The 57,671-nt window shown below is 39.1% G+C and carries 61 protein-coding genes and 1 pseudogene (2 of these 62 only partly in view); 18 read left to right on the top strand and 44 right to left on the bottom strand.

Annotated features, from left to right (window positions below; all coding sequences use genetic code 11):
• The 15 genes from HQN86_RS13050 to HQN86_RS13120 form a co-directional block, all read right to left on the bottom strand.
• A protein-coding gene (locus tag HQN86_RS13050; RefSeq protein WP_246269597.1) for an NAD-dependent epimerase/dehydratase family protein crosses the window boundary here: on the bottom strand, positions 1-600 show its 5' portion. The gene continues 417 nt to the left of window position 1, outside the view; the window shows 600 of its 1,017 coding nt (coding positions 1-600); it begins with the start codon at positions 598-600; its stop codon lies off the left edge, out of view.
• Positions 601-1,107: 507 nt separating this feature from the next.
• Positions 1,108-1,356 carry a hypothetical protein gene (locus HQN86_RS13055; protein WP_172661391.1) on the bottom strand — a complete coding sequence of 83 codons (249 nt, stop codon included), beginning with the start codon at positions 1,354-1,356 and terminating at the stop codon, positions 1,108-1,110.
• Between the two features lie 20 nt (positions 1,357-1,376).
• On the bottom strand, positions 1,377-1,688 hold the full coding sequence (locus tag HQN86_RS13060; RefSeq protein ID WP_172661392.1) for a hypothetical protein: 312 nt from the start codon (positions 1,686-1,688) through the stop codon (positions 1,377-1,379).
• Between the two features lie 89 nt (positions 1,689-1,777).
• Entirely contained in the window at positions 1,778-2,173 is a 396-nt protein-coding gene (locus HQN86_RS13065; RefSeq protein ID WP_172661393.1) for an SET domain-containing protein-lysine N-methyltransferase, read from the bottom strand.
• Positions 2,170-2,583, bottom strand: coding sequence for an SET domain-containing protein-lysine N-methyltransferase (locus HQN86_RS13070; RefSeq protein WP_172661394.1), 414 nt, complete (start codon positions 2,581-2,583; stop codon positions 2,170-2,172). The genes HQN86_RS13065 and HQN86_RS13070 overlap by 4 nt, the downstream gene beginning before the upstream one ends.
• On the bottom strand, positions 2,583-3,056 hold the full coding sequence (locus HQN86_RS13075) for a hypothetical protein (protein ID WP_172661395.1): 474 nt from the start codon (positions 3,054-3,056) through the stop codon (positions 2,583-2,585). The genes HQN86_RS13070 and HQN86_RS13075 overlap by 1 nt, the downstream gene beginning before the upstream one ends.
• A 45-nt stretch (positions 3,057-3,101) precedes the next feature.
• Complete coding sequence (locus HQN86_RS13080; protein WP_172661396.1) at positions 3,102-4,388, bottom strand: hypothetical protein; 1,287 nt, start codon at positions 4,386-4,388, stop codon at positions 3,102-3,104.
• Between the two features lie 23 nt (positions 4,389-4,411).
• Positions 4,412-5,713, bottom strand: a complete 1,302-nt coding sequence (locus tag HQN86_RS13085) for a hypothetical protein (protein WP_172661397.1) — start codon at positions 5,711-5,713, stop codon at positions 4,412-4,414.
• Between the two features lie 109 nt (positions 5,714-5,822).
• Positions 5,823-7,916, bottom strand: a complete 2,094-nt coding sequence (locus HQN86_RS13090) for a tetratricopeptide repeat protein (RefSeq protein ID WP_172661398.1) — start codon at positions 7,914-7,916, stop codon at positions 5,823-5,825.
• An 8-nt stretch (positions 7,917-7,924) separates the two neighbouring features.
• Positions 7,925-8,506, bottom strand: coding sequence for a hypothetical protein (locus HQN86_RS13095; RefSeq protein WP_172661399.1), 582 nt, complete (start codon positions 8,504-8,506; stop codon positions 7,925-7,927).
• A gap of 14 nt (positions 8,507-8,520) precedes the next feature.
• Complete coding sequence (locus tag HQN86_RS13100) at positions 8,521-9,630, bottom strand: hypothetical protein (protein WP_172661400.1); 1,110 nt, start codon at positions 9,628-9,630, stop codon at positions 8,521-8,523.
• Positions 9,631-9,790: 160 nt separating this feature from the next.
• Positions 9,791-13,699 (bottom strand): tetratricopeptide repeat protein, encoded by a 3,909-nt coding sequence (locus HQN86_RS13105; protein WP_172661401.1) that lies wholly within the window; start codon positions 13,697-13,699, stop codon positions 9,791-9,793.
• 11 nt (positions 13,700-13,710) lie between these two features.
• A complete protein-coding gene (locus HQN86_RS13110; protein ID WP_172661402.1) occupies positions 13,711-14,259 on the bottom strand; it encodes a hypothetical protein in 549 nt (182 codons plus the stop codon).
• Positions 14,260-14,353: 94 nt separating this feature from the next.
• On the bottom strand, positions 14,354-15,727 hold the full coding sequence (locus tag HQN86_RS13115) for a hypothetical protein (protein WP_172661403.1): 1,374 nt from the start codon (positions 15,725-15,727) through the stop codon (positions 14,354-14,356).
• Positions 15,728-15,794: 67 nt separating this feature from the next.
• Positions 15,795-17,048, bottom strand: a complete 1,254-nt coding sequence (locus HQN86_RS13120; protein WP_172661404.1) for an FISUMP domain-containing protein — start codon at positions 17,046-17,048, stop codon at positions 15,795-15,797.
• Between the two features lie 164 nt (positions 17,049-17,212).
• Here HQN86_RS13120 and HQN86_RS13125 point away from each other — a divergent pair, with 164 nt between their 5' ends.
• Both HQN86_RS13125 and HQN86_RS13130 read left to right on the top strand, forming a co-directional pair.
• Positions 17,213-19,150: a tetratricopeptide repeat-containing sensor histidine kinase gene (locus HQN86_RS13125; RefSeq protein WP_172661405.1), complete on the top strand. Its 1,938-nt coding sequence runs from the start codon at positions 17,213-17,215 to the stop codon at positions 19,148-19,150.
• Between the two features lie 9 nt (positions 19,151-19,159).
• Complete coding sequence (locus HQN86_RS13130) at positions 19,160-19,774, top strand: response regulator (RefSeq protein ID WP_172661406.1); 615 nt, start codon at positions 19,160-19,162, stop codon at positions 19,772-19,774.
• A 270-nt stretch (positions 19,775-20,044) separates the two neighbouring features.
• Here the strand turns inward: HQN86_RS13130 and HQN86_RS13135 are convergent, their stop codons facing one another.
• The 7 genes from HQN86_RS13135 to HQN86_RS13160 form a co-directional block, all read right to left on the bottom strand.
• Positions 20,045-22,285: an outer membrane beta-barrel family protein gene (locus HQN86_RS13135; RefSeq protein WP_172661407.1), complete on the bottom strand. Its 2,241-nt coding sequence runs from the start codon at positions 22,283-22,285 to the stop codon at positions 20,045-20,047.
• 12 nt (positions 22,286-22,297) lie between these two features.
• Positions 22,298-23,980, bottom strand: a complete 1,683-nt coding sequence (locus tag HQN86_RS13140) for a M56 family metallopeptidase (protein ID WP_172661408.1) — start codon at positions 23,978-23,980, stop codon at positions 22,298-22,300.
• Positions 23,981-24,004: 24 nt separating this feature from the next.
• A complete protein-coding gene (locus HQN86_RS13145) occupies positions 24,005-24,385 on the bottom strand; it encodes a BlaI/MecI/CopY family transcriptional regulator (protein ID WP_172661409.1) in 381 nt (126 codons plus the stop codon).
• Positions 24,386-24,775: 390 nt separating this feature from the next.
• Entirely contained in the window at positions 24,776-25,774 is a 999-nt protein-coding gene (locus HQN86_RS13150) for an NADP-dependent oxidoreductase (protein ID WP_172661410.1), read from the bottom strand.
• Between the two features lies 1 nt (position 25,775).
• The gene (locus HQN86_RS26990) at positions 25,776-26,252 is read right to left on the bottom strand and encodes an SDR family NAD(P)-dependent oxidoreductase (protein WP_216854399.1); all 477 of its coding nucleotides are present in this window, start codon (positions 26,250-26,252) and stop codon (positions 25,776-25,778) included.
• A complete protein-coding gene (locus HQN86_RS26995) occupies positions 26,209-26,544 on the bottom strand; it encodes an SDR family NAD(P)-dependent oxidoreductase (protein WP_216854400.1) in 336 nt (111 codons plus the stop codon). The genes HQN86_RS26990 and HQN86_RS26995 overlap by 44 nt, the downstream gene beginning before the upstream one ends.
• Before the next feature lie 28 nt (positions 26,545-26,572).
• Entirely contained in the window at positions 26,573-27,304 is a 732-nt protein-coding gene (locus HQN86_RS13160; protein WP_172661411.1) for an SDR family oxidoreductase, read from the bottom strand.
• 254 nt (positions 27,305-27,558) lie between these two features.
• On the opposite strand from HQN86_RS13160, the gene HQN86_RS26740 reads away from it, so the two are divergent.
• Positions 27,559-27,753 carry a winged helix-turn-helix transcriptional regulator gene (locus HQN86_RS26740; protein WP_216854401.1) on the top strand — a complete coding sequence of 65 codons (195 nt, stop codon included), beginning with the start codon at positions 27,559-27,561 and terminating at the stop codon, positions 27,751-27,753.
• 108 nt (positions 27,754-27,861) lie between these two features.
• Here HQN86_RS26740 and HQN86_RS27170 read toward each other — a convergent pair whose 3' ends face one another.
• Both HQN86_RS27170 and HQN86_RS13170 read right to left on the bottom strand, forming a co-directional pair.
• Positions 27,862-28,056 carry a UPF0758 domain-containing protein gene (locus HQN86_RS27170; RefSeq protein ID WP_394367891.1) on the bottom strand — a complete coding sequence of 65 codons (195 nt, stop codon included), beginning with the start codon at positions 28,054-28,056 and terminating at the stop codon, positions 27,862-27,864.
• A 3-nt stretch (positions 28,057-28,059) separates the two neighbouring features.
• Positions 28,060-29,127 carry a sensor histidine kinase gene (locus HQN86_RS13170; protein WP_172661412.1) on the bottom strand — a complete coding sequence of 356 codons (1,068 nt, stop codon included), beginning with the start codon at positions 29,125-29,127 and terminating at the stop codon, positions 28,060-28,062.
• A gap of 157 nt (positions 29,128-29,284) precedes the next feature.
• Between HQN86_RS13170 and HQN86_RS13175 the strand changes: the two genes are divergently transcribed.
• On the top strand, positions 29,285-30,013 hold the full coding sequence (locus tag HQN86_RS13175; protein WP_172661413.1) for a LytR/AlgR family response regulator transcription factor: 729 nt from the start codon (positions 29,285-29,287) through the stop codon (positions 30,011-30,013).
• Here the strand turns inward: HQN86_RS13175 and HQN86_RS13180 are convergent.
• The gene (locus tag HQN86_RS13180) at positions 30,006-30,488 is read right to left on the bottom strand and encodes a lipocalin-like domain-containing protein (protein ID WP_172661414.1); all 483 of its coding nucleotides are present in this window, start codon (positions 30,486-30,488) and stop codon (positions 30,006-30,008) included. The genes HQN86_RS13175 and HQN86_RS13180 overlap by 8 nt on opposite strands.
• Positions 30,489-30,706: 218 nt before the next feature.
• Here HQN86_RS13180 and HQN86_RS13185 point away from each other — a divergent pair, with 218 nt between their 5' ends.
• From HQN86_RS13185 to HQN86_RS13200, 4 genes are all read left to right on the top strand, one after another.
• On the top strand, positions 30,707-31,696 hold the full coding sequence (locus HQN86_RS13185) for a carboxypeptidase-like regulatory domain-containing protein (protein WP_172661415.1): 990 nt from the start codon (positions 30,707-30,709) through the stop codon (positions 31,694-31,696).
• A gap of 117 nt (positions 31,697-31,813) precedes the next feature.
• On the top strand, positions 31,814-32,329 hold the full coding sequence (locus HQN86_RS13190; protein WP_172661416.1) for an outer membrane beta-barrel protein: 516 nt from the start codon (positions 31,814-31,816) through the stop codon (positions 32,327-32,329).
• 223 nt (positions 32,330-32,552) lie between these two features.
• The gene (locus HQN86_RS13195) at positions 32,553-33,350 is read left to right on the top strand and encodes a hypothetical protein (RefSeq protein WP_172661417.1); all 798 of its coding nucleotides are present in this window, start codon (positions 32,553-32,555) and stop codon (positions 33,348-33,350) included.
• A gap of 196 nt (positions 33,351-33,546) precedes the next feature.
• Positions 33,547-34,119: a phytanoyl-CoA dioxygenase family protein gene (locus HQN86_RS13200; protein ID WP_216854402.1), complete on the top strand. Its 573-nt coding sequence runs from the start codon at positions 33,547-33,549 to the stop codon at positions 34,117-34,119.
• Here HQN86_RS13200 and HQN86_RS26865 read toward each other — a convergent pair.
• The 7 genes from HQN86_RS26865 to HQN86_RS13225 form a co-directional block, all read right to left on the bottom strand.
• A complete protein-coding gene (locus HQN86_RS26865; protein ID WP_317171709.1) occupies positions 34,105-34,509 on the bottom strand; it encodes a transposase in 405 nt (134 codons plus the stop codon). The two genes, HQN86_RS13200 and HQN86_RS26865, sit on opposite strands and share 15 nt — an antisense overlap.
• A 4-nt stretch (positions 34,510-34,513) precedes the next feature.
• Positions 34,514-35,104, bottom strand: coding sequence for an ISAon1 family transposase (locus HQN86_RS26870; RefSeq protein ID WP_317171716.1), 591 nt, complete (start codon positions 35,102-35,104; stop codon positions 34,514-34,516).
• 4 nt (positions 35,105-35,108) lie between these two features.
• Positions 35,109-35,360, bottom strand: a complete 252-nt coding sequence (locus tag HQN86_RS27225) for an ISAon1 family transposase N-terminal region protein (protein ID WP_449580844.1) — start codon at positions 35,358-35,360, stop codon at positions 35,109-35,111.
• Between the two features lie 389 nt (positions 35,361-35,749).
• On the bottom strand, positions 35,750-36,043 hold the full coding sequence (locus HQN86_RS13210) for a hypothetical protein (RefSeq protein WP_172661419.1): 294 nt from the start codon (positions 36,041-36,043) through the stop codon (positions 35,750-35,752).
• A 61-nt stretch (positions 36,044-36,104) separates the two neighbouring features.
• Complete coding sequence (locus HQN86_RS13215; RefSeq protein ID WP_172661420.1) at positions 36,105-36,545, bottom strand: Hsp20/alpha crystallin family protein; 441 nt, start codon at positions 36,543-36,545, stop codon at positions 36,105-36,107.
• A 272-nt stretch (positions 36,546-36,817) separates the two neighbouring features.
• The gene (locus HQN86_RS13220) at positions 36,818-37,672 is read right to left on the bottom strand and encodes a hypothetical protein (RefSeq protein ID WP_172661421.1); all 855 of its coding nucleotides are present in this window, start codon (positions 37,670-37,672) and stop codon (positions 36,818-36,820) included.
• Positions 37,644-38,717 (bottom strand): type IV toxin-antitoxin system AbiEi family antitoxin, encoded by a 1,074-nt coding sequence (locus HQN86_RS13225; protein ID WP_172661422.1) that lies wholly within the window; start codon positions 38,715-38,717, stop codon positions 37,644-37,646. Before HQN86_RS13225 ends, HQN86_RS13220 begins: the two co-directional genes overlap by 29 nt.
• 600 nt (positions 38,718-39,317) lie before the next feature.
• Between HQN86_RS13225 and HQN86_RS13230 the strand changes: the two genes are divergently transcribed.
• Positions 39,318-39,920, top strand: a complete 603-nt coding sequence (locus HQN86_RS13230) for a Crp/Fnr family transcriptional regulator (RefSeq protein WP_172661423.1) — start codon at positions 39,318-39,320, stop codon at positions 39,918-39,920.
• A gap of 44 nt (positions 39,921-39,964) precedes the next feature.
• Positions 39,965-40,405: a DoxX family protein gene (locus HQN86_RS13235; protein ID WP_172661424.1), complete on the top strand. Its 441-nt coding sequence runs from the start codon at positions 39,965-39,967 to the stop codon at positions 40,403-40,405.
• Positions 40,406-40,473: 68 nt separating this feature from the next.
• On the opposite strand, the pseudogene HQN86_RS13240 reads toward HQN86_RS13235, so the two are convergent.
• From HQN86_RS13240 to HQN86_RS13250, 3 genes and pseudogenes are all read right to left on the bottom strand, one after another.
• Positions 40,474-40,677, bottom strand: a pseudogene (locus HQN86_RS13240) (DUF4136 domain-containing protein); the annotation flags it as partial.
• Between the two features lie 237 nt (positions 40,678-40,914).
• Complete coding sequence (locus tag HQN86_RS13245; protein WP_172661426.1) at positions 40,915-41,523, bottom strand: alpha-ketoglutarate-dependent dioxygenase AlkB family protein; 609 nt, start codon at positions 41,521-41,523, stop codon at positions 40,915-40,917.
• Position 41,524: 1 nt separating this feature from the next.
• Positions 41,525-41,983 (bottom strand): hypothetical protein, encoded by a 459-nt coding sequence (locus tag HQN86_RS13250; RefSeq protein ID WP_172661427.1) that lies wholly within the window; start codon positions 41,981-41,983, stop codon positions 41,525-41,527.
• Positions 41,984-42,203: 220 nt separating this feature from the next.
• On the opposite strand from HQN86_RS13250, the gene HQN86_RS13255 reads away from it, so the two are divergent.
• The gene (locus HQN86_RS13255; protein WP_172661428.1) at positions 42,204-42,443 is read left to right on the top strand and encodes a hypothetical protein; all 240 of its coding nucleotides are present in this window, start codon (positions 42,204-42,206) and stop codon (positions 42,441-42,443) included.
• A gap of 1 nt (position 42,444) precedes the next feature.
• On the opposite strand, the gene HQN86_RS13260 is transcribed toward HQN86_RS13255, so the two are convergent.
• Positions 42,445-42,810 (bottom strand): winged helix-turn-helix transcriptional regulator, encoded by a 366-nt coding sequence (locus tag HQN86_RS13260; RefSeq protein ID WP_172661429.1) that lies wholly within the window; start codon positions 42,808-42,810, stop codon positions 42,445-42,447.
• A gap of 88 nt (positions 42,811-42,898) precedes the next feature.
• Between HQN86_RS13260 and HQN86_RS13265 the strand changes: the two genes are divergently transcribed.
• The 6 genes from HQN86_RS13265 to HQN86_RS13290 all read left to right on the top strand — a co-directional run bounded on the left by HQN86_RS13265 (position 42,899) and on the right by HQN86_RS13290 (position 47,727).
• A complete protein-coding gene (locus HQN86_RS13265) occupies positions 42,899-43,651 on the top strand; it encodes an SDR family NAD(P)-dependent oxidoreductase (RefSeq protein WP_172661430.1) in 753 nt (250 codons plus the stop codon).
• 109 nt (positions 43,652-43,760) lie between these two features.
• Positions 43,761-44,006: a hypothetical protein gene (locus tag HQN86_RS13270; protein ID WP_172661431.1), complete on the top strand. Its 246-nt coding sequence runs from the start codon at positions 43,761-43,763 to the stop codon at positions 44,004-44,006.
• Positions 44,007-44,047: 41 nt separating this feature from the next.
• Positions 44,048-44,740, top strand: a complete 693-nt coding sequence (locus tag HQN86_RS13275; RefSeq protein WP_172661432.1) for a uracil-DNA glycosylase family protein — start codon at positions 44,048-44,050, stop codon at positions 44,738-44,740.
• Positions 44,741-44,809: 69 nt separating this feature from the next.
• Positions 44,810-46,105 (top strand): 4Fe-4S dicluster domain-containing protein, encoded by a 1,296-nt coding sequence (locus tag HQN86_RS13280; RefSeq protein ID WP_172661433.1) that lies wholly within the window; start codon positions 44,810-44,812, stop codon positions 46,103-46,105.
• A gap of 31 nt (positions 46,106-46,136) precedes the next feature.
• Positions 46,137-46,937: a (Fe-S)-binding protein gene (locus HQN86_RS13285; RefSeq protein WP_172661434.1), complete on the top strand. Its 801-nt coding sequence runs from the start codon at positions 46,137-46,139 to the stop codon at positions 46,935-46,937.
• On the top strand, positions 46,927-47,727 hold the full coding sequence (locus HQN86_RS13290) for an MBL fold metallo-hydrolase (protein WP_172661435.1): 801 nt from the start codon (positions 46,927-46,929) through the stop codon (positions 47,725-47,727). Before HQN86_RS13285 ends, HQN86_RS13290 begins: the two co-directional genes overlap by 11 nt.
• Here the strand turns inward: HQN86_RS13290 and HQN86_RS13295 are convergent.
• Positions 47,690-48,172, bottom strand: a complete 483-nt coding sequence (locus tag HQN86_RS13295; RefSeq protein WP_172661436.1) for a hypothetical protein — start codon at positions 48,170-48,172, stop codon at positions 47,690-47,692. The genes HQN86_RS13290 and HQN86_RS13295 overlap by 38 nt on opposite strands.
• A gap of 51 nt (positions 48,173-48,223) precedes the next feature.
• Here HQN86_RS13295 and HQN86_RS13300 point away from each other — a divergent pair, with 51 nt between their 5' ends.
• Positions 48,224-48,703: an ABC transporter ATPase gene (locus HQN86_RS13300; RefSeq protein WP_172661437.1), complete on the top strand. Its 480-nt coding sequence runs from the start codon at positions 48,224-48,226 to the stop codon at positions 48,701-48,703.
• A 17-nt stretch (positions 48,704-48,720) separates the two neighbouring features.
• On the opposite strand, the gene HQN86_RS13305 is transcribed toward HQN86_RS13300, so the two are convergent.
• From HQN86_RS13305 to mtgA, 7 genes are all read right to left on the bottom strand, one after another.
• Complete coding sequence (locus HQN86_RS13305) at positions 48,721-49,596, bottom strand: cyanophycinase (protein ID WP_246269599.1); 876 nt, start codon at positions 49,594-49,596, stop codon at positions 48,721-48,723.
• Positions 49,593-50,618, bottom strand: coding sequence for an isoaspartyl peptidase/L-asparaginase family protein (locus tag HQN86_RS13310; protein ID WP_172661438.1), 1,026 nt, complete (start codon positions 50,616-50,618; stop codon positions 49,593-49,595). Before HQN86_RS13310 ends, HQN86_RS13305 begins: the two co-directional genes overlap by 4 nt.
• 10 nt (positions 50,619-50,628) lie before the next feature.
• Positions 50,629-52,032, bottom strand: a complete 1,404-nt coding sequence (locus HQN86_RS13315; RefSeq protein ID WP_172661439.1) for a RagB/SusD family nutrient uptake outer membrane protein — start codon at positions 52,030-52,032, stop codon at positions 50,629-50,631.
• Between the two features lie 10 nt (positions 52,033-52,042).
• Positions 52,043-55,396 carry a TonB-dependent receptor gene (locus HQN86_RS13320; protein WP_246269601.1) on the bottom strand — a complete coding sequence of 1,118 codons (3,354 nt, stop codon included), beginning with the start codon at positions 55,394-55,396 and terminating at the stop codon, positions 52,043-52,045.
• Between the two features lie 48 nt (positions 55,397-55,444).
• Entirely contained in the window at positions 55,445-56,527 is a 1,083-nt protein-coding gene (locus HQN86_RS13325) for a FecR family protein (protein ID WP_172661440.1), read from the bottom strand.
• Positions 56,528-56,602: 75 nt separating this feature from the next.
• On the bottom strand, positions 56,603-57,154 hold the full coding sequence (locus HQN86_RS13330; RefSeq protein WP_172661441.1) for an RNA polymerase sigma factor: 552 nt from the start codon (positions 57,152-57,154) through the stop codon (positions 56,603-56,605).
• Between the two features lie 43 nt (positions 57,155-57,197).
• Positions 57,198-57,671, bottom strand: partial view of a monofunctional biosynthetic peptidoglycan transglycosylase gene (gene mtgA, locus HQN86_RS13335; RefSeq protein WP_394367892.1) — the 3' portion only. 273 nt of this gene lie beyond the right edge of the window; 474 of the gene's 747 nt are visible here — the last part of the coding sequence; the start codon falls outside the window, past its right edge; the stop codon is at positions 57,198-57,200.

The raw sequence follows: 57,671 nt of genomic DNA on the forward strand, positions 1-57,671 counted from the left end.
AACAGGAATTTGCTTGTTCAAAATAAGTTTAAGTACTCCGTAGGATACATTAAGCGGCAAAAAAGCTTCGCTGCCAATCATAGCGCCAGGCATTACGGCTACAAGTTCTATACCTAAATCTTTTGCCAGTTGGAAAGCTAACCTTTCACCATCATTTTTAGAATTGTAATACATATCCCTTCGATCAGGATTGTACCCATAACTCTCCTTTGTTGGTAATTTCGCATAATCCAATGCGGCGATTGAACTGACATATACAATGCGCTTTACACCAGCTTCCGCAGCGGCCTCTATGGTGTTCTTTGTTCCCTGAATATTGACATCATAAATTTCTTTTTTGGCATCTTTAGCCCAAAGCTTGAACGAGGCACCAACGGCATAAAAGGTTTCTACACCTGTTAAAGCTTTTACAAAAGAGGGTTTGTCGGTAATATCTGCCTGTACTACCTCACAATCCAATCCTGTAAAAGGTATTTTGTCATTGATCTCGCGGACAGAGGCCCTCACAGGGATCCCTTTATCAATGAGCAACCTTACCAGGTTATTTCCCAAATGTCCATTTGCCCCCGAAACCAATGCTAGTTTTTTCTGTGTCATCATGTCTTATAGTTATTGAAGACACAAAGTTCCTACAGAAATTCCCCGATACACTTGACTTTTGTTAGGAAATGGATCTGGGTGGAGATAATTCTACAATGGTCTAAAGCAATCCTATACAATAGAGAAATTGTGTTTCGTTTTACTTGCTCCTTTGTGAAAACAATGTGTTCTTATAGTAAGCGCTGGTTAGCATTTTTATTGTGAATAGATGTAAATACATATTCTGAGAAATAACAAAAAGCTATCTAGTAGGGCAATAAAAAGAGTTTTGTGTGATTTTTCCGTACTGGCATCGTACTGAGAACCCTAAATCAAAGACTTTTTTGGGTATAAAAAACCCCTTTAAAGCTAATTAAAGGGGTTTAAAATTATCTGGGTCAGTGATGACGCATAATTTGAGCCATTTTGTGGACGAATTGATTGAAATTGAAGTTTTTTCGAAAATTCTGCAAAAGTAATCAACCTTATAGTTTGTCTATTATATTTTGCTATGAATTTAAGCAGATACTAGTTTACAGGAGTGAGCTTGCCCATTTTTGTTGATGCTGGTGCAACTTTTGAGGTGGATGCATATTTGATGGCAGGGGCAATTTTTGCATCCTTTTTACCAATTGCTTTATTACTTTGTTGACCGACACTACTTTTAGCCAGTGTATCAGCTTTTGGTTTTACTGTTTCTTTTTGTACAACTATTTTTTGTGCCTTAAGCCCGGTTACAATTAACAAGGCACTTAAAAGGGTCAATATCTTTTTCATGATTTCTTACTTTTATGAAGTTACTTATTCTCGTTCTTAGGTTTGATTGCTGTTTTATTTGAGTCAACAACGGCGGATGGCACGCTATCAGTGCGTTTTTTATTTTTCTTTTTAAATAGGCTATTCAGTTTTTCGCTGACTTTGTTTATGGCTTTATCTGTAACATTGTCGGCAGATTTATTGACAGCCTTGTCCACAACTTTATCGGTTGATCGGTCAACTGAGCTCGCTGTCGCAGTTTTTGCTTTTTCTTTAAGTTTACGCAATACCTGTGCTTGTGCTATCCCCCCTATACCAAGAGTAAGGAAAAAGATAAAAATTACTTTTTTCATGGCTTTAATTTTTTCATGATTTGCTTTCTTCTGGTAAAATTAGGCCAGGCGCGGACATAGGTCAATCATTAAAAAAGATGATTTTTCAATTAAAGGGGAATGATTTCCCTATCTACAAACCATTTACTATAATCTTTACCGTATTCGCCCCCATAATTGATGCATATCTCCGTATGCGCCTTTATCTGCTCATGAGCTGTAAATACCATCTGTCTTTCTTCCCTATTGAGAAGATATACGGCATTGGGATATTGCCTGTGGTTATACATGGATCCAAAACCCATGGTTAACGACAATGTATTCTCTTCTTTATTGAAATAAAAACTATAATCCATCAGTGGTGTGGTACTTAATGCGGTAAATTCTTCGGCTGCGATAATGATAACTGGACAAACTTCTATAATATCTCCTTCAGAAATAGCTGTATGGCAGAAAACACCCCTACCCTTTCCCTTTATCGTTTTTAAATACAGTTGTTTCTTCATTGTTCATCCGAATTGGGAAAGTATACTTCAGCCTTATCATCTGGCTTACCATTATAGTTAATGGTTATTTCACAGCCTTCTTCAATGGTTTGATAGGCATAGATATTAAGGGCATTTTTCTTTCTAGAAAAAGTATAAAAGGCATTCGCGACTGAGGAATGATTGTAAAAAGAGGCATAACCAAAACCAAATGCAGTCTTTTTTTCGGGATTGCCCAATAAAAAGTAATAATGAAAGAGCTTGGTAAACCGTAAGGTCTCCCTCTCGTCATTTGACAAGAAAATAACAGGAGCCTGTTCTATCAGACTTCCTCTCCTTATTTTGCTTTTCGCAAATACACCACGCCCATGAAGCGGGCTTTCCTTAACTTCAATATGCTGTGGTTGCTCAATGTTGCAATTGAACAGCATTAGTTTCCTTTTTGTTGGGCAATTTTTGCGTCTTTGGCTGCTCTTTCTTTTGCGGCTTTATCTGCTGCTTCCTTTTTAGGATCAGTAGCAGCAGCCTTTGGATCTTTCGCAGGTAAAGTCTTAGGGTCAACCTGTTGCTTGATTTTGGCATCTTTCGCTGCTCTTTCTGCTGCCGCCTTAGCCGCTGCTTCTTTTTTAGGATCGGTAGCACCTGCCTTCGGGTCTTTTACAGGGATGGTTTTAGGATCAGCCTGCTGCGCAATTTTTGCATCCTTTGCAGCCCTTTCTGCCGCTGCTTTAGCTTCAGCTTCCTTTTTGGGATCGGTAGCCGCAGCCTTAGGATCTTTTACTGGTGTAGAAGTACCAGTAGTTTGGCTACTTCCGGGATTTACCGTTTCTTTTTTCACCACGGTTTGCGCTTTCACTGCTGTTACCAATAGCAATGAACCTAAAATGGAGAAGATTTTTTTCATGACATTTTTGATTAATGAGTAAAATTTAAATAGCAGGATACGTTCCTACTCTAGCATATTCCTTACAGCATCGAAATCGAAGTTTTCGGTAAAATTTTCTACCAAACTTTTCCCAAGAGGAGTTTTTACGTACCTATAGGTCAATTCTATCATATAAGGCTTTACCGGATTTCTTTCTGAACCCTTAAAATAGTCGGGATTATATTGATAGAGCGTTGAACCACCTTTGTTATCCCAAAATCCATCAAAGGTAAATGATCCGGTTCTTTGGGCGGCCTCTTTGGTATCGGCATTGTAGGTCTCTACCCATACCTCATCGTTGGGGGCCGAGCCATAAGTCCTTTTCCAGGAAAAGGTTTCAGCTTTGGGTTTTACAACGGCAGACTGGGTCAGCCAGGCCACTGTATTTTCTTTCAATACCTTTTCCACCGTGGTTTTTTTAGCTTCTATTTTTTCTTGCCAGTCCGGGTATTTGGCCTTTTTCACGATCAGGTTCCGTTTCCCGTTTTCATACAACTGAGGGTACTTTTTCGGATCTTTCATCATGCCAGCGCTTTCGCTTTCAATCTCTTTTATTTTGTCGGCTATTAAAAGCCTTTCTCTTTCGTAATAGACCAGCAGGGCTTCGAGGTATTCTTTACGCGAAACAGGCATAAATACCAAAGCACTAGGTTTTGTGCAATACCAATGACGGGTCATATATACATTACGGCTACCTTCTTTCACAGTGTGTTCCGGAATATCCTGATAAAATCCCTTACTGTTATTGATATTTTTAGTGGCATCCATTTTAATAAAATTGTGCAGGGCGATAAATTGCCCATTGTATTTTTTTGGTGTTTCGTAATAATATGCTTCGTCAGGAAAAGAAAAAGCAGTTTCTATCCCGGTATAACGATTAACGTAGGCACGAAAAACATTTGCATATTCACTGTTGACCATCATTTTATTTTTGACACAGATATATTCGTAGCAGCCCATATTAAGGTCATAGCTTGCCAATGCATATTTGCCAACTATTGTAGTAGCGGTATTGCCCGAAAACGCAGTTTTAAGCACACACCCTTTAAGGATATAATTGCTACGGCTTTGTTTTTCGAGCGTTTCGATTTTAGTAAGTATGGCATTGGCAGCAGCTTTATTAGCTGCCGTACCCAAGGCATCCAGCCAATGTGCTTTCTCTTGCGGCCATTCGCAATGGGCTGCATCTATATGCTTTCCAGGAAGCGCTTCCAGGTCTTTTGACGACTGGCAATCTTGTGCATTAACCTGCTGCGTTAAAGCAACCGTTGCAATTAATGTGGCAATGGTCGATGTATGTATTCGTTTCATGGGTCGAATTTAATTTTAGATAATTATTGCAACATCTTTTTCAATGCACCAATATCAAAATGCTGTTCCCAGTTGTTAAACAACCTTGAAGAGTAGCCATAATCTTTTGTGATTTCATACCGAAACTGTACTTCTATCAACAAAGGTTTTGCAGCCTGCCCGTTATTGGATACAAAATAGGCTGGATTTAAAACATACAGGGCACTTTTATACTCTCCTTCTGCATCATAAAACCTACCCAAAGCTTCCAGGATTTTATTTGCATCTTTTAGCAATCTATCCTGGTCTACCACTGCCGGTTTTTGTAACCATTCCGGTTTTTGTTTGGCAAGTAGGTCATTCACTTTTGCTTTTTTTGCTTCATATATCCTGGGGTAAGCCAATTTATCCGTTTGCAAAGCTGCCAGTGTTTTTTTAGCATAGTCAGCCGTATTATTTCCTATATTTTTAATTTTTTCCGCGTTGTCATACTCAAAATTGGCTTTTTCAATTTCAAAATATTCCAGCATATCCTGCAGGTATTGCTTGCGGCTAACGGGGATCAGTAAAGGCACTCCCGGTTTGGTGAGGAAATAACGACGATCTATAAATTGATACGAATTAGGTCCGTGATTGTCATACCTGCCGCCCATTTCCCAGTGCTCAACATAGCCATTACCATTGTTGAGTTTTAAAAAATCGCTATGAAAATCTTTATAATTATCAGAGCGGGCAACCATCAGCGTTGCTTCTGAAATATATTGTGATACGCGGCTGGGATTGTTGTTTTTGTCTTTTTCAAAGTTGGGGCCCACTTTTGCTTGTACAGGAATTTCGTACATCGGATTCCCATTTTTCATATTGAACTCGCCAGTACCTACTGCATGTACGCCTCCAGGCATTATATAAGGATTAAACTCAACCCTGAAAACCGTTCTGTATTCATCTACGATTTTGGTTGCGTGTTGGGACACATTGCAGACAAAAGCATATATGCCCATGTTGTACCCATAGCTGGCATAAACATTTTTGCCGTAATTGCTGCTACCATGCCTGGCAAAACTTACTCTGGCGGCACATCCCGTCAACTTAAAATCCTTACGGCTGGCTTCTTCCAGTTTTTCTGCTGCGATGAGGTTTTTCATCATCGTAGTTTTTTCGGCGGGTGTGCCTTTTAAACTAAAGCCATATATTGTATTGTTGTGGTCGGTATAAATACCGGGCATACCGTCAACTTCTGCACGTGAACCACAGGGCGTTAATGGGTCAGTTATTTTTTTTATTCCTTGCGAAAAACCTGCAATGCTCCCCAATACCATTACTGAAAAGATCAAAAACTGTTTCATTTGTTTATAATTTTGTTTTTAGTGGTCAAATATTCCTTACCATGATTAAATCATCATTCCTATGTGAGTTTAATGATGATTTAATCATGGACGGTTCATCGTTTGTTGTTTATTTAAAGATACCTGTTCCGTTTAGTGAGCCTGCGCCGCTATTAAGGCTCATTCTTCCTTCCATGCCTGCGCTTGCACCGGCAGAGCCAACTCCGGCGGCGGCTTCTGCACCCGCAACCACCACTACATCGGTTATACCGGTTCTGTCAATTTCAATATCTGCACCTACACCAGCGCTTACACTGGCCTGTAATGGCCCCAATTTGCCGCCGGCACTTACTTTAGGTCCAATGCTAACTGTGCAATTCTTAAAGGAATCGCCAAAACCTGCATGATCCAGATCCTGGTTCAAAGTACCGCTGATCACACCTGCATTAACAGTAGTAGTTAAGCCACTGCAGGTAAGCGTCATCGTGAAGCCGAGCCTCGCACTACCAAATTCGCTATTGATATTGCAGTTGGGATCTTTAAACTCGGTAAGCTTACCTTCTTTTATTTTACCCGGACTTGCACAGCCGTAACTTACCTGAAGCACTTCGGCTTTAAAGGCCAGGTCTTTTAACCATTGTTGTTTTAGGCCAGCATTGATACCAGGAATCAATTCGGGATAAGTAGTATACAATGATAAATAAGCCATTTCATTCAAAAACTGCTTCTGCACCTCCAAATATTCTTTGTACAATTCTTCGCACTTTGTATTGTATGCACTCAAGTAAACATCTATTGCTTTTATAGATTCGTTGCAAAGCACCCCATTATTTTCTGTTCCGCCCTCTCCAACGTTTTTCCATCTTTCGTTGATCTTTTTCATAGTGGCTTCATACTCTTTTTTGTAAGTGGCACCATCTCCTTTCGTAAAATCGGCCATTTTTTGCAGTACCTTATCCTTTTTTAGCTGAAGGTTTTGCAGCACTATTTTCTCTTTGGCGTTCATTTTTTCCGAAAACATGGGTATACCCACAGTTTGCATGGCACTACTTTGGTTTACTGAACCAGGATTGGCCAACGTTTTGTTCATGACGCTCATCAACTGTTTTTGCTGCTCCTCCAAACGCTTGATCGTTTGCTTACTCGACTCTTCGCTAAGTTTTTGTAAGGGCTTTATTGCCTGATCAATAGCTACGCTAAACTGTTTCCATTGCGTTTCGTACATTTTCATTGCCGCATAAGATTTTGGAAATTCCATTGGTGAAAAGTTACCGAGATTCAATAGATCGTTACTTTTGTTAGTACGAGGAAAACCAGTATAATCATCTGCTCCAGGTGTATAGCCTAATTGCTTTAACTTGTCTTTTCTTGATGCGGTGTTTCCCTGCTTAAATGCGGCTTTGGCATATGCAAGCGCTGCTGCTTTATCACCTTTGTGCTCAGCTATCAGACAAAGGGTTTGATTGGCCTGCGCGTGTGATGCGGCAAGTGCAAGTGTGGTATCCAGGTATTTTTGGGCTTTGTCCACATCGCCTAGTGCAAACCATGCCTGGCCAAGGTTGTTGAGTATGGTACTGTTCTTTTTAAATCGGCCATTGAGGTTACTGAGAAGAGGAATTGCCATTTCAGGAGCCCCCATCATCGTTAACATCGCTGCATAATTATTCAAATTATCGGTGTTATTGGCATCATCTTTACATACCTGTGCCATCAGGCTCAATGCGATTTGTGTACGGCCACCCACCCACAATGCGACAGCAGCATTGCCCATTTCATCAATGCTTGCTCCTTTTTGTTTCAGGTCTTTATAGATATTGTTGGCTTTATTTTTTGCAGCAGGAAGTACAGCGGCAAAAGTTGTATTTCCTGTATTGCCGATAAATGCACCCATGTTTACTTTGGATGGTGTAGCAGCAATACCAGCAATGGCTTTGATGTCTTTTGCAGGAATAAGACCGTTGGCAACACCGCCACTTTTTGTTGGCTGACTTTTGTTTACCTGTTTTATGGCATTGTCCATCTTTTGTCCCACACCATATTGATTGAGCAGACTGTCGTATCCTTTTTTGGTCTTAGGGTCCATTTTAGAAGTCTTTTCATTGAGTTTTTGCATGGCCTCAGCCAATCGCTTTTTGTCCGCTTCCATTTGTTCTTTAGATGGCTTTTGGGCAAAAGCAATAAATGGCAGTAGTATAAACAAGGAGATAAGTATTTTCGATTTCATAGCAATAATTATAGATTATCACACCATAAACCCAGCACCGATGATTTCCCAGCATCGTTTGTACCACCAGTTGCGGCATTACCAATTTTAATTTGATTGGCTTTTGGCAATTCCAGTGAATTTACAAATGCCAATATTTCTTCCTGATATTTACTGGTGTTGGTCAGGATTACAACGCTAACCGTTTGGCCATATCCCGTTGCCGTAATTAGTGTTGCCAATCCTTTGTTATTGCCATCTACATAATTTGCCTGTCCGGTAATGCAACTCCAGCCTGTTTCTATATTCATATCCGAAATGCTTGGCGCTGTGTCACCGCTTACTGCTCCTTTTACCAATTTATCCCAATCATTATTGAAATTTTCATTAGCTGATGCAGAAGATGCCCTTGCTTTGGTGATCACCGCAATTCCATAAACACCTGTTTTTTTATCGGTAATGGAAAGTTGAATACCTGCTTCACTTTTTTGTTGTTGCCAGCCTTTTGGAAAAGTAAAAGAAACCACATCAAAAGTCTGTTTTTGTGCAAAACTGGTACAGCTCATCACTATTAGGACACTCAATAAAATAAAATATTTTACGTGTTTCATTGTTCAAAGGTTGATTAAGGAATTTCACAAAGAGTCCATTTAGTACCAGCTACATTACTTTGAGCTCCTGCAAATGCCAATAATCCAGAACCAGACGAATAGTTTCCTGCACCAAAGCCAAATGCAAGAAAATTGCCAGTTGGTTTTTGTTTTATAACGGAATACGTTTTAGTTAAATTTCGTTCTGAATATAACACAAATGTTATCGGGGAACAGATCCCTACTTCTGTTTGCCATTCTGAAAACGATGCCCCAAAAAAAGGCGTTTCATAATAAAAACCTAAACTGGTGCCCAATACAGAAATAGCATAAGCACTGCCATTCCATTTATAACTTTTTGTAACTTGCAGGCGCCTGCTATCTGATGGAAATCTACCTGGTATGCTGACAGTGTCTAAGGTAATACCCGCATCAGAGTACCTTCCCCATGGACCATCAGCAGTAGTGAAGGTATGAATTGCTTTTGTAGGGTCTGTGTCAGTAAACTCTCCATACCAGTGGTTAGTGAACCCTATACCCGATTTACTTTCATCAAAAAGAACTCCCGAACTTGGGATTTCGTCAATACACCGGAACGGGTTAGGGTCATCAGGCTTAGTAACTATTGGAGGGGTATTAGACGTTTGCAAGCCACCTCCACCAGGTGTATATCCCTGCACTGGTTTAGCCAATTCATATTGAAATCTCAGAAACTCGCTAAACTTAATCTTATCCTTTACATTATCGGGAAACACGGCTCTTATTTTTGCTTGATAATCCCGCTCATCAATGTTTGCCTCTTCCCAAACTTTCTTAATAAACGGATAGTATTTTTTGGAAACATTTGCTATCCCCGATCGTTTTTCTTCGTTTGTTTTTGCATCGGCTATGGCCTTAATATCTTGCTGGTAGGCTTTATAAGTGGCTGGATCGGCATCCATAAGCTTGCCCAGTCTGTCAATAACTGGTTTCACTATTTCTGCTATTTTCTTTGCTATTTCTGTCTTCGTATCATCCTGGGGTAGCCTTAATTCTTTTATACTTTTTAGGATGAATGCACTCTCGTCTTTAACTCTTGGTTTGATTTGTGCCTTAGCTGTTATTGTTCCTACAATGAACAGGAATAAGATGATTAATTTTTTCATAAGTATATAATTTGTTTATATCGGTAATGAAGCTATCAAGAGCAATATTATTCATTTCTGTTTGTGAGCGTTTGCTTATAATGGTTTCATTGGTTTTTTAATTTTGTGATATAAAAGTAGCTTGATATAAAAAAATGGTCAATCATTAAAAAAGATGATTTTATGGCTTGTTTAAACCCAGCACATTTGCAATATAACCGCTTGCTTTTATCCCTTCATTTACAGAAATATTAGTGGAGGCAATATTGGCTTCTCCACTAACCGCACCGATATTTCCCCCGGCCGAAACGCCTGCAGAGATTCCCCAGTCTGTTACCTGTACCCCGCCATTTGGCCCGGCACCAACGGTGATGTACTCCACCGCAGATGCGCCTGCTGAAACTGCTGTTACATTTTGATTGCCAATATGCCCTTCTATTCCTATGCCTGCACCAATTGTTGCCTCTTTAAAAGTGCCATTTTCATTGAAACTCAAATTTAATTCTCCCACAAAACCTTCGCCACCGGATATGCTCATGGAGTTACAATTGAACCCAATCTTTGCAGGGCCAATGCCCAACGTTCCTTTGAAATTGGCACAATAATCTTCTTCCCATGGCTTTGGCTTGGATGGCTTCTTATCTTCTTTTGCTTCTTGGGATGGATAGATACAGGGCTCTGCAACAGTGTATACCGAAAGGATCTTCCTTACATCAGTAATATATTTTACCTGTGCATCCAGAAGAAAGCGGTTGCTGTTATCGTTTAATTGAACCGGCATCCAGTTAGCATAATCCCTGAAATAAGTACGGCTTACCAGCTCGCTTTTTTGAGCAAACTGGTTGGTGAGCTTTGCCAGGTCAGAAAGATATATCTGACTTTCTTTATTGTATTCTTCACAACGGGCTTTCTTTAGGCGCTCCATTTCTTCCTCTTCTTCTACCTTGCCTTCACCGCCTTCTAATTTATTCAACAGTACATTATATTTTTTGGTGATCGCACTTATCTTTTTATTGTAGGCGGTTGTTAATGTTGTTTTGTTCTGTGTAAAAATCTGCTCCAGGTCGCTTTTCAATTTTATGTACCACGCCGCACTTTGATTTACAATATTGGCTGCTTTCACCATCATCATTGCTGTTCCTTTGTTCTGGTTGATATTTGCGATTACTTGTTTCATATCCGCTTCGGGAATCTTTTTATAAGCGGCCCTGATATCATCGGCAGTTTGAGACAAAGCAGTTTTTTCTTTTTCTAAAAATCCGTTGAAAGATTTTGCCTGCGCCAGGTCTTCGGTCATGGCAGGCAGCTCCAGCCGGCGAAGCATGGGGAATTCTTTAAAGTTTGTATTCGCAAAATCTTTTTGTTTTTGATGATTGCCTTCAATTTTATTTAATATTTCAGCTGCTTCATTATCATACCGTGATTTAAGCACTTGTTTTAAACAACCAATAGCTTTATCGGCTTCGGCTTTGTTATTGGTTGCCGATGCTTTGCCCAGGTGTACAAAAGCGGCCACTTTATTTCCGTTAACGTTCAAACTGTCTTTTGCAATGCTTTTATCCGCAAACAGGGAAGCATTGTTCATATCGCCAAGGTTATAATAAGCAGTTGCCATATTGGACAATACATCCGGGTTGTTATTGATTTTACCATTCACATATTGTAAAACAGGAATTGCTTTTTCTGAATAACCATAAGCATTCAACAGCGAAGCCAGGTTGTTGGCAGTATTCATATCATTGTAGTCTGCCTGCATGGCTTTGCAGAATAAATACAAAGCTGCTGTTGGTTTGTTGCTCAGCCATGCGCCAATAGCTTCTGCAGCAATTGCTTTTGGTGCCGTTATTTTTTTTGCTTTGAGGTAACCGTCTATCTTATTTACATTATCTGTATTCAATTTGGTGGATACAGTATTTTTCAGGTCATCAATTAATTTTTTAAATGCAGCATTGCTCAACACTGTATTGGGTATAGCATCTAATAATGCAGAACGTGAAGGCGCTTTGAATGGGGGTAAGGTTGCCACTGCTTTATTGCTTCCTTCTGCCTGTGCCGGAATGGGGGTAGCGCTTTTAAACCCTGCAGGATAACTTATCGGCGGCATAATATCTATTTTTTCTAATGGTTTAAATGCATAGTCCGATGTTTCAAATGTAGCAGCATCGGGTGTTGTGGATTTTTTGTCTTTTACCACTCCGGCAAATTGCGGCTCCTGCGGAATAGTATTTTGCACAGGGCTGCCACTTTTTACATACACATTACTGAAATACACACCCGGTTCGCTGCAATACCAGGCGTATCTTCTAAAAGATTTTCCCGCAGGGATTGCATTATCATCATGCATTAGTTCTTTGCCATTTACAGAAACAGCTATTGCAGCGCCGTTCACGGAAATTGTTACATGTGCTACATCGCCTGCTTTGGCAGTGGGTATCCTGGTATTAGTGAACGTTTCTTTGTATTCAACACTCATGTACCGTTTGCTTGTTTCGGTTTCGCCACTCATGGCTAATGAAAATTGGAAGCCTTCCCTGTTTATATCGTGCAAATCAATTGGGTTACTTTTCTTCGGGTCTTCCGTATCTATCCTGAAGTAAAAAGGCGTTCTTTGGTTTTTTACATTTTTTCCGAAATACACATCGTAGTTCACGGTAAAATTGGCGCCAAGCGGTTTATTAAAATTGGGATAGAAACTAAAATCCTGCGGTACAGAAATCCATTTGCCGGATTGTCCATTCACTGTGCTTACCGATGCATTTGCAAAATCATGCCCGTTGTGTCCATAAGTGTGCCATACTTTTGCAGACAGTGTTCCATCGGTATAACCGTTAAAATCATCGTACAAAATAGTGTAAGGGTCTTTATTTTTTGTAGATGCTGTTGCCGAAATCATTGCAGGCGCTGAAAATATATTGCCCGTAGATTTTGCCGGCGCTTTTACGGGCGTATAAGCCATACTCTTTCTTGCATCAGGCTGCGCAAGCCACCTGGCTACATAATCAAAATTAAAATTGTTCAACAGAGAATACACCATATGCGATATATCGGTACCAAACTTTGTATCAAATTTTGCAGGGTTTCCTACTATCGCCCTATTCAGTGGTGTAAAATTAAAATACACCCAAAGCGGGTTATCTGTTTTTGATTGGTCGATGGTTTGTTGCGTGGTGCTAACAAGGATGCTGTGTTCAGGAAATGTTTTATTAATAGGGTTTCCGTTTATGATTGCCTCGGGGTCCAGCAGGTAATGATCATTATTATCATTGATCGCATTGTTAGGATTATAATTAGCTCTTAATTTCACCACTTCATTGTAATAAGGCTTTAATCTTTCCAAAGCTTTTTTTACAGGCTCTGCCGAGTAAGGATTTTTTTGAAGGATAGCGGGATAAGCGGCCAACTGTTGCTGAATGTATGCAACGGCATCCTTTACCAGCACGGGTTTAAAAGGCCAGTCTCCATTTTTGGAAACCACCACCCCAACTTTAAACATCTGCTGGCCAGCATCGTGATAATGATCTAAGTAGGTACGATAGTTATATAGATTGGGCTGAATTTTTTTATCTATTCCTTCTTTTGATAATTGTGCATCATCATCGCCACTGCTGAACTGTGCCTCCTCGGCAAAGAAATACAACCCACCGGGATTAAATTTTTTGATAGCTACGCCCGGAAAATCATTAAACCCTGCAATTAATTTCAGGCCCTGTTCACAGCACTTGAGGTCAATTTTGCCATTGACAAAATGAGCAGAATAGCCCAGCAAATTGATACCATAACTATGCAGCGGGCTATAATCATCTACATACCAGCGTTCATCGTTTTTGGCGATGGTGCGCACTATCAAACCCCGTGGCAAATAGGATTGTTGTATCCAGCTTAGCAATAAATCCGATGCCTGCTGTTGCCATGCAGAATAGGCCCCGCCTGCATATAGGCCTTTTACGGGTTTATAAATCGCCTTTGAATTTATAGGATTGCTTACATATTGCCATCCGATTACGGAGTCCCTGTTGAGTTCTTGATCGCTTTGTGCCTGTGCGCCAAAAGCGATAAATAGAAATACTATTATTGCTACGTATGATTTCATAACTATATTCTCTATGGCTTTATTTCCAGCTTCAACTCTCCTGTTACTGTTCCAGGTGTATAACCCGCTGGTGCATTAGTAACAGGAAGTACTTGCAGGGTATAAGTACCTGTTAGTGTTTTGTTGCTGTTGTTATAAATAAGATTGCAGTTCATGGTTACATTTGTATTCTTTTTTAAAAGGATAGTTACATTATTGCCATGAACGGTGTAAGTACCAGATTCGAGCCTTGTTACAGCTTCGGGGGTAGTGAGACTACAGCTAACTGTGCCGTTACTGAGAAATTTAAAAGAAGGATCGGTAATCGAATGGCCTGCATTGGGTGTAACCCACCAACGAATAAGGTTCCAAGTATGTGTTGTTAAAGAGGTAGTTATAGGGTCTGGTTTGCTCGGTAATTTAATAGGCCTACCTCCAGGAATTTCTATTGGTTGTTGTGGCAATTGCGGCAACTTTGTATCGATTACATTTTTTATAGGTGGCACCTTCGGTGGCGCTTCCTGTGCATTTGCAGCAATAATGGTTACTGCCAAGCTTAGTAAAAGAATAATTTTTTTCACGTATAACGAGATTTAATGGTTTGGAACAAATGTTTTATTTAATCTGTAAAACAGATTATTGTTGGTGATAAAACCACTATTATTGGTATTATAATTAAATCTTTTGAAAAGGAACAATCGTTTCTATTCTGTTCTTATCATAATTAAAGGCATAAAAACCCATTAAATTTCTCCATTCATTATTACCAGATTTTCTTGAATAAAACCGTATGAAGTATTTTGTTACCGGGCCTGAACTAGTTTTTCTTTCCATCACATTTCCTTTAAAGGCAAATACACCTTCACCTTTAAATTGTTTACTCTTAATCAGGTCATTATAATAATCATAGCCCACCGTATAAGAAGATTGCGCCAATACATAATATTTCCCTTCCACAGTGTAACTGGTCGCAAAACTTAAACTATTACCATACGATCCACTGCTTGAAACCCATGTGCCTGTTAACTGCTTTTTATAATCCATATTTTTTTCAGCCACCCCATTTATTTTTAAAGTGAATAAAAGAAAATTCAAGCCCATCTCCATCTCGCTGCCCAGTATTATATCAGCCGAATTAATTACAGCTACATTTGTTCCTACCTGTATAAGCAGCACCGTACCTTTTACAACCGATCCATTTTTACTAATGCTATTACTTAGCATATAATATGGCAGGCCCTGGCTGGTAACTCCTTTTTCATGATCACCTTTTTCGAATAACTGGTTGTTAGAACTGTTATACAGACCCCAACCATCAAAAACCTCGAAGAAAATATGTTCCATATCTTTTTCTAAACTGCCAGATGATTTTACCATACTCATCAACTCAATAATTTTTTTTCCAGTAGTTGTATTTTTTTCTAGTGTCAAACTATTTCCACTTGCATTTAAACTCCACGTAGGTGGAACAGTGATGGAATACCTATTTTTGTTTCCTGAACTGGTTGTATAGTTTGTTGGCGAATTCTGTTGTGTATTATTGTTCTGTGCAGTTGCCGTTTCATTTAAGTCGAGGCTTTTTATAAAATCCAGTATTTGGTTTTGATATTTATCGGTGTTGGTCATAATTACCACGTTCGCCATTTTGCCGTTGCCTGTAGCGGTTATTAGTGTTACCCATCCTTTACTGGCGCCATCGGTATAGCTGGCTTGCCCCGAAATAACATTCCATCCTTTTTCAGTAGCAGGATTTTGCATGTTTGGTTCTCCGGAAACAGACACCGTACCTTTCACCAGTTTTTCCCAGCTGGTCATAAAGTTTTCGTTTGCTGGTGCCTCGGTCGCTACCGAATTTAAAATAACAGCAGCGGCATAGTTTCCTTTACCATCGTTTTTGGTAGACAGTTGAATGCCATTTGCCATTTCTGTTTTATCCCAACCGTTAGGTATGGCATAGTTTATTACATCAAAAGCCTGCCTTTGGGCAAAACCAGTACAACTTACCATCAATAGCAGGTTCAACAGGAGCATGTTTTTTATAGGTTTCATCTTTTTAAGGTTATCATTTTCTGAAAAATCATTTCAAAATGCCAGCAGTTATACATTAATAATAACATCAATCTTTTACACAGCGTACGGAATAGCCATTATATTTAAATCCAGATGAGATATCAACTTCTATATATGAGTGATACAATCGAATTTCATCGCCGGCTACTCCACCAGATACTCCACTATCCTCTGTAGAAGCCCAGTAATAGCCAATCAAAGACAAGTTATCAAAGTTCCCATGGGCGAAACGGTATCCACCCGGAAGAGCCGAAAACCCGCTGCTATTGGTTGCACCCACATTGGGTGTACTCCAATAAAGTAAGTCTTTTAAGGGGCCCCCTGCTGAGTATTTGCCATTTAAGAATGTTATCAATGTTATCCATTCATCCTTTGTAGGTACATGCCATCCTGCAGGTGCTATATTGTTGCTGTTGTTTACGGCATACCAATTATACAGCTTACCATAAGGATTATTATTTTTACTGTCATTGTTATAGTAACAATAGGCTCCTTTTGTAAAGGCATCCCATGTTTGCGAATCAGGAGCAGTTAGTATCTCAGCGCCGTTTCGGTAATGCGTAGTTTTCAGATTCTCCACCATCCAGCATTGTGTACCGATAGTAACGGTATGATACACGTTACCGTCCACATCAGTGACAGTTCCACAATTAGTCAAGCCTGTTGTGGTAAAACTTATTTCGTTACCATAAGCGGTGCCAATGCTGTTGGTTGCATATGCCCGTACATAGTAAGTAGTATTACTGTTTAGGCCTGTAAGGTTGCTCGTAAAATTGCCTGCGCCGCTCCCATCTGTTGTTTTATCATTGGCAATAGAAGGATTGTTGTTTGTACTCCAACACACACCTCTTGCGGTAATGACACTATTGTCTATGCTACTGATCGTGCCGCCTGAAACGGCTGTCGTATTGGCAATGCTGCTGATGGCTACGGTGCTTACCATAGGCAACTGCGGTGCTACACTTACTACAATATAGCCGGTTTTTGTTTTGGTATTGCTGCCGTCGGCATTTGTTACAGTAAGCGTTACATTGTATGTTCCCGCAGCGTGGTATTGAATATTGACCGGATTTTGCAAAGTAGAAGAAGACGGCGTACCTCCCGCAAAGCTCCACGACCACGATGTAGGATTGCCGGTAGATAAATCTGTAAAGCTGGCCGCCGAATCTGTTTTAATACTAGTAACACTTGCAGAAAAATCTGCTGCCGGTAAGATTGCATTATCCTTAATCTTAGTGCAGGAAATAATTAGCGTACTGCATAACATCAAAACAAACGGCAGGAATTTTAAATCTCTCATGATTTCATTTTTTATGCAGTAAAAGTAGATAACTTACCAAACCGACGTAATCATTAAAAAAGATGATTTTTTATTATACGCTTTTAAAAAATCATTAAAAAAGATGATGGAAAATATGGACCCACAACATTTTATTTGCGTTGTAGAAAAATGTAAATTAGGGTATGAGAAAATCACTGCTGATATTATTTGCAGGCTTTATAAGTTTCGCCTCTCAGGCACAAGGATTGAATAGAAACAGTCTAAAACGAACTATTAACTATAACAAAAAAGATAGCAATACTGTAAATGTTTTATATCAATATGGAGAAACGTACAGGCAAGACAACCCTGATTCTGCCACTTTTTACTATAACAAAGCAAAAGAGCTTTCTCAAAATATAGGATATAAAAAGGGTGTTGCAACTTATGCAAGCTATCAAATAGTAATATTGAATAATAAAGGTTTATTTAAAGAGGCTTTGTCTCTTACTCTTGATGCCCTTGATATTTTTAAAAAATATGGAAACAAAAAAGACTTGTCGGTTGCCAATTTAAATGTGGGTAGTGAGTGGGAATATCTTTCCGATTTTTCTACTGCGTCGGAATATTATTTAATTGCAAAAAAATATGCAGAAGAAATTGACGACAAAAAAATGTTACGAATAGCAAACAATAATTTGGCTTCTGTATTTATAAATTTACAGGAATATGCCAAAGGTCTTGAGTATGCAGAAAAAGCATACAAACTCGCTGTAGAATTAAATAATAAAACTGCGCAGGCTAATACACTCTGCAATATCGGAACCGCCTCTAATAACCTTAAAAATTATGATAAAGCCATAAGCGTATTTCGGGAAGTAGGAAAAATAGGTAAAGAAGAAAAGGACAACATTAACATTGTAAGTGGGTGGTTAGGTATAGCAGATGCCTTAAAGGGTAAACAAATGTATGCATTGGCAATAAAATATTATGATACAGTACTTTATTTTTCAAGACATGAAGAGTTGCCTGAATATACTTTGTATGCCAATATGGGCATGGGACAAACTTTAATTGAATCAAGAAAATATTTAAAAGCAGTCCCTTATCTCAATGAGGGAATCAACTTAGCTCATAAATTTGGTTCAAAAAATGAGTTAAGCAGCTTATACGAATATCAGTCTAATTTGTACAAAGGAGTAGGAAAACTTGATAGCGCATTGGCGTATCGTCAAAAGTTTGAGTTACTACGAGATACTATATTAGGAGAAAATACCAAAAATACTGTAGCAAACCTAGCAGCCAAATACGAATTTGAAAAAAAAGAAGCACAGATTAAACTGCAACAAGCGCAGCTTCGCCAAAAATCTATCCTCAATTATATTCTTATCGGCAGTGCGCTTGCCATATTAATTATTTCACTGCTAGGTTATCGCAACTATATTCATCGCCAAAAACTACAGCAATTAAAAATTGATGAATTAGAAACCGAAAAACAACTTACCGCTACAGAAGCAGTACTAAAAGGTGAAGAACAGGAACGTACCCGACTAGCCAAAGACTTGCACGATGGGCTTGGCGGGATGTTAAGTGGAATAAAATTTTCATTAAATAATATGAAAGAGAATTTAATAATGACCCCGGACAATGCTCTTGCTTTTAATCGCAGCATCGACATGTTAGACAGCTCTATACAGGAAATGCGCCGCGTAGCACATAACATGATGCCCGAAATACTGGTAAAATATGGACTGGATGTTGCATTGAAAGAATTTTGCATGGAGATGGATCGTAGTGCTGTGTTACATGTAAACTACCAGTCGGTGGGGATGCAACAAACAAGCATACCGCAAACTACATCAGTCGCCATTTATCGCATTATACAAGAGTTGCTGAACAATGCGATTAAACATGCCCATGCCAAAAATGTATTGGTGCAATTGCATCAAGCTGATCAGGAAAAACTATTAGCCATTACGGTAGAAGATGATGGAAATGGTTTTGATGTCAATCTTTTAACAAAATCTGGTGGAATGGGCTGGCATAATATTAAAAACCGCGTTGAGTTTTTAAAAGGCAGGATAGATTTGCAATCCGGTCCTGGCAAAGGTACTTCAGTAATGATAGAGATTAACATTTAACTACAGGCAATGAAAATAAGCATTTTCGTAGTAGATGACCATTACATGGTGACAGAGGGTATTCGTTCTTTACTGCAAAACGAAAAAATACTTGATTGGATGGGCCATGCCACCAACGCAGCATCCTGCCTTAGTTTTCTTAAGCTACACGAACCTGATGTGATACTAATGGATGTAAACCTTCCTGATAAAAGCGGAATAGATTTATGTAAAGAAGTTAAGCAACTGTATCCCTCTTTAGCTATACTTGGGCTTAGTACATTTAACCAGCAAGCCATTATCAAAAACATGATGGATAATGGTGCTTTAGGTTATGTATTAAAAAATGCCACAAAGGAAGAACTGTTAGAAGCGATAAACACCGTGATTAAAGGCAAAGTATATTATAGTTTCGAGGTCTTAAGCGCAATGAGAAAACCAGAGCCCAATCAGCTTCTAATCACCAGAAGAGAAAAAGAGGTTTTATTGTTAATTGCAGAAGGACTAACCAATGCAGAAATATCAGAAAAACTTTTCATCAGTATTCCAACTGTAAACACACACCGCAAAAGCCTGTTAGAAAAATTTGAAGTAAAAAACACAGCCATGCTAATCGGTAAGGCTTCAAAATTGGGATTGATTTAATTGTCTTGCTATATTATTTCTAAATCATCTATTTGACATTAAGAAAGTTGGGTTAATAAACAAATAGTGTTACACCGCCAGGGCATGTATTTCGCAAATAGTAGACACTTTAGGCACAGCGTCGATGGATCAGTGAGTACTGGCTATATTGATTACGATATTTTTAATAGCGAGGAGAAGGCACTTTTATTATTTTTGTCGCAAAAAATAAAAAGTGCCTTTCCTGTTTTTAAATGACATTTACTAAAGTTAAGATAATCCCCGTGGCGGCTAGTTTTTCACTCTTTCCAATTCATTTCCGGCGCCACCGGTATTGCGCTTCTTCGCAGCAGAAGCTCCTTTGCTGAAACTATAGCTGAAAGAGACAAGGCCTATTCGGTTGTCAAAAATGTTGCGGTAAGTGGCCCGGGTCTGCGGAATGTTGATTATTTCGCCCTGTGGCCTGAAGCGGTTCAGCACATCACGTAAAGTAAATTTCAGGGTGCCTTTATCTCCAAGGATTTTCTTTGAGACGCCGGTATTGATGTTGTAAAGCGCGCGCTTTTTAAACTGAGCGTTTTGGTTGGGCGTCACGTACATGGCGCTCAGTTCTGCGCTCCATCCTCTTCCGAAATTGAACTGGTTATTTGGATTGACATAAAAATAAAAGCTCTGTACGGTATTGCCATCATTGCCGGGCAAGCCGCTGAAATCAATTTCGACTGCTTCACTGTACATATTCAATGTGTACCAGTTTCCCGCCTTCAGGTTCAGGTTAACAGAGCCCCCGTAAAAATGCATTTTCCCAATGTTTCCTGTCCTGCTGATAAAAATGCCTTTTTCCTGCTCAATGACTTCAGAAATCATTGATGAAGTAACGTTGTAAAAAAGGTCGATGCTGAGCTTATTGTTGTGGTTAAAATTGAGGTCGATCTTGTGAGCAAACTCCGGTCTGATATAAGGATTGCCGGCAAAGTAAGTGAACTTATCCAATAGAAAAATAAAAGGATTCAGGTCCTGGTAGTATGGTCTTCTGATTCGTTTCCCGTAATATAGTGTGAGTTTATTTTTGGCGCTATCCAATTTGTAGGAAAGATAAACTGTTGGAAAGAGATTGGTATAGTGCTGCGAAAAGGAGGAATCCGGGCGGAGCCCATTGCTTAGTTGGTGTCCTTTCATATTTGTCTGTTCCATGCGCAGTCCGGCCTGTATGCTCCATTTCTTCCATTCCTTGCTGAAATTCACGTAAGCTGCATTAATGTTCTCCTTGTACCGGAAGTGATTGGTCTTTTCATTGTCCACCAGCAATACATCTCCCCGACGTATAAAGTAATCTGCGGTATTATCGGTGTTCACAAAGCTGGTCTTTGCACCTGCAGAGAATTTTGCTTTATAGGCCAGGGGGTGCTCGTAATCGCCTTTTGCAGCATAGATGGCAATGTCTGAAGGAAGTTGAGCCACGAGGTTCTCTTCGCTGATACTATTATTGGTGGTATTAAAGATTCTATTGGCAAAAGACTGGTCCGTTCTGGCACTATAGCTGATGTGGTCGAGATCGAAGCTGAGTTCGCGGCCCAGACTGTCAAACTTATGACTGTAATTGAAATTGATCCCGTTGCTGTTCAGTTTCGACTGTTCAGAATTGAGTGCCGTAATCAGAGAGTCCCTCTGTCCTGCAGAACCCGTTGCGATAGCCCCCACTTCTTTTCGGTTACGGCCGCTGTTGTAAGATCCGGTAAACACAAAACCCAGCGTGGTCTTCTCGCTGACATAGAAATCCATGCCTGCTTTGATATTCGGGGTTTTGTTCCGGTTGCGGAACACAGTACTTTGCATAAAAGCAGAGGTCAACTGCTGGTCCTGGTCATAAAACCAGCGGTTGATGTCCAGATCCCTCCAGGTGTCGGTTTTATTGTAACCGAGAGTGGTAAAAAAGTTGAACTTATTTTTGCGGTAGTTCAGGTCGATGCTCTCATTGTGGCGCCAATTCGGTGAGTACCCTGTACCAGCATTTATAGATCCGTTCCAGCCACTGATCAGTGATTTTTTCGTGCGGATATTGATGATCCCGGCGCCTCCCGCCGCATCATAGCGGGCGGGGGGATTTGGAATAAGTTCAATCTGGCTGATGCTGCCCGAAGGAAGCGATTTCAGATACGCGGTAAGGGCGGCTTCCGAAAGATAAGTAGGGCGGTTGTCAATGAGTACGACCACACCCTGCTGACCTTTCAGGCTAATTTTCCCGTCTTGATCAACCATAACCCCGGGTGCCTTTTCCAAAACCTCCAGTGCATTGCTGCCGGCATTGGAGATCAGGGCGTCTACGTTGATGACTGTACGGTCTATTTTGTGTTCTATAAAACTTTTTTTTCCACTGATCTTTACTTCTTTGAGGTCTACCGTTTTTTTTAAGGTATCAGTTTTATTCCCCGCAGTATCCTTTTTTTGGGCAGGCTTGGATTGCGCTGCGGCCAAAATTGGGGCAATAGCTATCCACAGGGTGAATGTCACCCTCAAAAATGAGTTCGTCATATCTCTTTTTAGTTATTTAAGATAGTAGCTGCTGGATGTGCTAACTCCTTTGCCATTCCTGTTGTAAGAAAAATCAATGGTATCTTCTGGAGACTTAAGGAAATTTTTTAATACAGCATCTTTTACTGACTCAGCTTGTTTTTTGCCGTTTACAGTCAATTCTTTGTTGCTGATGTGGAAACGAAACTGATCACCTTTGGTATCGATACCAGCTTTTTCCAGGGCTTTGATCAAATTCTGGGTCAGATCAGAAGACTTAGCTTCGACTTTTGGCAATGGTGAAAGCTTTACCCTTGGATTAGGGCTGGCTATAGGGCTCAGTTTCACCTGGGGATCCGCATTGAGGGTTGAGGAGTACTGCTGACTACTGTCCAATGCCATATTTAATGCACTTAGTACTGTTGTAGTTATGTTCGAAGCGAAATTCTCGACCAGCTTATGGTCTACGTTTAAAGTTACATGACCAGAGTTATTGGTGTTTGAATTGACGTTTACCGAAATCTCCGGTTCAACATTGTCTTCAGTATTGCCCGTTTCTTTAGTTACCGTTGCCGGGGAACCTGTTTTTGCTGCTGGAGGTCGTACTTTTGCTTTTACAGTGGTTCGTTTCTGAGGTTTAGCAGCAGGGCTGGTCTGAGATTTTTCCTTTTTAGCAACAGGTTCCTGGAAAACGGACTTTGGAGCCGGATCAGTTGTGCGCAACAGTGTAAAGCTGCAGAGCAGTAGCACAGCGATCAGCATACATCCCTTTTCAATGGAATTTAACGCGGTGTTCTTTTGGTAGACCATTCGTTTTATCCTGCTGACCAGGTTGCTTTCTTTTGCAAATGCCATGGCATATGTGGGCACCTTTAGCTGGTATTCCTTAAAGGAAAGCAGGGCCTGGATATAGTTGTGTTTTTCATCCGCATTTTGGAGTACCAGTTCATCACAGCAATTTTCCCGTTCTTTTCTGATTAGCGCCGATAACCATAATACTGCAGGGTTAAAGAAGAAAAGCAGTTCCAGTACATGTTGTAAAATATTTACCAGGAAATCCATTCTCTTGATGTGAGCAAGTTCGTGGAGCAGCATCATTTCTATTTCCCGGGGTTTAATGGCGGTGATCATTCCCAGGGGGATTAAGATCACTGGCTTGAAATGACCGATGACCAGCGGTACCTGGGTGAGCCCTGACTGCATGATCCTGGCCGCTTTAGACAGGCCCATTTGTCCGGACAGCTTTGCCAACTGGTCTTCCCAGTGTTTACCAACCGGATACACCTGGCGGGTTTTCAGGTAATGAAGCTCAAACAGGTTGCTGGTCAGCTTGATGCTTTTTGCGAAGACAATAAATAACCAGATCAGGGTGATGGTTCTGGCATTATCGTTCATAAAATCCCTGCTTGAGGCGATCAGATCTGTTGTCTCCGTATTTATTGTGGTATTGATACCAGCTTTCCGGAAATCCGTTGTTACTTGCGGAGTTCTTATCAGGCGGTTGAATGCGCTCGTGGTTGGATTGGTTTCACGAAGTTTGAAAACAACGGTAACTGCTATACTTGCCGTGAATAAAGCCAATAGTGTCACCAGTATACGGTAACGCAGTAAAGGACTTGCTGAACGGGTGAGCAAGAGTGTAAGACCGGTCAGCAGGGCCAGTATCAGGCCGAGTGCCAGGGAATATAGTAAAACGGTGTTTAAGATCTGTTCCATAATTTAGGTTTTAATAATAATGGTTTACTTTTGTTGATCCAGCTTATTCAGGATGTCCCTGATGGTCTTTAGGTCTTCAGAAGAAGCATTTTTACTGTCGAGCAGCTGCATTACCAGGTTGCCTGCGGAGCCGTCGTAAATGTGGTTTACAAACCTGTCCAGTAAATGGCTTTTGGTTTTGCTCGGATCTTCTGCAGCCCTGTAGATGTGGGTCATGTTACTTTCATCTCTGGTCAGCATCCCTTTTTCAGCCATAAGCTGCATTTGTTTTAATGTGGTAGTGTAATTTACCTCCTTGATCATCGCTAACTGGTTGTGCACAAACCTGACTGTATTTGGCCCATGTTTCCAAATGACGGTCAATATATCTAACTCTGCTTTCGAAGGTTCTATCTTAGGTTCCATAAAACAAACATACGATTAAAATCGTACGATACAAATTTATTTAGCTTTTTTTTTTAGAAAACCCTTAATTAGTAGATCATGCCCTATATGCTTTTATCACCATAGTTACATTAACCATTATTATTTTTAGAATTCAGCAGCGCCATTGTACTTTTTTTGCGAGATGCACCACTGGTGCAACAAGTAAAAGATCTGATAATTGATCAATCTTTCAATTCAAAGCTGAATAAATTGAAAAAGGCGAATCATGAAGCTTTTTATTATTGGATTAAAATAAAAGGCCTTCCATTACCATGTTTATTGTACCGGTTATTAGCAAGTAGCTTGATAAGCAATTGTAATTGGTTTGAACCTGAGGGAGCCTGGCTGTGCTGTTCATCATTTGTGGCTTTACTTCATTTTAACAACAACTTTTCCCTTGGCACGTCCACGCTCTACATATTCCAAAGCCTCATTAGTCTGCTCAAATGGAAATACTTTATCTACTACAGACCTAATCGCCTGCTGTTCAATTAGATCCGAAATCTCTTTCAATTGCTTTCCATCTGCCTTCATAAACAGAAACGAATAATCTACACCTAACTTCTTTGCTTTTCTGCGGATACCGGAACTAAGTAGCGACAGGAGAACCTTCACAAACCATGGCGCTCCAATTGCTTTAGCAAAGTCAGATGTTGGCGGGCCAGAGATGGAGATCGCCTTTCCTCCTGGTTTCAATATTGTTAGTGATTTTTCAAGTGTTTGATTGTCTTGGCTGTTTAACACGACATCATAATCTTTCAGGATGGCTTCAAAATCTTGTTTCTTGTAATCAATTAGCACATCCGCTCCCAGGTCTTTCAGCATTCCAAAGCTCTTTTCACTTGCAGTTGTAGCAACGGTTGCCCCCAAATGTTTGGCCAGTTGTATCGCAACTGTACCTACCCCTCCTGAGCCTGCCTGGATAAAAACTTTCTGTCCTTTTTTGAGATTTGCTTTTTCCACCAAGGCTTGCCATGCAGTAAGTGCAACCAAAGGAACAGAGGCAGCTTCTTCCATAGAAAGGTTTTTTGGCTTTAAGGCTACGTCCCTTTCATTAATCGAAATAAATTCTGCAAATGTACCGATTGCGAAATCCGAAGGGCGTGAATACACCTCATCTCCTATTTTAAAATACTTTACATTTTTTCCAACCTGGATAATCACACCCGCCACATCATGCCCTAAAATAAGCGGCATTTTGTAAGGCAGTATCAATTTAAACTCTCCAGTCTTAATTTTCTTATCCAAAAGATTTACGCTTGCTGCATAAATCTCCAACAGAACCTCATTATCACCAACTTCTGGTGTTGGAACATCTGCAAGCTGAAGACCATCTTTGGTATATTTGTTAATGATAAAAGCTTTCATTTTAATTTTTTAAAAGGTGATGGTTCTTTTTCGGATTAATTATGTTAAAAGCAATTTTAGGCAAAATCCTATTAACCAGATTAAAAATTTTTGCGTCGCCCACGCGAATAGTATATTGGTTTTTTGATAGACCTTTGATCAGCCCCTTAACCATTTCTTCAGTCGATATTTTTTTATCATTTCTATCTGAGGTCATTTCCGTGGCTACAAGTGGTGGGATCAATTCAAATACTTTCACTTTACTCCCAATGATCCTTAAGTGTTCACGAAGTGATATTGTATAGAAAGCCAGTGCTGTTTTTGACGAAGAATAGGTAGCTTCAATTAGGGAGGGAGCCTGACTCAGAATTGATGTGGTATTGATTATTGCAGCTTCATTTCTGGATTTGAGCATATCGAGAAATAGATTGTTTAGCCTTAACACACCCAGGTAATTAACTTCCATTTCGTATCCAGCGCCTTCCAATATGTTTCTCATTTGCAACTCCTAAATTTGATGGTGGAACCAGGACCGCGGCATTATTGTACAGGATATCTATACCGCCCAATTCTTTCACTTTATTAAAAAGAGATTGCGCATCTGCCTTATTTCCTGCATCACTTTGTATGGCTGTTATAGCAGGGTATTTATTTTTAGCAGCATCTAGTTTTACCTGATTTCTTCCTGTAATGATAACGTTCGCGCCAATTGATAAAAACTGTTTAACTGCTTCTAGCCCTATCCCTGATGCCCCACCTGTTACCAGTACAGTTTTTCCTTTTAAGTTCATATTGATTAAGTTTTATAAGACAAAAGAATTAATGGTTTACCTCTTCTTTGATTAGATTTGCCAAGGCGTGCATTTTTTTACTGTCTCCAACCGGAACTTCGAATTGATTTTTTTCCAAGGCTGTAAACAGCTCATCGGCGACCTCTGATGGCGGAATGCCGTTAGCTCCACCAATCTCTGCCGAAAAATCAGTGTTAACCAAAGGAGGATAAAGTTCAAATACATTTAGACGGTCATTTTCAGAAAATGTATCTCTCAATCCCTGGGTGTAACTGTGGAGCGCTGCTTTGCTCGCAGAATAGGTTGGCAAGTACTTATTTGGCCTAAATACAGCTATTGAAGATACGTTTACAATAGCCGCTTCTGTTTGCTGCAAAAGTAATGGTAATATTAAAGCTGTAAAATCTATAACACTAATATAATTCGTGTTGATTTCCTGATACGCTTTTTCTGCAGCATTATTTTTTTGGCCGCTTAAATCATTTATAAAGGCAGCTCCAGCATTGTTTATGATTATATTTAATTCCGGATGGTTATTTCTTAACTCTTCTACAATCTTAATCCTCTCCAATGAGATAGATAAATCTCCCTGTATGGCAACTGCTGTTTTATCTAACTCTTTTAAGGCATTTTGAAGACGTTCTTCACTACGCCCATTGATAATAACTTTATTTCCTGCTGCACTCAATTTTTTAGCGATAGCCAAACCAATACCCGCGCTTCCACCGCTGATGAATATTGTATTTCCGGTTGTTTTCATTGCATCTCTGATATAATTGTTTAAATTTACTTGCGTTTTGCAAGTACAAATATACAAACAACTTTCATTTTGCAAGTGATTATATAAATTATTTTTATGGTGGATATAAAAAAGAGGTCTGACTACCCTATAAGTAGCTCTCTAGATATTTGGGGAGACAAATGGTCATTGCTGATCGTTAGAGATCTTATGTTCTTTAAACAATGTACTTACGGCGACTTTTTAAAATCGGAGGAAAAAATAGCCACTAATATTTGGCCTCCAGATTACAAACGCTGGAAATAAATGGCATAATTACCAAACAGAATCATCCTGAAAGCAAGGCAAAAGTTTTATATAAACTAACTCAAAAAGGGATTGATTTGCTCCCGCTGATGATTGAAATAAACTTATGGGCAGATAAATATTTTACGTTACCAGCAGAAAGAAAAGAAGTGCTCGAAGATTAAAGCAAAATATTTTGATCAAGTTACCCTTGATCAATTTTCAAGGCAAGACTTTGCGAAAAAAAATACAACCCGAGCGCAGCGAGTGTGGAGATTTTTTTTCAGCAAACCCTAAAGGGGCTTGGTCTTGACGGAAGCGCCCGAACCTATCAGCAGTGCCAGAAGTTCCCCATCAGACAAAGCATAAGCCCCACGGGCAAGAAACTTCTCCCTCGGCCGAAGTTCAGATTCCATACCCTTAATCCTCTTTTGTTGTTGAATTCTGGCCTCACGTAATTCATGTACATCAACCTCCTTTCTCGGCATTTACTAAATCAAACTGGTACGGCTGCCCTTCGTGAAAGGGATAGCAAAGGATACTGCAACTCCACCTTCTTTATCTATCTCGATCCGTAGTTCTTCACCGAATTGATTCCTCAGACGTTTGGCTGTATTGTTTAGACCTATTCCGTCACAGGCAAACATCTCCTCGACAGTTCCCCTGTAGGGTATTCCGGTATTATGGATATAGAAATGTGATGCCTTTTCATTAGTGTGGCATTTGATGTATATCCTACCGCCATCAATGGCTGGCTCAATCCCGTGTTCTATGGCATTTTCCACAAGCGGTTGAAGCAACATGGGAGGAATCATTGCTTGACCATCGCAGGAGCGGACATCAATTTCAAAATCAAGTCTGCTACCAAAACGGCTTTGCTCCAACAACAGATAGGACTTTACAAATTCGATTTCCTGCCACAGTAGAACGAGCTCTTCCTGCGTAGAACGCAATGCATAACGGAAGGTGTCGGCAAGTTCGGCAATCAGTACACGGGTGTGCTCATTCTCCGCGGGCACCGATGCGCTGATGCTGTTTAGGGTATTGAAAAGAAAGTGGGGCTGTATCTGAGCCTTGAGGCTCTCGATCTCTGCCTTGTGGGCAAGTTCACGCAGTTCACGTTCCCTGTGCTGTTGAATTTCCCGCTCCCGAAAGAAAAGATCAATGTGAAGCGAACTGAATACCTGGATGTAGAAAAGGAGATTGGGCCCGATATTTTGGAGCATTTGCTGGCTGGTCATCACCGGTAGGCCTGCAAACTTGTTGTACCACCGATAAAGGACAATCCAGATGATATAGTATATAACGCCGGTAAAAAAATGCAGGGCGAACCGTTTCTTCATAGGAAAGCGGGTCCACTTCCGGAAATGGAGCCACCAGACTGGAAAACATGCGATGGCCATTATCGAACAATCAACCAGCAGCTCCCTGATAAATGGTTTGGAAATGCCTTGAGAAAACAGCCGCGGGGTAGCATACAGGATACTCATCAAAATCAGGCAGAAAAGAAAAAGCAAAATTTCCCTTTTCGCATTTCCCATATGTTTATGCTTTGTCATTATCAGTAAGTTTAACCTGAGTTGAATTTATGTGTTTTTTTAATTATACTATTTTTTCTTTTACCGCTCAAGCTGGTAATTCGACCAGCTTATATGTCGTTTGTCCGAAAAATTCCACAGAAGTTTCTTTCTCGCTATATTGCAGTAAAAAGATACCATGGCAAAAATGTCCGTTTTGATCATCGATGATGAAGAACCTGGGAGGATACTGGTACGACAATATCTTGACTCTTATGCTGAATATTTTGTCGCCGGCGAATGTGCAAACGGCCTGGAAGCCATCTCTCTGATCGACAGGCTCGAACCTGACCTTATTTTTCTGGATATACAGATGCCCGGCGCTAACGGATTCGAAGTGTTACAGCGGATCGGGCATGTCCCAAGGGTAATCTTTACGACAGCCTATGACAACTATGCTATTCAGGCCTTTGAAACAAATGCTACAGACTATCTCCTGAAGCCCTATACCAAGGGTAGGTTTGAAAAAACCATGGCGAAACTTCAGAACCAACCTTCACAGCTGCCATTTGCCGTTGCTGATTCTTATCGGGGGAGAACAAGCTTTCCCGAACGGATCCTGGTAGAGTGCAAGAAGCGCTTCCGTAACATCCAGGTAAATGAGATCATTTTTCTCAGGGCCTTTGGGGACTATACCGAAATACATAGCGAAACTGACATGTATATTAGTTCAACAGGCATCACCGTGCTTACTGCAAAATTAAACCCGGAAAAATTTCTCCGGATCCACCGTTCTACTGCGATCAACGTACAACACATTGCAGAGCTCTATCGGGACATCGGTAAAACATTTATCGTTATGAATAACGGCACCGAATTGACTGTGGGCAGAAATTACCTGCCCACAATAAAGGACCTGATCATTTAAGATGGTATTCGGCTGTTAGCTTGTGATCTATTCCGTCGGTGCTTGTGAACCGATGTTCCAAAACCAGCTTTTTTGAACTGGACTCCAATACTTTAGCCTCGTCCTTCTTGCCATCGCTGTGAAATATGATCTTCGCATTATTTCCTGCCAAAGTCCAGGTCCCATCCTCTTTTTGGTCTGCTTCTTCTTCATCACATCTTTTCTTTTCGGCAAACCGGATTACCACGCCATCGCGACGAAGAAGTAAGAGGTCGTCCTGATCACAAGGCTCCAGCAATGCAAAGATGTCAGTGTCCTGTTTTCCATCAAGGTCCCAGTCAACACTTGGGCTGACCGTAAATTTCTGCATTTGCCACTTCTTATCTATAAAAGACGTCTGAGTTTCCTTCTCCCCTCCAGCAACATGGCATGCTCCGATCAGGATAGCCATCGGGCTTAACATAAGCATGATGGCCGGTAGTCTAATAAATTTCATATCTGTTTTTATTTTCAAAGATCATAGGAAAATGCATACTAATATCAAAAATACGACGAACGGTATACTAAGGCCATGAACGGCTGTCTGAACCGTTGAGCCTTCAAATACCACTTCTTACCCAGCATTATTACGGTTCATCGAAAAGAAAACCCGGGCGTTTCCTATTCCGGTAACTTCACGGTCAACAAAAATCAAATACTTTAAAATCTCAACTTATGAAAACTTTTCTCCGAACATTTATATTGCCCGGTTGCTTATTCCTCTTTGCATGCTCAAAAGGAGTCGACGGTAAACAAGAGGAAGAAATTCCTTTCGGCCAGGACGAAGTAAGAAAACAGCTTTCCTTCTCGGACCTGCCTGAAAGGTCTAAAACGCTCATCGTGTCTGGCACCGGTACTTATGTTAACCTGATGGAAAATCAGCGTCCAAAATTGCCTGATTTCAGATCTCTGGATAGGAACCCCAATATATTACGTGGGTTTGTGAAAGATATATTCGGCAGGCCGGTGAAAAATGCAGAGGTCGGTGTACGCTCCTCTATTGCGGGAGGATTCTATAGTTCGGCAACAGGACTGTCTGATCAGAACGGTTATTATGAAGTGAACATCCCCGTTGGCAATACAGAAATATGGGGATCTAAAGTAACCATCGAATACCAAGGCGGTCGGGCATTTGTCTCATTATTTCCTGCGGACAGTACTTTAAGTGAATTCAGATCCTCGGATGGTGCTGTGAAAAACTTTGTATTGCTGCCATATGGTAATGGCCGTCCCGATGAAATTGCCAAGGCCCCTCAGTGGCCAACAAGTTATGTGGGAGGATCGATACATCTTTCTTATAATCTGCGGACAGAAACCCTTCCCTTACCAGGCAGTTTCCCTATCGGGTCGGTCATTGTGGTCAAACTCATGCCGGTTGATCTGGTCCATGCAGAAGAAAGGATTACGTTCATCATAAAAAAAGAAGTCCTTAACAACAGTCTCTACATCAACAATATTCCATTAGGCAAGTATAACCTGGAGCTTTCCCTTTCTGATGGCAGAACGATCCTTATTCAGGAAGGAATCAATTTGAAACAGGAATTCGGACTCAGCCCCAAACAGGCTGAAGGAAAAGCTGCGCTGACATTCATCCCCGGTGATCCGGAATGTTTGACCTGGTTTGGAAATTGGAAAGAAGTTCCATTGAACATTGAATTAAAATAAACGGAAACAACATTCGCAATAGGAATTCGCTTATGCATGCAGTAGTCTTGCCTCGGTGAGACAGTGCAGCGTACGAAAATATAACTAAAAATGATAATTAAAATAGAGAAAACAAGAATGAAAATTACAAGAAAATTAACACTAGCAATTGCGCTAACTGTATTAGGAGCATCATCAGCATCTGCTCAAACTTATAAAAAGGGAGACAAATTGGTAAATGCAGGACTGGGTATTGGTGGCGGTTTTGGAATTCCAATTGGTGTAAGCTACGAGCATGGCTTTACAGATAGAATTAGTGGAGGTGGTTATTTGGGTTACGCGGGTAAAAACGAGTCGTTTGGTGACTCGGGCAAGTGGAAATATACTTATGTGCTGGCTGCAGCAAGAGTTTCATATCATTTTAGGATTAAAGATGAAAAATTTGACCCTTATTTAGGCGCAATTTTGGGTTATAACATAGCTTCGGTAAAATGGCAAGGTGAGGAAGCAGCGCCAGCATCTGCTTCTGCAGGAGAGGTCATTTTTGGCGGACATCTTGGGGCCAGATATTGGTTGGCAGAAAAAATTGGCATCTTCGGCGAATTAGGTTATGGCGTAGGCCTGTTGAATTTAGGTGTAGCTTTTAAACTATAAAGGGATTCCGGTATTATCAATTAAAAAGGCCTTATACGCCTATCCCTTTATAATAAAGCTATAGGCGTATAAGACTAAAAGAAAAAATTTCAGCACGGGAAATTTTTATAAGCAACGAATATTCGCCATGTAGTTCGACCGCTGATTTAAGTTGTTTAACGATGTTTTAAGGGGTTCGAATATTTTTTTTATAACGAACACATTTAGAGGCTATTTTCACAAAATGAATAAGATAAATTTTTATATTGGATTAATAACAATCATGTTATTTGGTTTAGCAAGTTGTAAGAAAGGGGAAAAGAATATTCTTAAAGAAGAAGAACTTCCTTTTACCAATATTGGTAGTGTTAACAATTTGCCGGGTTTTGGCAATGATGATGATAAGCCTGAAGGTATTCCATTTGAACTGCCAACAGGACTAAGGTTTGTATCAAGGCCCGACCATCCATTTGACCCAGATTTAAGGAAACTACATGGCAACATGAATACCTTTTATGTTGATGTAAATATTGAGAGAGATAGTACCTGGAAGGAAGACAAACTTCTAACATTTCCCCCTGGTTTGGTAATGCTTAATGTATCACCTAGCAGAATTCAAAATGGGATGTTAATGGGTAGGGTAAGAATTAACGTACCACCTAACGGGAGAGGGCCAGGAGGTAAAAAGGACACTATAACTGTATATTTAGGTGTTGCGTGTATGAATTCTTCTAAAGGTTTACCCTGGGAGGATAATCAAGAACCAGACACCCGTAATTATGTTATTGGAAAGGGTACTCACACCCCGTATGTAGTTGTCACCAATACCGAAGTTTTAAAGTTTTTGTCATTATTGGAAGATAAACCCCATTTGAATCTTACAAGGCATCAAAATCCTTTGGATGTTTATGATCCTGACTATGTAGAACCAGAATGGATGAAACCCTACAATACCATACAAACGATGTTCTGGAAAATAACCGATGGACAAGGATTGACCGAGGCAGACCTTAGGGAACTTCTTGAAGCAGTTAAAGGATAGTTATCAAAGTACCAGAGATCTGGATTTTGTCGGTGCGCTCATTCATACGCTACAAAGTAATCTGAATATGGGTAGATTTGTCTCATGTTGATCCCAGATAACAAGCTAATTAGCGATGGTTATATAATTTTAGAAAAGTACCTCAAAGACAATGAGTGTATACAAATGATAACATCGCTTAAAAAGCTAGGTGTGTTTGACTATACACATGAGGCAAGTGCAGGTAACCTGCTTTGTACGTCACCTGAGTTGTACAAATTTTGCTGAACAAACTGCTAGACAATTGCTTGGTGAAGGGGGAATGCAACTAAGCCCTATCAAAGCATTTATCCTGGACAAGAGTATTGAAAATAACTGGTATATACCATGGCATCAGGATTTAAAAATTGCTGTAAAGCAGATTTTACAGGTGGAGGGTTATACGAACTGGACATTAGAAGCAGGCATCCCACATACAGAACCTCCCTTAAATATATTGGAAGGAATAACAACATTGAGAGTTCATCTGGACAATTGTACAAAACGAAATGGTGCTATCTATATTCTGCCTAAAACGCATAACCGTGGCAAACTTACTTCCAGCCAGATAGAAGAAGCAGTGACCAATGAAACCGCCTTATGTTGTGAAGTACAACAAGGAGGGGTTATGATCTTTAAGCCACTTCTGTTGCACAATTCCCCTCTTTCCCAACAGGAAATGCCCAGAAGAATTTTGCAAATTGAATATGTCAAAAAAGAGCTGCTTAGCCCACTATTAGAATGGCATTAGCAATAAAGCATATAGCTGAGTTAGCCTGTACAGAAAGAATTCTACATTTTTAACACCTCTGAATAGATTTCTAAAAGCCTTTATTTTTGCATTAAAAGATTCCGCCGAGGCATTGGTTGATATGTTATCAAAGTAATTCAATATAGTCTGATAATGGTTTTGTATAGACCTGGCAATTGTATTGAAAGCTTTAAATCCAGTTTGTCTTACTTTTTCATGCCATTTGGCCAGATTAGCTAGTCCAAAGACCTTATCTTTTGTATTTTCAAAGATCCGACTAAGTCCCATACTGAGTCCGCAGGCTGTTCTAAGATCAGGAAATCTTCCAAATAAGAGCTCTGTGCGATCCTTTTGGCTATCTGTCCAGTCTGAAGGCTTTTTATACAGCACATATCTACTGCGGGCCAGCAATTGCTTGATGGTATCTCCATTGTGAAGTACTTCCGCTTGAAATGGACGACCAGTCTTTTGATTGTTCTATGGCTTCATTTTCTACATCCATAGCTTCCCACCTGTATTTGACCCGCATCTCTTGCAGTGCCTCCGTAGCCAGCTTCTGTACATGAAACCGGTCAGTCACTCTGGTTGCCTGCGGAAAACAACGTTTGCAGATTAATTCCATATTACCTGCCATATCCAGAGTAACCTCAGCCACTTTTTTCCTTGCTCTTTCCGAAATCCTTTGCAGTACTGAAATGACAGTTTGCGCTTTGGTACCTGCTACAATGGCAACAATGGCTCCTTTCGTACCCTTTGCGGCTTTGTTGGTAAGGATGGTGTAAAGTTCACCATGGGACAGGCTGGTCTCGTCGATGGAAAGCTGTTCACCGAGGTTTTCTGGATATAACAGCCCTTTCTTTGCATGTGATTTCTGGTGCCAGCTTTTAAAATCACTTAGATAATCACGATATTGACGGAGCAGATTTTTTGCCTTTACTGCATAGAATGAACTGATAGCATCAACACTATTCGGGGCTGTATCGATTGATTTATTTTAAAAAAGCCGCGAATTCCCCTGTCATTCGCGTTCCCTTTTCTACTAAAGTCCAAGTCCGGTAAATCAAAGTAGAGGTCTCTGTATTGAGCCATCGGCGGCGTCGGATATGAAAAAACACCTTATGCCCCCGGATAGGAAAGTCCTGGATCACAATCTGAGGAAAAAAACCTTTGGACAAAACTTTAATCCCATCCCATTCCGATGGAGGAGTATTGACTTCTTCAAGTTCGATACTCCTTTGAATTCAAAATTCTCTAGTATAAAATCCGGCAGAAATAATCTGAGCAATGAGGCAGTAGCTGAGCTGATCTATCAAATTAACACTAAATTAGTGGATAAAAAAAAGAGATTGAAAGTTTCGAAAAACGATCAATCTCCTTGCGTACTCCAAAATTCTTATTTAACGAACTGCTTCAAAGGCATGAAGAACATGAGGGACATTTATAAAATTCAAGACTAATAATACGAAAGCATCTTAAAATGACTATAAAATTAAAGTTCACTTAAAGTGTACTCGTCGAAAACCTTTGTCACACAGCTTCTTGAAGGATATGGAACGTTTAACCAACATTGCGGGTGGTTCTGTTTCAGATCCCCTTAGTAGGGACTGTAAGAAAAAATACCAGCAAGTCATCAGATTTCTTTCTCCAAATTGAGTTCTTTAAAGATTTCTTTGGTAATTATTTTTGTATTAAAAGCCAGATGCTCCCAATTACAATGCAAAATAGATATTGGATAGGGAATGCCCATTTGCCTCTTGGTCAAATCCATGCTAATTACCGAATTTGCCTTTATTTCCCTTTCTCCCTGCATCAAATTAAAAAGCCCTCTGGCGAATTTTTCATTAGACCCTAAATAGAAGCTCGCATAAGTCTCTAAGCCCTTAATGGTCTTCATATTTAATGAAATTTCAAATGAAGTTTCCATAACAATAGATTAAAAAAAGAGCTACCATCTAGGTAGCTCTCGAAATTCATCTTTGAAGAAATTATTTAATTTCTATCTGACGGCTTACTGTTTTTGCTTCTTCTCTTTTTGGAATATTGATCGCTAAAACACCATCAGTATAACTTGCCTGAATGCCGTTTTCATCGGCACTTTCAGGTAAGGTGAAAGAACGGACAAAAGAACTATAGCTGTACTCACGTTTGGCGTAATTCCTTTCCTCTTGTTTGTCGTCTGTTCGTTGCTCCACAGAAATACTCAATACATTCCTTTCAAGGTTGAGCTTGAAGTCTTCTTTTTTAAGTCCCGGAGCCGCCAATTCAACATGATAATGATCGGCACTTTCACTGATGTTTGCAGCGGGCACGCGGGTTACCATGCGATCCGCAAAGAAAGTGTCATTGAAGATGGAATCAAAAACATCATTAAAGCTTGGCATTAATGAATTTCTCTTGTTTTCTGGATTAAATTTAACCAATGTCATGGGTTTTCCTCCTTAATTGATTTAATGATTAAAACTTATAATTAATTAAACTCTTTGAACTTTCGTTCGCCCATAATAATACAACATAAATGCCAAATGGATTTTTGATTAATGAGGCTGAAAAAATTACAAGATCACTGAAAAATATTCAGTTTTTAACTGTCAAAAATTCCTAAATCAACTGAGATTTATAACCAAAATATGTTCTATTTATGTCTTGCCAGCAAACTAGTTGGGGAGTTAACCTATATATTTGTTTTAGAACCGGGGAGCTAATCGTGAAGGTCTCTGATGCCTTTCAGTAATTCCTGTAATGCTTTATATGCCCTGTTATAATCAAAGCCGCCTCCTGCTGACAAGGATCTGGCTAGATATGAATGCTCTTCATCCTCTAATTCGTTTTCTATGATCAGAATAGTTTTTTGGATCGCTTTAGGATTGTTCTTTAACAATTTGGCAATATCTCTACCTAAAATTCTCGCACAAGAGGTGATAATGTCCCAGTCTTCGCCATTAACGATGTCTTCATGTTCATCATATAGTACTTCATATTTGAGCTCTATGTAGTTAGCTAGAATAAATCCCTGATCCCTTCCGTCTTTGTCATCTTTGTATTTTCTGTCGTTCCAGGCATATATCTTCATGAAATAGATGGCATGGATTGGCGCCACAGAGAAAGTTAAATCTTCTTCATCTATTTTGAAAGTGATAGTTTCCTCACGAACCTCCATGAATCCGGCAACATTCATGGACCGCATAAAGTCAGGTGGCCAGTCATATTCTCCTTCTTCATTTTGGATTTCGCCAAATGGAACAATATCTATTTCACAAATTTCTTTGTAAATCAGTTTATGTGTCACTTTTGTCGCCGTAAATAATCCCGATTTAAGTAATTTATCCAGCACTGATTGATAGACTCCCCACTCAGGTACGTATAACGCGAAATCCACATCTAGCGTTTTTGGCCCCGCACCCAGATGATACTGCCCATCTAATATTAAATCTCTTGCTGTTGCTCCGATCAACATAAAATCATATGCCTGATCTCCAAGAATTTCCTGGATATCTCTTATCACTTCTTTTAATTGATCCGGAATTTTATCTGTCGGTAAATTGTATGTACTCATCAAAGATCTTTTGTGCGGTTTCTACTTTTCTACTGTCGTTGGACGTTATTAGGTCTGCATACGCCAGTATAGGAGGTACGGCATTTTTTCCGTCTATAACTTTTGTAAATTGATAAAATTCATCACTCCAGAACTGTTTTAGCACCTCGATTTCATCTTTATCGTTGGCCTTTATCAATTTGAATGCTGACATCCATTTTTTATCGTCATCCTCCACAAATAAAGTTATTTTTTGTGGACTTAAATAGTTAGTATAAATGTTGCCAGCAGCTTCGCCTCCCCAAGCCGCTTTCATCTCAGTAAGGTCGATCTTTTTAAAGTCTTGTGACAGCTTATAAAATTTTGAATAGTAATTGCCAATCAGGAGCTTAGGCTTTAGCTGTTCCTTATATGCTATAGCCCATCTGTCTAGCAATTCCTTTTTATGATTTAATATCTTTTTGTTTCGCTGGCCTAAATGCACATATTTTGTGTTCAGCAATTCGTTCAAAATAACAGTAATAGAAGCCATTGATACATTGACCGCTCCCGCCATTTGTCGATAAGGTAAATTAATGAAATCTGGATCATTCAGAATTCCAAACAACAGTTTTACTCCCGTTTCTGTAAAGATCCGATTTGTTTTGTCTTTTGGAACGGCTGTTGCACCTTTTTGCCCTAAGTGCACAAGAAATATCTCTTCATCTACAATATAAAAGTTCCCTAGGCTGTCCATGTAATTTATTCCTGCATTCACCAGCTCATCACCAATGTTAGGGTAAATAACTGGTGCCATGACCAGCAACTTCCGTGAGTCTTTTCTGAAAAGCTTTAGAAAGGAAATGGTGTTATGTGATGCCTTAGATAAGTTTATTAAGTTGTATTCTCTTTTTTCTTTGTTGAAGAGTATCGTTATAATTCCTGAATGTTTATCCTCATCGAACTCTATTTTTTTTAGACTTAGACGTTCGGCCATACTTTCAGGCAGTTTAGCTGTAGCCTCTTCCCATAGTTTAAATGCATCCATCGTTCTTATTTTATCAATATTTACTGTCAGTAAAAACATAAATATAGTGAACAAATTTGAATTAGCAAATTGTATTGCGAGAGGTTCCGATTAATATTTGATTTCGTACAGAAATATCTCTAATTGCGTTTCATTGCAAAATTCTGAAGTACATCTACGAAGACTTCTTTCATAAAACTGTCGGCCGGAAAAGCGGATATTTCTGTATCTTTACAATAACCTGATCAGGACAATCAGGGTTTTTATTTCCTGCTGTTCCGCAAATATTCCGCAAGAAATTAAGAACGACTCGTAAACATTTGAAAAACTGACACTTACGACATTGAGCAAATGGCCTGAAAATCCATGTGTCGCCGGTTCGATCCCGGCGCATACCACTACTTAGAAAAGCTCAATTTCGCTATGAAATTGAGCTTTTCCGCTTTTAAACACATATTTCCGCACTAATTTCAATGTCAATCTATTCGGACTTAGTTTATGAGTTAAAGCAGGTCTATTCTTTAATTCACTGGATCTATTGCTCGAACATTAATGACGCTTAATTTCCCGAAATTTAAATATAGTTATTACATTTAATGGTGAAAAGTAATTTCACCCTTTCAAGATTTCCGCATTTCATACTTGCCTAGAAGATAAATTATGGGATTTGACTTGATCCTACAGAATATTACTAAGTATATCCCACTCGATAGAACAGAGGCTGACTTCTTTGTTTCTTTACTTCAATCAAAAACACTAAAAAAGAGAGATTATTTACTGCGCCAGGGTGATATTTGCAAGACCGAAAATTTTATCATAAAAGGATGTTTCCGCGTTTACAGTATAGATGAAAATGGTGTTGAACACATTGTGATGTTCGGAATAGAGAGCTGGTGGATAAGTGATCTGTACAGTTTTTTAACACAAGCCCCTGCCGATTATTTTATTGAAGCTTTAGAAGACAGTGAAATTCTGCAAATCACAAGAGAAAATTTAGAGCGGTTGTATGAGAAGGTACCGAAATTTGAACGCTTCTTTCGGATTATTCTTCAAAATGCTTTTATAACCCAACAAAACAGGATCAAACAAAACCTTTCCAGCTCCGCTGAGGAAAGATATTTGTATTTCATAGAAAGATACCCTCAGATGGCCCAGCGTGTTTCTCAGAAACAGGTAGCTGCATATTTGGGCATTACTCCTGTCTTCCTGAGCATGCTTCGCAGAAAACTGGTAAAAAAAGGTAATTTTATTAAACTAGTTTAATTTTTAAAATCTAGCATTTCATTTCATTTGTAAGAAAAAACAGAATGAAGCAGATGATTTTTAAAACAGACAACGATTGGACAGGACTAATCATACGTTTGACAATTGGATTGGTAATGTTTCCGCATGGGGCACAAAAAGTTTTTGGCTGGTTTGGCGGCCCAGGATTTTCTAAAGAGATGACTTTTTTTACCGAGACCTTGCATTTACCTTGGTTAATGGCTTTTCTCGTCATTTTTATTGAGTTTTTCGGTGCTATCTCGCTCATCATTGGATTTGCCACACGCCTGTGGTCAGTAGCTATGGTGATGCTTTTTATCGGTATCATTTTCACAGAACATCTGCAAAATGGGTTTTTCATGAATTGGTTCGGGAATCAAAAGGGTGAAGGGTATGAATATCATTTATTGATTATTGGTCTATCAATTACTGCATTCATAAATGGAAGTGGTAAATTTTCAATAGATAAACAAGTTACCACCTAAGTTTAAAAATGTCCAGAACCGTGTAATTCAAGGCTTTGGTAAAGATTAAAAGCTGCCCCAAGTGTTACTTATGCAGAAAGCTTTTTAAAACCATTCTCAATTACCTTAGGCAATTGAGAAATTGCCTTTTCAGGATTGTTTAATTCTCCTGCCCAACCTCTCCAGATTACCTTTTTGGTCCTGCGATCAATCAAATCAATTATAATACTCACCTGCTTGACACCCACCTTCTGTTGTTCATTGCCCACATACACCGGAAAAGGATTACGATAAGCATAATAATTGTGCCTGGAACAGGATCACAATACAATTACCACCCCCAGTATCATTAAAATTTGCTTTTTCATTGTTTTTCTATTTGTATGAAGTGGAAAAATATCCCATATCTTGTCTCATAGCCTATTATAATAAAGTGTGACTAGATGTTTGCAACACTCGCTAAATATTTGGAATATACAGTGATGGAAAAGATTAGTCACGGCTGAATTATCGTCATGCTAAATTAAAAATCAGATCACAACCCTGAAAGTTAAATTTACCCTTGGTTTCATTGGTTTCATCGACTTTGCAATCCTATGTTCCCAATTCATCTGCAAATCTCCCTTCATGACCATCAGTGCACCACTTTCTAAACGGATTGAATACTTTTCTCTGTGATTGCTCTTTCTGCGGATATCAAAACACCTCACTTGTCCAAAACTCACTGAGGCAATCACAGGACGTTTACCTAAGGCCTTTTCATTATCACTATGCCAGGCAACCGAATCATTGCCATCACGATAATAATTCAACAACACACTATTGAACTGAACTCCCGCCGTTAATTCTACTTTTTGCTTAATCATTAACAGTTCCGGGGTCCAGAAATTTGGCATAGATCTACTTAAAGAAGTGTAATCATAGGCTTCAGCATCTGCATACCAGGCCGTAAGTCGTGGTGTAATTACTTCCTTGTCATAAATCTTTATTATCTTTTGGTTCCAAGGAGATTCCGCGATAAATTTCTTTAACAAAAACTCACTCTGAGTTTCGCTGAATAAATCGGGATGGTATTCCAACAATTCAACAGGCAACCCTGAACTTTGGCCCGATTCTTTAAACAAACTGGTCTGCTCCATATTAATATGCCAATACAGGCCCTTTTATAAAAACCTCAAAATCTTCAGACATTCTCGCATTATAAACCCTAAAACGTATCTCCCAAGGATCTCTAACTAAATTTATAATATAAGCCCTAAACAACCTTTCAAAACGTTCAAATTCAATCCCTTCTTTACAAATTACTAAGTATTGGTTCTCACCCTGAGCAATTGCTTCCTGAACATATGCTCCCCAATGTTGTTTAAGTTCGGCCGCCAAAAAATTAAAATGCTGCATATCAATTAAACGCCCGATGCTTTCGACAAGTGTAGGAGGCAGAATTGTTTTTCCTTTCACATACCAAAGACCATCCAACTTTTCCATACTACATATCATCTCCCCTGCACAAACAACCCGCCAAGCTTCACCAGTACGAAATTGCAGCACTTGGTAAACTACATCATTAACCCCATCTGGGAAATAATCCAACTCAATCATCTTTCCTCCGATCCTTTATACTTCCTTCATTTTTCTCAAACACAGCATCAGAATCTGTGTAATTCCTTTTGAACAGATCTACTTCTCTCATGGTTCAAAACTTAGGTAACAGCAAAGTTAGTACATTTCGAAATAAATTACTAATATTTTTAGTTTTTAATGAGTGCGATAGCTATATTTGCTAAAAAACAACAGCATTCCGCCCTTAAAATATAAGACCATGAAAAACACAGAAATTAAAATGAGTGCAGACCTAAAGAAATTCATTATCAAATTTGAACCTAACAAATTCAAAATGCTGACTAGAGGTATTGAAATCAGAGGCATCAACGACTTACACCGCAGCATAGAACTGGCCAACGCATTAATTGAAAGTTTGAAATTAAAGCTTGTTGTACATCATTCTGCTGAAATGGCTCAGTACAGAAGTTTTGAGGTTGTGAATGCTGAGCAGAATTAAATTAAGACGACGAATTTGTGTCTGAACGATGTTTACCACCCCAAATACTTAATTGTTTAAAAATAGGGCCAAATTCAAGTGCCATTTCAGTTAGCTCGTATTCAACCCTAGGTGGAATTTCGGCATAAATTGTACGCTTAACCAGGCCATCCTTTTCTAATGCCCGCAGCTGTAGTGCAAGCATGCGTTCTGTAATAAAGGGGAGCTCTTTCTTTAATTCGCTAAACCTATGAACTTTGCTTTCCAGCTTACTTATTATCAGAATTTTCCATCTCCCTCCAATCTTGTTAACAGCATATGTCAAATCACATTCAATAATCCATTTTTCATTGCTGCTATAAGTCGAGTTTTCCTTTCTTGTTGCCATTACTTACATGTTTGTTAGCACCGTACAATTGGTTGCATAAGCTGTAAAAATAGACGCTGCTATCTAATTTTGCAAGGAAAGAAAAGTTATGGACTTATATTTAAAAGGAAAAACCGCGATAATAACAGGTGCCAGTCAGGGAATTGGCAGAGCAATCGCAAAAGAATTGGCTTTGGAAGGCGTAAAAGTCTTGGCCGTAGCTAGAAACGAAGATTTACTTAATAGCCTCAAAGAAGAGATCAATACTTCCGGAGGCGTAGAACCTATTACTCTTGTTCAGAATATTCTAGCAGCAGGAGCTCCTCAAAAGATTGGAGCTGAGGGCATATCACTCTTAGGACACGTTGATATTCTTATTAATAATGCCGGCCGTAGTCGTCCCGTTGATGTGGTAGGATCTGAAAAGATCTGGATAGAATCGATGACCTTGGATTTTGATCGGCCCAGACAATTAACACAATGGCTTCTACCTCATTTTATTGCTCGTAAACAGGGGTCTATCCTAAACCTGGCAAGTACTTATGAATTACGAGCAGTTAATGTCTCGGCTGTTGCAAAAGCGTCTATTGTCGTGTGGTCTAAACAGCTCTCGGCGCAAGTTGGCCGTCATGGCATTACAGTAAACTGCTTGCAGCCTGGTCTCATAGATACCGAAAATATTCGCCCCTTCTTTGCTGGCGATGAGCGTAGGAAATTTGCCGACCGTGAGATTCCGCTTGGCGATTTCGGCGAGCCACAGGACATGGCCAACATGGCTGTTTTCTTAGTATCTCCTCGAGCGCGATACATAACCGGTACAGTTGCGGTTGTCGATGGCGGGATGCGTCACCATCCATTTTAAATACACTTTCTATCATTCCATGAATATATTTATCCCTAGAAGGAGGGATTATAGAAAAATATAATCCAACAGTTTTTGTGAATTGCTGTAATTCTCTAGTTTTGTATTTATGAATGCGTATAAGAAAGAATGGATCGACCTGCTTTTAAAGCAAAACTACCCAGGTTGGCTGATAGCCGACGATCGGGATAACATCTTTATAAATATCCCTGAAGATCAGGACCTGGAAATTGCAATGGCAGAATTCAAGAAAAAAATCCGTTCATTAACGTTAAAGATCAAGACCAAACCAGACAAATTAGGCTTCTTTATTGGAAACAGTAAAGACAGCAGGTTTTATGAGCTAAACGCTTAAGATTTTGCAGTTTTAAATCATCGCTTCTTATCTTTACCAGCATGACAACCTTTGCCGATAGGATTATTGCATTTAATAAGCAACTGGATTTTCATGGTTCCCTGCCCGATGACATCCGGATAATGAATCCTTACAAGGAAAATCCGCTGGCGCTAATCTGCTCGTCTGCTTTTTACAAAAAATACTACAATGATAATGAACCCAGACACCTCATTTTGGGCATCAATCCCGGTCGCTTTGGTTCGGCAATGACGGGTGTATCATTTACTGACCCTAAAAGGATGGTGGGTAAATGCGATATTCCATTTCCGGGACAGATGACACATGAGCCTTCATCAGAATATGTTTACGAAATGATTGCAGCTTATGGAGGTATACAAGAGTTCTACAGTAAGTTTTACATTCATTCAGTCTGCCCATTAGGCTTCACCATTAAAAGCACCAAAAGCAAGGAGGTGAATTACAATTACTACGATAGTGCTGAACTTTCAAAAGCGGCATATCCATTTATAATTGAAAACCTGGAAAAACAAATTGCCATTGGCTTCGAAACTGATATCTGCTTTTGTTTTGGAACAGGAAAAAACGAATCATTTTTAAGAAAACTTAACAACTACAAAAAGTACTTTAAAGAGATCATTGCACTGGAACACCCCAGATACATAATGCAATACAAATCAAAAAACAAATCAGACTATATCAAAAAGTACCTTGAGGCATTCAAGAAAATCTAAATTTATGCATGCATAGTAATTTATTTTGGCATATTTATTTTTAACTTAGCAACACTAATAGAAAATCAAATGGTGGCACAAATCATATTTATAGCAATTACACTGGCCGCAATAGCCTTGTTTAGCTATAATATCAAAAAAGTTATCCGAAATATACAATTGGGAAAGTCCGCCGACAGATCGGATCAGCCTCAAAAAAGGTTTATGACGATGCTTAAAGTAGCGCTTGGCCAAACAAAAATGTTTTTCAGGCCAATCCCAGCTTTTCTGCATTTGATAGTTTACTTAGGCTTCGTTATTATCAATATTGAAGTTCTGGAAATTTTGATAGATGGAATATTCGGCTCTCACAGAATATTTTCTGGAGTAGGCTTTATTTATGATTTTCTAATAGGCTCATTTGAAATATTAGCCCTTGGTGTATGGGTGGGTTGTGCCGTCTTTTTAATAAGAAGAAACATCCTTAAACTTAAGCGTTTTAGTGGCGTAGAAATGACTAAATGGCCCAGATCAGATGCCAATTACATTCTAATATCCGAGATTTTGTTAATGACAGCATTTTTACTGATGAATGCTGCTGATGCAAAACTTCAGGTTCTCGGATCCCAACATTATACAAACGCCGGAGCTTTTCCTGTAAGCCAACATCTACAAAATCTTTTGCCAAATTCAGAAGCAGCCCTTGTCGCCATTGAAAGGGGTTGCTGGTGGTTTCACATCATTGGGATACTTATATTTTTAAATTACCTGCCCTATTCTAAGCATTTCCATATCCTGTTTGCATTCCCTAATACTTATTTCTCCAATTTGGAGCCGAAGGGAGAGTTTACAAACATGAAGAGTGTTACAAATGAAGTGAAGGCAATGCTTGACTCATCATTTACTCCAGAAGAAGCAGAACCAGGACGCTTTGGGGCTAAAGATGTGAATGACCTTACATGGGTAAACCTAATGAATGCTTACACCTGTACTGAGTGCGGAAGGTGCACCTCAGTTTGTCCTGCAAACATTACCGGCAAGCTGCTTTCGCCCCGCAAAATAATGATGGATACCAGAGACCGAATGGAAGAGGTCGGAAAAAACATCGATAAAACAGGTAATGGTTTTGATGATGGCAAATCTTTGATTGATAACTACATCAGCAGAGAAGAAATATGGGCATGCACAAGCTGTAATGCCTGTACTGAGGCTTGCCCTATAAATATAGATCCTCTTGCAATTATTACTGAACTAAGAAGGTATGCAGTAATGGAAGAATCTCAATCGCCGGCAAGTATTAATGCGATGCTTGGTAATATTGAAAACAATGGCGCTCCGTGGAAGTATTCTCCGGCCGACAGGTTTAACTGGGCAAAAGAAAGTTAATTAAAGTATTTAAATCTATTATAGCTTAAAGATGAGCGAGCAACTAAATTTTGAAGTACCTACAATGGCAGAAATGATAGCCAAGGGCGAAGAGCCTGAGATATTATTCTGGGTAGGTTGCGCAGGCAGTTATGACGAAAGAGCACAAAAAACAACTCGCGACATCTGTAAAATCCTCCATCATGTAGGCATGAAGTATGCTGTATTAGGCACAGAAGAAAGCTGTACAGGAGACCCTGCAAAACGAGCCGGAAATGAGTTTTTGTTTCAAATGCAAGCCATGACCAATATTGAGGTTCTTAACGCCTACAACATAAAGAAAATAGTGACAGGCTGCCCTCATTGCTTTAACACCATTAAAAATGAGTATCCGGGTTTAGGGGGAAGTTACGAAGTTATTCACCATACACAGCTAATCCAACAATTAATTGACGAGGGTAAGCTAAAGGCCGAAGGAGGAGAAAGCTTTAAAGGTAAAAAGATAACTTATCACGACCCATGTTATTTAGGTCGTGGGAATGGTGTTTATGAGGCTCCGCGTAAGGCTTTAGAAGTTTTAGATGCGCAGCTGGTAGAAATGAAACGCTGCAAGTCAAATGGATTATGCTGTGGTGCCGGAGGAGCCCAGATGTTTAAAGAACCTGAAAAAGGCAATAAAGACATTAACATTGAACGTATTGAAGAGGCCCTTGAAACACAGCCAAATATTATAGCTGCCGGTTGCCCTTTTTGCATGACAATGATAAGTGATGGTGTGAAGCTGAAAGATCAGGACAAAAACGTACAAGTATTGGATATTGCTGAAATTACAGCTCGCGCGAATGGCTTGTAACAAGTTACATATTGCATCCTTAAATTCCGGAAGCAATGGAAATTGCTATTATATCGGAAACGACCAGGAAGCTATTCTTGTAGATACAGGTATCTCCTGCAGAGAAACCGAAAAGAGAATGTTGCGCTTGGGCTTATCAATGCATAATGTTAAAGCGATTTTCATTTCTCATGAGCATACAGATCATGTTCGCGGACTTGCCACCCTCTCTTCAAAATACAATTTGCCGGTATACATAACAAATGGAACTTTAAATGGCTGTAGATTCAATATCCGTGAAGACCTCATTAGAGTATTATATAGCACCCAAACAATATCGGTTGGAACTTTAGAAGTAACGAGTTTTCTTAAAATACATGATGCATCTGAGCCACACAGTTTCGTGGTTTCGTGTGGAAGCACCAAGGTTGGCGTATTTACAGATATCGGAGCGGCTTGTGATCAGCTTATTTTTCATTTTAAACAATGCCACGCAGCATTTCTTGAAACGAACTACGATGATGACCTATTAAGTAAAAGCGCATATCCGTATTTCTTAAAACAACGCATCAGCGGAGGTAAAGGTCACTTATCAAACAAGCAGGCATTAGACCTTTTTATACACCACAGGCCATCATATATGACCCATTTATTGTTATCTCACTTATCTAAAGACAATAACAATCCTGAGTTAGCACATAGTTTGTTCAGACAGCATGCTGGAGAAGTTGAAATTGTTGTAGCCTCTAGATTTGTCGAAACCGAGGTTTATACTATTTTTGAGCGAGTAAGCGAGCATTCGTCTTTCTAATATATTCTGAAAGCGCTGTAAGATCATTAGTTTTTATATTTTTTACCGGAATAGACATATAATTCGCCATTGTATCAACATCCTCTTCATTTGTATCATTATAAGTTTGCACAATTACATCATCACCCCTGGTGTATAAATATAAGGCGCCGATTGTATCTGTTCCCTGATAATCAAGATCTTTGAACTTCACCAGATTGAAAGAGAAATATTCAATCTTACCACTCTTAAAAAATCGCTTGTATCTACAAAAGCCACTGTTAGTAACATTAAGTTCGTAATGCTTTATTTGTGATGTTTCGAGCTCCTCATTATAGTGGCTCACAAGCAATTGCTGGATATAATCAGTTTGTTCATCAAGTAATTTAAGCTTAGAAAACCCCATGAAAAGAAGGCACATTGCTAATGTGAGGCATATTTTCAAGTTTAATGTAAACTTTTTCATGGCGTTAAGCATTTAACATCATCAAGTTAATTATTTTTGTATTTTTGATTTATGAGTTTTTCTCCACAATCCAGAATTTGGATATACCAAAGTAACCGCGCATTTACAAATGACGAGGTGCAGGCAATACAGGAAAGATTAAATGATTTTACTGTACAATGGAAAGCACATGGCCATCAACTAAATGCGAAGGCAGAAATATTATACAATTTCTTTATTGTGTTTTTTGTTGATGAAGCTTCTGCAGGGGTTACCGGTTGCTCTATAGATTCATCTGTAAGAATAATGAAGGAAATTGAGCAGGAATACAAAGTAGATCTGTTTGATAGATTCAATATGGCCTATAAGTTAGAAGACAAGGTTATTGTTACTAACAAAGAAGACTTTGAAACGTTAGTAAATATAAAAGCAATAGGCCCGCAGACTATTGTATTTAACAACATGGTACAAACATTACAGGAGTTTGAAACGAAATGGCAAATACCATTTGAACAAAGCTGGCACAGTAAAGTGTTTGCACATTTACTGTAACCAGCATACAATATTAGCTATTTTACGTAAAACACATCCCCTTCTGTAAACATATTAAAGCGAAGGCTCTCCATTTTTATATGTCCTGTTTTTGTGGTTTTCAAGTTTTTAGGATCTGCTATTCTTAGTACCTGACTAACTCCCGCAACCTCAATCTTCTTCCCTTGTACTATTATCGCCGTACCTTCGTCAATGCCAACACAATCAAAAGTAGGGTGCGCTGCCAATGCAGAAAGAAGCCTGTTAAACCTGCTTCTTTTAATAAAATGCTGATCAATAATAACTGAATTAAGCAGACCCAAGCCCTGCTCAAATTCAATGTTCTTATCAACTAGTTTATTAAAAGTTTCCCTATAAATAGTGTCTCCTGCCAACTGATTGCCAGTGATCATATACTTACTCATCACTGCAGCACCGGCGCTCGTTCCTGCTACAGTTGCACCGTTATTATATGCCTGATGGATCGCTTTATAAATCGGAGTATTTAGTACAACCTTCATAAAGCGGCTTTGATCGCCACCCGTTATAAAAATAAGTTTTGCACCTGATAAGGAATCAAGCAATTGCTTATTACCAGCGCTTTCAGCAGTAAAATTAAGATATCCGATACTATTTGCTGCCTGAGCAGAAAGCTCTTCTTTAATGGCATTAAAAGAACCGATAGGATCACCACTAGACATAGGGAGAACTATCATATAATCTTTGGGACCCAAATTTGCGGTTTTAATTAATTTCTGCACCAATTCCGGAGAACGGGAACCTCCCCCGATTATAAATAAACTTCCCTTTGGTGAAGTTTTTTGTTGCGCAATTGAAGAATAGCTACACAACATGAGTGCAAAAACAAAAACTTGCTTTAACCTTGCTTTCTCTAAAATATTTAAGACCATCATTTATAAATCAATACTTCTATTTTACCATCTTCTGTTACAGTACCTCTGTACATTCCTTCCGTATTAAAGGGCATCGCCACGTTCCCATTTTTGTCAAGCGCTATTAGTCCACCGTCTCCACCTAGCTTTTCCATTTTATCAAGCGCCTTCTTTGATGCATCCGCTACCGATAGATTTCTATACTCCATCATAGCTGAAACATCATAGGCTACTACACTTCTGATATAAAACTCACCCCAGCCTGTACATGAGATACCAGCAGTCAGATTATTAGCATAAGTACCTGCACCGATAATTGGAGAATCACCAACTCGCCCATACTTTTTGTTCGTCATTCCACCCGTTGAGGTTCCAGCAGCAAGATTACCCATCTTGTCAAGTGCCACAGCACCAACTGTCCCGAATTTATAATCTCTATTTATCGTTCCCAGCTTCAAAGATTTTTTATTACCATGATCAAGCACAGCTTTCACAGAATCTTCTTTTATAGCTTCCTGCAAACCATCCCAACGTTCTTTAGTATAAAAATATTTAGGATCAACTATTTCAACTCCGCACTGCTTCGCAAACTGCTCAGCTCCCCTGCTCACCATCATTACATGTTCAGATTTTTCCATCACTGCCCTTGCAGCGGTAATTGGATTACGGATTACACTTACTCCCGCAACGGCTCCTGCTTTTAAACTTTTGCCTTCCATAATTGCAGCATCCATTTCATTTTTACCATCGTGCGTAAAAACTGCCCCCTTACCGGCATTAAAGAGTGGCGAATCTTCAAGTACACGTATTGCTGCTTCAACTGCATCCAGACTCGTTTTACCTGATTTAATAGCATCATAGCCCTGCTGTAAAGCCTTTGTTAATGCTGCAGTATATGCAGCCTCCTTTTCCGGGGTCATGCTCTTCTTTAGAATTGTTCCGGCACCCCCATGCACAACTAATACATATTTCTTTTGTGCCTGTAAATTCAAAGATGCAAGCAGCAGTAAAATAGAAAAGTAATAATTAAGCTTATAGTTCATAGTATTCCGTTTAATATAATGGGTTCTGTTTAACGTTAGAATTGGCTTTAATTTCTGCGTTAGGAATAGGATAAGCATATTCTTTATTTGCAGTGGTTAAATTGATTGCACCCAAAGCATTAATTGCATCCGCAGGCTCGCGAGTTATTGGTAAATTGTTTCTTCTTAGGTCAAAAAATCTATGACCTTCAAAAGCAAGTTCTTTGTATCTTTCTAAAACAACGGCCGTTAACAAAGTTGATTTATCTGTAAAGGAAACATCTGCATAATTCTTAATTCTGGCCTCCCTTAGTGCATTCAAATCTTGTGCCGACAACTGAATGTTATTTTTTTCGGCATAAGCTTCAGCTCTAATCAGATACATTTCGCCAGTTCTGTAAAGTTTTACATCAGTAAGATTTGGCAAACCGGAACTTCCTTCAAGATATTTGTTTACGCTGTATTTAGACTTACCAGCACCACGCGTATCATCAAATTTCACATAGGCAGAGTACCTTATGTCATTATTCTTATCGTAAGTATTTATCAATTCAAAAGCGGGAGCATATACAACGATATTTTTGATATCATAATAGAAATCTCCAATACGGCTATCTCCTGCCACTCGTTTCAATTTCCATATTACCTCGTCTTCAGTTTCATCTTTCCAGATATCTCCAAAATCATCAATACTTGCCAAAGGTGCAGCATTGATTACCTCAGAGCTGTATTTAATAGCATCGTCCCAATTCTTTTCATACAACGCAACCCTTGCCTGTATAGCAGAAACTGCATTTAGTGTTATCCTTGTATTGTCTTCAAAATCTGAAGGGATTAGTCCTTTTGCTGCTAAAAGATCAGATTTGATTTTATTTATCGTTTCTCCAAAAGTTAATCTGGATGGATTAGAAACTTCTGAAACCTCCATATAGGGCACCCCCATTGCAGAAGCCTCATATTTAGAAGCAAAGTTTCTTAGTAACTCAAAATGACAATATGCTCTAAGCGCTAATAATTCTCCTTTGTATTGACTTTTAAGTACTTCTTCTGATGATTTTGACTTTACCTTATCTACATAGGTAAGCACCCTGTTCACTCGGTCTATAGAAATGTAGTTGCTTTCCCAGCCTGCAGTAATGGTACCATTACTTCCATCATACTGCCAGCGATAGGTAGACACCCCTCTACCAGTGCTATTTTCGCTTGGCAGGGTACATTCATCAGAAGTAAGGGATACATTGGTTATTGTTGTGGCATCCAATGAAGCATACGCGCCAACTAGCCCCCCGTTAAGATCTGAAACAGATTGAAATGCTTTTGAATCATCAATTGTATCAGATGGTTTCAGATCCAGTTCTTTGGTACAGGAAACTGCTAAAAAGGCCAATAGAAAAATGGCACAAAGAGAAAGTTTATTGCTATAATATTTTAACATGATTGTACAATTAGAAGTTAACATTTAAACCAAAAGTGTATGTTCTGGAACTTGGATAATCAAACATGGCTTCGCCATTATTATCCTCGGGATCAAAACCTTTCCACTTTGTCCAGGTAACAAGATTACTTGCCTGAGCGAAAACAGTTACACCACTTATGAATTTAGTACCCGCCAATAATGTTTTTGGCAGTGAATAATTTAAATTCACATTTCTAAGTCTTATATACGAGGCGTCCTGGATGTCCTTAGATGAATAGCTTCTTTTGGCATCATACCTGGGTAAAAGTGCCTGATCACCTTCTTTTTTCCATCTATTATAAAGCATTCTTACCGATTGTCCACTTGTTCCGAAACTCGGATTTTCATTGTAATAGTCTTCATTATTATATCTATATACATGATTTGCAAAACTAAACAGGGCTGTTAAATTAATTCCCTTATAGGTTAAAGAGGTATTAAATCCTCCAGTAAAAGGTGGGTAAAGACTGCCAAATTCTGCCACACTCATTGTTGTAGAATTATAATCTGAGGTTTTGGTTCCATCTGGATTATAATATAATGGATCACCCGTTTTTGGATCTACCCCTGCCCATTTAGGTGCATAGTGAGATCCATAAGGTAATCCTTCTCTTACAATCTCGGTTGTATTTTTCTCGAATCCCTCAGAACCAGCCAGTGAAGTGATTTTATTTTTGTTGTAAGCAAAGTTTAGCCCCACATTCCATCTTAATGATTCATTTCTAATCACATCTACCCTAAGTTCAGATTCTATACCTCTGTTACGCATTGAACCTGCATTTAATGGTAATGCCCCGACACCGGAAGTAAGTGATACCGGAAGGTCTAAAAATAGATTCGCTGTTTCCTTATTATAAATATCAGTTACCAAATGTACCCTGTTATTCCATACGTCCAGATCAAAACCGATATTCAAATCCTTCGCGTACTCCCAATCATAATTTGCACTGCCATAAGCGTAAGGATAAATTCCGCTATTACCTCCATAAGAAGTAGTAGCAAAAGTAGGCAGGTAAGTAAAATTACCCGGGAACGGACTTGCAGTAGTACCATAACTGGCACGGAATCTTAAATCGCTAATGAACTCACTATTGGCAAGGAAGTTTTCTTTTTTAACATTCCATGCAAAACCTACTGAGTAAAAGCCATGCCATCTATTTTTCGCAGGCAACGTCGAAGATCCATCATACCTGTAACTTGCGTTAAATGTATACCGATCATCAAAAGTATAACGACCAAGTGCTATATAAGAGATTAGCGCATTTCTTGTTCTTCCACCATTAAATTCAGGAATAAACGAGTTTTCATCAGAACCTGGAGTTGCACCCGCTGGTGTTTCAGGCAATCTTGGATCTATGCCATAAGCAGTATACCCAAAGCTTCTGAAATGCTGCTTTGTAATCTCATAAAGTCCGGTTACTTCAAAATTATGTTTATCAATAACCTTTGAATATGTTATTCCTGAGGTAGAGATCATTGAAAAGTTACGTCGTAAATTCTCGCCAAAACTTCCTTTTTCTCCATTTTCGTTTGATCCGGAGTATGAATCAGGCCTAATAAACCGCTCATCGGTAGATTCCCTAAAATCTACACCCAATCGCGTTTTAATAGTCAAATCGTCGGTGATTTTATAGTTTAATGATCCGCTTAAAATCGTTTTGTACTGATTGGTTTTATTAGTGGTATTTAACAATCTTTCTAAAGCATTGCTTCCCTCACGTTGGTCATAAATTTCATAATCATCTGAATTACCATAATGCACTAATGTTCCATCAGAAGCATAAGGATATTCATATGGAAGTGCATAATATACTGCCGACAATGGATTGCTTCCGCTACTGGATCCTTCACGTTCAATAAAGCTCGATTCTGAATAACCTAAACTTGTGTTTATAGAAGCTGAGAATCCGCCTGCATTAAAATCTACATTATTCCTTAAAGAATAACGTTCCATACCAGACCTAACTGCAATCCCATCCTGTTTATAATAATTTAAAGAGCTATAAAACCTAACATTTTCATTACCCCCGCTTGCATCCACCTGTTGTTCGGTAAACTTCCCGGTTCTAAAGAAGATATCTTTCCAATCCGTGTTTATTTTTCCAATGCTATCTAAAATAAGATCCGCCCTGTTTTGTTCTGTCGAGCTCATATTGGCATATTCTGGATTCTTTTTCGAGAATGTCCAGCCCGGCCCAATTTCTGATCCTGTTTCCAGTCCTATTTCTTCTTCAAACTGTAGCCTTTGTGCGGTATTCATCATATTAAACTTAGGCGAAGTTAGCTTGGAAATACCATATTGAGATTTATAATTGAACTGGACCTTTCCAGATTTACCTTTTTTTGTTGTAATCACAATTACACCATTAGCACCTTTAGAACCGTACTGCGCTTTTGAAGTAGCATCTTTTAAAACAGTAACACTTTCAAAATCGGACGGATTTAATGTTTGAAAATAGGCATCCTCAACAGGTATTCCATCTAAAACATACAATGGAGAGGTATTCCCGTTTATTGTTCCTATTCCTCTTAAAATAACCTGAGCACTAGTACCCGGCTGGCCAGATCCTGAAGACACTTGTAAACCAGCTACCCTACCTTGCAAAATCTGATCGAAAGTTGAAAGGGGAACCTGGCTCATATCCTTACCTGAAACCACAGATGATGCACTTGCAGATTGTTCTTTTGTATAACTTGTGTAACCTGTAACTGTTATTTCCTGCAAATTCTGGCTATCAGTTCTCAGTGTTATATTAATTACTTTCCTATTCCCTACGCTAACAAACTGCCTTGCGTAACCTACAAATGAAAACTCAAGATTAGAAGAATTATCGGGCACACGTATACTGTAATCACCATTAGCATCAGTTACAGCAGCTATTGCCAGGCCCGAAACTTTAATCGAAACACCAGGTATTGGTAACCCCGTATCATCAACAACTTTTCCGGTTACAACAATATCTTTTCTATTGGCCAGTACTGTTGGATAAATTACCACCAGATTGCTTTCCTTTAACACATAGGTAAGTTTTGTATCCTTTAAAATCTGGCTCATTGCTTCATCTAATGATACATCCTGAACATTAAGAGAATTCTTATTACTACTCGAAATTGTGTTGTTGCTGTATACAAAACGATACTCTGTTTGTTTCTCAATTGCCTTAAGCAATTCTTTAATGCTTAGCTGCCTGGCATTAATTGTAATCTTTTGCTGTGCAAACCCGGCAGCAGATACCTGCATACATAAAACGAGCAAAATAAATCCTGTAATTTTCATACTCAATAATATCCTGTCGCTTAAAGAATGACTGCTGGAATGTTCTAAAAGTACATGTTTTCTCATATTTGTTGGTTTAGGTTCTTTTTTATTTGTTTGATAGCCTGATTATAGCTATTTTTTTATAGTGATTTTATTATTTTCAATCTCAAACTTAAAGGGATAAGATAGTTGTAAAGCTTCCAGTGTTTTAACAATAGTCTCATTTTCAAATGTTCCTGAATAGCGGTAATCCTTTACCTCTTCATCAGCTATCAAAACTTCTATGCCATACCAGGTCTGTAGCTTCTGGGCAATGGCCGACAATGGCAGGTTATCAATATCTAGCCTGCTTCTTATCCACTTAGTTTCTTCGGGTTTCTTGGAAAAAGAATCAGTTTGCAATACAGAAACCTTATACTCTTTAGTAACAGATTCATCTTTTGTTTCCGATTGATTATTGCTTACTACTTTTTGATTGGGTTTTAAAATCACAAAATTGCCAGGATTACTTTTAGAATCTATACGAACACTTCCATGTATTAATGATGTCTCCGTTGTTTTTGAATTAGGATAAGCCTTTATATTGAAAGTGGTTCCCAGAACTTTTACATCGTTAAAAGAAGTATGAACAATGAATGGATGGGCTGTATCGTGTTTTACATCAAAAAATGCTTCGCCGGTAAGCCACAACTCTCTTTTTCCAGTATCATATGCATCATCTAACTGAATTGAGCTTTCTTTTGCCAGCGTTATTACAGTACCGTCGCTTAGTATGATGGTTCTGCGTACAGCCATTCCTGACGAGTAATGTTTAAAAATATTGGGAGTATTTTTATCTTTTAAATATGGATTTGAATAAAAGTATAAAAATAAGACAGCTACAATAGCCGCAGCTATCCCTATGGTATACTTTAGATATGCTCGTTTATGATTAAGGTTAGGTTCAGTGCCAAGTTCAATTTTTTCAACAAATGCATTACGATATTTTATTCCCTCTTTTAAATCTTTAATCTGACTTAAGCGACTGCCTTGTTTAACATTTAAGATGTTGACTATTTTTTTTGCTTCTTCAAAATCAGTTTTTCTATGTGGAATCTTTTCAATCCACTCATCCCATAAAATCTGATCGGCAAGGCTGGTTCCAAGACAATATTGCTGAAAGGATTCACAGCAAATTAGCTCTTCAATACAAAAATCATCCTTAATCCCTACCATAGTATTTACATTTACCATACAGACGGCAGAAACGACTCCTTTTCCTAAGAAATTCTGTAATATTTTCTAAAACAATTACTTTAAGAGCTTCTTCAACATCTTAATTGCATCGTAAATTGTATTATAAGCCGTTTTCACGGTTTGAGAGCTACGTTCGGCTATTTGTTCATACGTTAAACCTTCGAAAAATTTCAACTGAATCAACTCCATTTGTCGTGGAGTTAATTGTTTAATTGCCAGTTGTAGTTTGTGCTTCAACTCATCATCTTGCTGCACAGCAATCATAATCTCCTCGTACGATAGTTCAGCACGCTCTTCTTCTGCCCCCATCCTGCTAACTGCCGCATTCATTTTATCTGTATATGCCAATTGATCAAGCATACATCTTTTTAGTGAAGTCATCAGATATGACTTCACATTATCTACAGCGTTCAGACGAGATCTTTTATCCCACAAGTTCAAAAACACCTGATTAACACAATCTTTCACCAGTTCATCGTCAGCATTTATTTTTAATCCAAATCGGATCAAATGAAAATACATGTTATTGTATAATTCAAATAGCGCTTGCTTATCACCAAGGCGCATTTTATCCCAATAGCTTCTAACGTCTTCCTCGAACAGCATAGTCAAGGCTTAATATAGGGGTTTTATGAGAAATACCTGGAAATTAAAAATCCAAAGGGCCTAATCTTCTCATATTTTTCAAAATAAGAAATTGTCTGTGTCTGATATATTGAGTAGCTTTTTTAGGAGTCCACCTTCTTGGATTAGGGAAACAAGCAGCGATTAGTGCTGCCTGAGCCCTGCTTAATTTAGTGCAGGACTTACTAAAGTAAGATTGGGCTGCAGCCTCAGCTCCGTAGATTCCATCTCCCATTTCAATTACATTTAAATACACCTCCAATATTCTTTCCTTGCTCCAAAGCATTTCAATCAATAGTGTAAAATAAGCTTCAAACCCCTTTCGAATCCATGAGCGACCAGGCCATAAGAATACGTTTTTGGCAGTTTGCTGAGAAATTGTACTTCCACCTTTTATTTTTTTTCCACTCTTATTTGAGGCAAAAGCTTTTTCAATAGCTTTTAAGTCGAATCCAATGTGTTTAAGAAATAGCTGATCTTCTGCAGATACAGCTGCTCG

Origin of the sequence: Pedobacter panaciterrae, assembly GCF_013204795.1 — a bacterium.
GTDB lineage: Bacteria > Bacteroidota > Bacteroidia > Sphingobacteriales > Sphingobacteriaceae > Pedobacter > Pedobacter panaciterrae.

Excerpts from the sequence above, each read along its gene's own strand:
- HQN86_RS13055 (WP_172661391.1), bottom strand. The coding sequence starts at position 1,356 with ATGAAAAAGATATTGACCCTTTTAAGTGCCTTGTTAATTGTAACCGGG.
- HQN86_RS13060 (WP_172661392.1), bottom strand. The coding sequence starts at position 1,688 with ATGAAAAAAGTAATTTTTATCTTTTTCCTTACTCTTGGTATAGGGGGG.
- HQN86_RS13065 (WP_172661393.1), bottom strand. The coding sequence starts at position 2,173 with ATGAAGAAACAACTGTATTTAAAAACGATAAAGGGAAAGGGTAGGGGT.
- HQN86_RS13070 (WP_172661394.1), bottom strand. The coding sequence starts at position 2,583 with ATGCTGTTCAATTGCAACATTGAGCAACCACAGCATATTGAAGTTAAG.
- HQN86_RS13075 (WP_172661395.1), bottom strand. The coding sequence starts at position 3,056 with ATGAAAAAAATCTTCTCCATTTTAGGTTCATTGCTATTGGTAACAGCA.
- HQN86_RS13080 (WP_172661396.1), bottom strand. The coding sequence starts at position 4,388 with ATGAAACGAATACATACATCGACCATTGCCACATTAATTGCAACGGTT.
- HQN86_RS13085 (WP_172661397.1), bottom strand. The coding sequence starts at position 5,713 with ATGAAACAGTTTTTGATCTTTTCAGTAATGGTATTGGGGAGCATTGCA.
- HQN86_RS13090 (WP_172661398.1), bottom strand. The coding sequence starts at position 7,916 with ATGAAATCGAAAATACTTATCTCCTTGTTTATACTACTGCCATTTATT.
- HQN86_RS13095 (WP_172661399.1), bottom strand. The coding sequence starts at position 8,506 with ATGAAACACGTAAAATATTTTATTTTATTGAGTGTCCTAATAGTGATG.
- HQN86_RS13100 (WP_172661400.1), bottom strand. The coding sequence starts at position 9,630 with ATGAAAAAATTAATCATCTTATTCCTGTTCATTGTAGGAACAATAACA.
- HQN86_RS13105 (WP_172661401.1), bottom strand. The coding sequence starts at position 13,699 with ATGAAATCATACGTAGCAATAATAGTATTTCTATTTATCGCTTTTGGC.
- HQN86_RS13115 (WP_172661403.1), bottom strand. The coding sequence starts at position 15,727 with ATGAAACCTATAAAAAACATGCTCCTGTTGAACCTGCTATTGATGGTA.
- HQN86_RS13120 (WP_172661404.1), bottom strand. The coding sequence starts at position 17,048 with ATGAGAGATTTAAAATTCCTGCCGTTTGTTTTGATGTTATGCAGTACG.
- HQN86_RS13125 (WP_172661405.1), top strand. The coding sequence starts at position 17,213 with ATGAGAAAATCACTGCTGATATTATTTGCAGGCTTTATAAGTTTCGCC.
- HQN86_RS13130 (WP_172661406.1), top strand. The coding sequence starts at position 19,160 with ATGAAAATAAGCATTTTCGTAGTAGATGACCATTACATGGTGACAGAG.
- HQN86_RS13135 (WP_172661407.1), bottom strand. The coding sequence starts at position 22,285 with ATGACGAACTCATTTTTGAGGGTGACATTCACCCTGTGGATAGCTATT.
- HQN86_RS13140 (WP_172661408.1), bottom strand. The coding sequence starts at position 23,980 with ATGGAACAGATCTTAAACACCGTTTTACTATATTCCCTGGCACTCGGC.
- HQN86_RS13145 (WP_172661409.1), bottom strand. The coding sequence starts at position 24,385 with ATGGAACCTAAGATAGAACCTTCGAAAGCAGAGTTAGATATATTGACC.
- HQN86_RS13150 (WP_172661410.1), bottom strand. The coding sequence starts at position 25,774 with ATGAAAGCTTTTATCATTAACAAATATACCAAAGATGGTCTTCAGCTT.
- HQN86_RS26990 (WP_216854399.1), bottom strand. The coding sequence starts at position 26,252 with ATGAGAAACATATTGGAAGGCGCTGGATACGAAATGGAAGTTAATTAC.
- HQN86_RS26995 (WP_216854400.1), bottom strand. The coding sequence starts at position 26,544 with ATGAACTTAAAAGGAAAAACTGTACTGGTAACAGGTGGGGCATCAGGG.
- HQN86_RS13160 (WP_172661411.1), bottom strand. The coding sequence starts at position 27,304 with ATGAAAACAACCGGAAATACAATATTCATCAGCGGTGGAAGCGCGGGT.
- HQN86_RS27170 (WP_394367891.1), bottom strand. The coding sequence starts at position 28,056 with ATGCCGAGAAAGGAGGTTGATGTACATGAATTACGTGAGGCCAGAATT.
- HQN86_RS13170 (WP_172661412.1), bottom strand. The coding sequence starts at position 29,127 with ATGACAAAGCATAAACATATGGGAAATGCGAAAAGGGAAATTTTGCTT.
- HQN86_RS13175 (WP_172661413.1), top strand. The coding sequence starts at position 29,285 with ATGGCAAAAATGTCCGTTTTGATCATCGATGATGAAGAACCTGGGAGG.
- HQN86_RS13180 (WP_172661414.1), bottom strand. The coding sequence starts at position 30,488 with ATGAAATTTATTAGACTACCGGCCATCATGCTTATGTTAAGCCCGATG.
- HQN86_RS13185 (WP_172661415.1), top strand. The coding sequence starts at position 30,707 with ATGAAAACTTTTCTCCGAACATTTATATTGCCCGGTTGCTTATTCCTC.
- HQN86_RS13190 (WP_172661416.1), top strand. The coding sequence starts at position 31,814 with ATGAAAATTACAAGAAAATTAACACTAGCAATTGCGCTAACTGTATTA.
- HQN86_RS13195 (WP_172661417.1), top strand. The coding sequence starts at position 32,553 with ATGAATAAGATAAATTTTTATATTGGATTAATAACAATCATGTTATTT.
- HQN86_RS13210 (WP_172661419.1), bottom strand. The coding sequence starts at position 36,043 with ATGGAAACTTCATTTGAAATTTCATTAAATATGAAGACCATTAAGGGC.
- HQN86_RS13215 (WP_172661420.1), bottom strand. The coding sequence starts at position 36,545 with ATGACATTGGTTAAATTTAATCCAGAAAACAAGAGAAATTCATTAATG.
- HQN86_RS13220 (WP_172661421.1), bottom strand. The coding sequence starts at position 37,672 with ATGAGTACATACAATTTACCGACAGATAAAATTCCGGATCAATTAAAA.
- HQN86_RS13225 (WP_172661422.1), bottom strand. The coding sequence starts at position 38,717 with ATGTTTTTACTGACAGTAAATATTGATAAAATAAGAACGATGGATGCA.
- HQN86_RS13230 (WP_172661423.1), top strand. The coding sequence starts at position 39,318 with ATGGGATTTGACTTGATCCTACAGAATATTACTAAGTATATCCCACTC.
- HQN86_RS13235 (WP_172661424.1), top strand. The coding sequence starts at position 39,965 with ATGAAGCAGATGATTTTTAAAACAGACAACGATTGGACAGGACTAATC.
- HQN86_RS13245 (WP_172661426.1), bottom strand. The coding sequence starts at position 41,523 with ATGGAGCAGACCAGTTTGTTTAAAGAATCGGGCCAAAGTTCAGGGTTG.
- HQN86_RS13250 (WP_172661427.1), bottom strand. The coding sequence starts at position 41,983 with ATGATTGAGTTGGATTATTTCCCAGATGGGGTTAATGATGTAGTTTAC.
- HQN86_RS13255 (WP_172661428.1), top strand. The coding sequence starts at position 42,204 with ATGAAAAACACAGAAATTAAAATGAGTGCAGACCTAAAGAAATTCATT.
- HQN86_RS13260 (WP_172661429.1), bottom strand. The coding sequence starts at position 42,810 with ATGGCAACAAGAAAGGAAAACTCGACTTATAGCAGCAATGAAAAATGG.
- HQN86_RS13265 (WP_172661430.1), top strand. The coding sequence starts at position 42,899 with ATGGACTTATATTTAAAAGGAAAAACCGCGATAATAACAGGTGCCAGT.
- HQN86_RS13270 (WP_172661431.1), top strand. The coding sequence starts at position 43,761 with ATGAATGCGTATAAGAAAGAATGGATCGACCTGCTTTTAAAGCAAAAC.
- HQN86_RS13275 (WP_172661432.1), top strand. The coding sequence starts at position 44,048 with ATGACAACCTTTGCCGATAGGATTATTGCATTTAATAAGCAACTGGAT.
- HQN86_RS13280 (WP_172661433.1), top strand. The coding sequence starts at position 44,810 with ATGGTGGCACAAATCATATTTATAGCAATTACACTGGCCGCAATAGCC.
- HQN86_RS13285 (WP_172661434.1), top strand. The coding sequence starts at position 46,137 with ATGAGCGAGCAACTAAATTTTGAAGTACCTACAATGGCAGAAATGATA.
- HQN86_RS13290 (WP_172661435.1), top strand. The coding sequence starts at position 46,927 with ATGGCTTGTAACAAGTTACATATTGCATCCTTAAATTCCGGAAGCAAT.
- HQN86_RS13295 (WP_172661436.1), bottom strand. The coding sequence starts at position 48,172 with ATGAAAAAGTTTACATTAAACTTGAAAATATGCCTCACATTAGCAATG.
- HQN86_RS13300 (WP_172661437.1), top strand. The coding sequence starts at position 48,224 with ATGAGTTTTTCTCCACAATCCAGAATTTGGATATACCAAAGTAACCGC.
- HQN86_RS13305 (WP_246269599.1), bottom strand. The coding sequence starts at position 49,596 with ATGATGGTCTTAAATATTTTAGAGAAAGCAAGGTTAAAGCAAGTTTTT.
- HQN86_RS13310 (WP_172661438.1), bottom strand. The coding sequence starts at position 50,618 with ATGAACTATAAGCTTAATTATTACTTTTCTATTTTACTGCTGCTTGCA.
- HQN86_RS13315 (WP_172661439.1), bottom strand. The coding sequence starts at position 52,032 with ATGTTAAAATATTATAGCAATAAACTTTCTCTTTGTGCCATTTTTCTA.
- HQN86_RS13320 (WP_246269601.1), bottom strand. The coding sequence starts at position 55,396 with ATGAGAAAACATGTACTTTTAGAACATTCCAGCAGTCATTCTTTAAGC.
- HQN86_RS13325 (WP_172661440.1), bottom strand. The coding sequence starts at position 56,527 with ATGGTAGGGATTAAGGATGATTTTTGTATTGAAGAGCTAATTTGCTGT.
- HQN86_RS13330 (WP_172661441.1), bottom strand. The coding sequence starts at position 57,154 with ATGCTGTTCGAGGAAGACGTTAGAAGCTATTGGGATAAAATGCGCCTT.